Origin of the sequence: Streptomyces sp. NPDC058665 (assembly GCF_042714995.1) — a bacterium.
Taxonomy (GTDB): domain Bacteria; phylum Actinomycetota; class Actinomycetes; order Streptomycetales; family Streptomycetaceae; genus Streptomyces.
Map to the genome: position 1 here is coordinate 1 of NZ_JBHXRX010000020.1, position 41,256 is coordinate 41,256.

Here is a 41,256-nt window from a genome sequence, read left to right on the forward strand (position 1 = left end):
GGAGATGCGTGAGCATTGCTGCCATCGGCAGCAATGCTCACGCGATAACTTGCTCCGCCTGAGGTCGAGTTGGGGTCCTCCTGGCCGGGCTCGTGGGCGGGGGTTTTCTGCGGGTGTGTCATCGGATGGGGTTCCTTGTCGTGCGTGGTTGTCGGATGTCAGTTGGCGGTCTCGGTGCGCAGTTCTTGCAGGACGAGGCCCAGACGGTCGTTCCGGCCGCCTCTCAGACCCTCCTGGCGGAGGATTTCCCGCAGTTGGACCCGGTTGACGGTTTCGTTGCCGTCCCGCTCCAGGAGGGCCGGAACATGGGGTCTGACCCTCGTGACGAGCTGCTCCACCGGCAGCGCCGATTCCCTCGACGCGCCCTTCGCCTGGTGTGCACGGGTCCGCTTCCGCTTCCCCTTCGGCTTCCGCCGCGCGGGGACCGAGCCAACACGGCCCCGGTCCCCGCCACGCTCGGTCCCCGCGTCGGTCCCGGTCCCCGAGCTGATCCCGGTCCCCGTGTCGGTCCCGCTCGGTACCCGGTCCCCGGTGGGTACGGTCCCGGTCCCGCTCGGTGCCCGGTCCCCGGTGGGTACGGTCCCGGTCCCGCTCGGTGCCCGGTCCCCGGTGGGTACGGTCCCCGACTCGGTCCCGCTCCGTCCCCGGTGCGGTTGGGGGGTGTGAGCAGGCATTTCACCCGCGAAACGCTCGGTCCCCGATGGGCTGTTGGGCTTCTCGTTGGGCTGCGGCTCGACGGCTCCGCTGCTCGTCTCGGTCCCCGGCTCGACGGCTTTGGTCCCCGTGTCTTGGTGCCGGCTTTCGGGGACCGGTCCCCGTTCGGTCCCCTCTCGGTCCCCGTCGGGTTCGGTATCCGTGCGGGGACCGTCGCCGGGGACCGAGGGGGCTTGGGCCTGCGCTGAGGGAACCGTGCCTGACCTCGGATCAGCCGGTTCGTCGTGCCCGGTGGTCCAGGGGGAGGGGAGGGGGACGGTGGCGAGGGCGTGTGCGTGCCGTCTGGCGGCGAGCTGGTCGAGGAGCTGCGCGCGCTGGGCGGGGTCGGTGCCGACTGCGGCGCGTCCAACTGCTTTGGACAGGCGGCGTGCGAGTCTCCTCCCGCGCCACCGTTGCCGCTGCTGGGGTGTGTGTTCGGCGAGGCGGGTGGCGAGGGTGACGGCGCGGGTGGTGGCGCGGTCGCGGGTGATCTGCGCGGCGTCGCGGTCGCGGGCGGCGATGCCCAGGCGTGAGAGGAGGCGCTCGCGTGCTTCGCGTCCGAGGGTGGCGAGGAGACCTTGCGATGTGGCGTCGGGCTTGTGTAGGCGCAGTTCGATGCCCATGGCGAGGTGCCAGAGCATGGCGGCCATGACGGGTCCGACGAAGGCCCGTACGGTGCCGCCAACGGGTCCGGACTCGGCGTACGCGGGGATGATCTGTACTCCGGTGATGACCCAGACCAGGCTGCCGGGAAGCCCGGGTGCGCCTTGGGTGGCGAGGTTCTGGCGGGCCATCAGGGCGGTCGCGAACAGGGCCAGTTCCGCGGCGCCGAACATCATGGCCCGCTCCACGGTGCCGGCCATGTCGAGATAGTCGGCGGCGAACCGCCAGCTCGTGTCGGCGCTGTAGGCGGTGCAGCCGACCGCGGCGAGCGCGGCGACCTTCACCGCCGGGCTGCCGGGTCGGCGCGGGGTGCGTGCGGCTCGCCGACGGCTTGTCCACCCTGCTGCCGCGAGGGACAGAACACCGGTCACCGCGATCCCGACCGCGAGAAGAGTGAGCAGGTCGGTGATCGAGCCTGAGTGCAGGAGGTTGCTCATGCGGCCTTTCTGAGGAGGGAGTTCGCGGCGTCGGCCGACAGGGGGCGGGTCACCGGCCCTTCCATATCGCGCCCGTTGGGCGCGGGTCGACTGGCTGTCGAGCTTGGCCTCGGGCGCTCCGAGGCCGTTGCGGGCTGCTGGGTGTGCTGCGCGGCGGCGGATTCGAGGCGGCTCGGGTGGGGTGTGGTCCGGGGGACGTTGCCCCTGGCTCCGCCGTCGGGGCCGACGCGCCTGCTGCGGCAGGGCAGCCCCTCGGCGGCGTGGCACCACTCGCACTGGACACCGAGGGCATCCGGCCAGCCTTCGGCGATGGTCGCCTCGCGTGCTGCGCGGGTGGGCCGGTAGGTGGCCAGCTGTGTGCGGACGTGCGGGGGTATGCACGAGCCGATCTCCCGCAGCCGCGCTTCCAGGTCGGGACGCGCCCGCCCGCCGGTGAGGGCCCGGTGTTGGGCGGGCTGCGCGCTGCCGGTTGCCACGGCGCGCCTGGTGCGGGCCAGTTCGGCGGTCCAGGCGGCCTGGTCGTCCGGGTCGGCGGTCGGGGTGGGGTCGGTGTGCCGGTGGAGGCGGTCGCGGCGGTAGGCGTTCCACCGGCGGGCGATGTCGGCGGGGAGGATCGGGTACGGCGAGTTGAGGATGTGTTCCCGGGCGATGAGGCGGGTGTCCCATCCGTGCCCGGTCTCCAGGGGCACGTCGCCGAGCAGGTGGTGCCACTGGGCTATCTGGTCGCGGGCTTCGCCGGTGCCGGTGCGGATGAGGCGCGGGTCGAGCCGGCCGAGGTAGGCCAGCAGAGCGCCGACTTCGTTGGGAATCACGTGCTACTCCGTTCCGTTCGGCTCGTCGAGCGCGGCGCGCAGGGCGGCGGTGTGAGCCTCAACCCTGGTCAGCCCGCCGCCGGTGGGGCCGTTGCCTGGCAGGGCATAGAGGCTCGGGCGGCTGAGGTTGGGGGTGGGGTTGTGCTCGCGGGCTTCCAGGACCGCCAGTCGGCCGCCCACGCTCCTGCCGTGCGGGGCTGGAATCCGGCACGGTGCGCACGCCACTTCGCGTCGGCGGCGGCGAGGCCCTGTTCGCCGAGGCGGTCGAGGTGGCCCTCTTGCCGGGCCCAGATGTGGGTGTCCGGATCTGCATGCCACTCGCTGGCCGAGGCAACGGCGGCGGCACCACTGCTGCTGTACCTACGGTTCACCTTCGGTTCACTACGGTTCTGGGGGCCGGTTTCTGACCCTTCCGGGGGTCGGGATCCGACCCGTCCCTGGGCCGGATTCCGTGTCTCCGCAGCCGATTTCCGTCCAGCTCAGGCACCGGATCGGAGGCGGTCGGCGGCTCGACAATCGCCTCGGGGTCGTCCTTCGTGGACGCAGCGGCCTTCGCGAGCTGGGCGGAGGTGCCCGGCAGCCGGTAGACCGTGCTGCGCTGCGGGCCGATGAAGGTGTCCAGCGTCTGCAGCTCGCCGCTGTTCACGAGGGTGGCCAGAGCGCTGCGCACGGCGTTGCGGCTCGCGTTTGTCCGCTGCATGAGAGAGGCGATCGAGGCCCAGGCGACGCACTGTTCGTCGGGCACCCGGTCGGCGATCGACAGCAGAACCAGGCGCGCGGTTCCCCGGCTGGAGCTGTGCTCCCACACCCACTCACGGGCGTCCTTGCTCATCGGCCGCCCCGGCGGCCGGCTGCGGTGGGACCAGGCGGCTGGCTCGGCCTCGGGGCATGGGAGGCGGCTACGGCGGGCTGGGCCGTATGGTCGGGCATGGAGGTTCCTCACCCGGTGGCCAATGGGCTGGCACCCATGGCGCACCGTTGTGTTCGTCGCGGAAGGGCGAATCGGCAGGGGACTTGGCGGCTCCCGGCGCTCAGCGTGCCGGGAGCCGGTCTCATTTCCGGGCGGGCGAATCCAAGAAGCCACACCCGCGCCGCACAAGTCCAGCATTCACCGGAGAAAGCGCACAGCTGTCGGCGAACACTTGCTGCGGGGTCTTTCTCTAACGGTAGACCCGAATCGCCGGTTGACGAAAAAGCCCGCGCACCGGCAAAGCCAGAAGCATCACATCGCGGAAACCTTGCACAGCCGCCGCGACCCGAGCTACAACACACAACCCCACGTCAGAGCACGCCTTGACGCCTGCCGCCGACATCCGCACTTCGCCCCCGGGCATCCCGCTCAACTTCCCTGTGGCGGTGAAACGGGGCGCAACATAGCCGCAGAACGCCGGTTCACGAAACCGGCGAACGCGAGGTGCAAATTTGGCTATGGAAATCAGACCGCTCGCAATAGGTCGGCCAGGAATCCGGGGTGGACCCCATCATTGAATTCCTCCGCACCCGGCACGGCATCGACAAGTATCAACTCGCCTACCGGGCAACCGCTTTGGGTCGCCCGGTGGCCAACACCGCCGTGTGCCGCATCGAACGCACCCCACGACGCCCCGGTATCGACGCCCTCGTCGTCATTGCGGTCGCGCTGCGCGTCTCGCCCTCCGCACCGCTGCGGGAGCCGACCGACCCCTAGCCGGGCCGGCACTGCCTCCCCCCGCCCTTCCGCGATCAACACCCAAGGCGCCGCCCAGGGATGCCAGTCCCGCGCGCCGGAACAGGAACGTTCTTGCACCGCTCCGCCATGCCCTCGCGCGGACCCTCCGCCCGGACCGCTGCCTGGAAGGAGGTGAGCAACGAACCCGATCGCCTCCTTACCGTGTCCGATGCCGCCGAACGGCTCGGTACCGGCGAGCGGTTCGTACGCCGCCTGATCCACGAGCGCCGTATCCGCTACGTCAAGGTCGGCAAGCACGTCCGCATCGCCGAGAGCGTCCTTCGCGCCTACGTGGACGAGCGGACCATCGAGCCCGTCCGCAGCGCGCGGTCCCGTCACGGGAGAGTGGCTTGACCGCCCGCGCCCGTGGGGCTTCGCGTCGCCGCTTCGGCGCGATACGCAAGCTGCCGTCCGGCCGGTACCAGGCTCGGTACCCGGGCACCGACGGCGTGTTGCGCCCAGCCCCGGATACGTACGAGACGAAGCGCGACGCCGAGGTCTTCCTCGCTCAGATCCAGGCCGACCAGACGCGTGGCGACTGGATCGACCCGGCCGACGGCGAGGTGCTGTTCGCCGAGTACGCCACCCGCTGGATCGACGAACGGGGCCTCGCGCCCACCACGGACGAGCTGTACCGCCGACTCCTGCGACTCCACCTGGAGCCGACGTTCGGGGCTCTGTCCGTTAACGCCATCAGTCCGGCCCGCGTCAGGTCCTGGCGTGCGGAGCGGCTGCGGGCCACCGGCAGGACCACGGTCGCCAAGTCGTACCGGCTGCTGAAAGCCATCATGGAGACCGCGGTCGACGACGACATGATCCGCAAGAACCCGTGCCGTATCCGCGGCGCGGGACGCGAAGAAGCCGACGAACGTCCCGTCGCGACGGTGGCCCAGGTCTTCGCTGTCGCCGATGTCATCGGCCTGCGCTGGCGGCTGATGGTCCTCCTCGGCGCGTTCGCCTCGATGCGCCCTGAGGAACTCGCCGAACTGCGCCGAGGGGACATCGACCTCGACGCGGGTTCCCTCTGGGTACGCCGTGCCGCGCCCGAGCTGAACACCGGACACCGCGTTATCGGTGACCCCAAGTCCCGTGCCGGCAAACGGGAGATCGCCCTGCCCGCCTTCCTGTACGAAGACCTCCGCCGTCACCTGGAATGGTTCGCCGAGCCGGGAAGCGACGGGCTGGTGTTCGTCGGAGAGAAGGGCGCGGCCCTGCGCGGTACGACCTTCGGGCGCAAGTGGCGAAGAGCCCGGGATCAGGCGGGCCTGCCTGAAGGTTTCCGCTTCTACGATCTGCGGCACACCGGCAACACCCTCGCCGCCGACACCGGGGCCAAGCTGAAGGACCTCATGGTCCGCGCGGGCCAGTCCTCCGAGAAGGCACAGCTCATCTACCAGCACTCCACCAAGGAGCACCAGCGCCGGCTCGCCGCCGACATCGACCACGACGTCCGCCGCCAGACACAGCCGACCCAGCAGAGGGGCAGCGGAAGCGCGACCATTCACCCTCTCCTGCCACGCCCGCAGGGACCCGGCGCACAGGCCGCTCGTCGCCGGTAGTCCGAAGGACTGCCTCCTCCTGCCGCAGAGTGACGACGACAAGAGCAGTCGCCCCGCAGCGGATTCGCCCCCGCACAACCCACCCCGACCCATCTCCTGTGATGCAGGTCACTCGAAGTGCGTCTCATTCAATGAGACGACGGAGTGTCAGGCGACGCCTGAGGAGGTTCGGCAGCACCGTTCGGGCTGGTCGGAGGGGTCGTTGTGGCACGCGAATGGCACGCGGCCGGAAAATGGTCTAGGCAACAAAGGAGGCCCAAGTCGCTGACTTGGGCCTTCGTCGTGGAGCGGGTGACGAGAATCGAACTCGCGCTCTGAGCTTGGGAAGCTCATGTTCTACCATTAAACTACACCCGCGCGAATCGCCATGATCAGTGGCGCTTCCGTGGACACTCTACCCCATTGCCGACTCCAGTCGCTCGATGTGGCCCTCCGTCCCGGGAGTTGGGGGTAGCCTCCGTCATCGGAGTGCCGCTTCGGCGGGTGTCTTGCTGATCCCCTAATGTGTGGGTTCGTCCGCGTTCTTGGGGAAGGGACCTGATGGACTTGATGGATCGCACCGTCGTCCGCTGTGCCGAAGGGCATGTGTTCAGTACTACGTCGTTCCCGATGCAGCAGCTTGACGCCGGGCGGCTCGGCCCCGGGCGGTTGATTCGGTGTCCGCGTTGTGCTCGGTTGCGGCATGCCGTGCCCGTGGAGGTCGGGCGGCGCTGACGTAGGTGGTCGGCAGGGGCGCGCGGGGTTGCCCGAGTGGGGCGGGTCCGCGCGTTCTGCGTATCCTCGGGGCGTGCTTCTCTCTGACAAGGACATCCGGGCCGAGATCGACTCCGGGCGCGTACGTATCGACCCTTACGACGAATCGATGGTGCAGCCGTCGAGTATCGACGTACGGCTCGACCGGTTCTTCCGTGTGTTCGAGAACCACCGTTATCCGCACATCGACCCCGCCGTCGAGCAGACCGATCTGACCCGCAAGGTCGAGCCGGCCGGGGACGAGGCGTTCATCCTGCATCCCGGGGAGTTCGTGCTCGCCTCGTCGTACGAGGTCATCTCGCTGCCCGACGACATCGCCTCCCGGCTGGAGGGGAAGTCGAGTCTCGGGCGGCTGGGGCTCGTCACGCACTCCACCGCCGGGTTCATCGACCCCGGTTTCTCCGGGCACGTGACCCTGGAGCTGTCGAATCTCGCGACGCTGCCCATCAAGCTCTGGCCCGGCATGAAGATCGGGCAGTTGTGTCTTTTCCGGCTCAGTTCGCCGGCGGAGTTTCCGTACGGGTCCGATCGTTACGGGTCGCGTTATCAGGGGCAGCGCGGGCCCACCGCCTCCCGCTCCTTCCTGAATTTCCACCGGACACAGGTGTGAGAAGAGTGGGTGATGTACGGGAGGATCTGACCTATGAGCGGTTCGGGCTAGCCGTACGGGAGTTGGCGCAGGCCGTGGCCGACGACGGGTACGAGCCCGATGTCATCCTGAGCATCGCCCGCGGCGGGGTCTTCGTCGCCGGCGGGCTCGCGTACGCGCTCGACTGCAAGAACATCCATCTGGTCAATGTGGAGTTCTACACCGGCGTTGGTACGACTCTCGAAATGCCGGTCATGTTGGCACCCGTACCGAATGTCGTCGACTTCTCCAACAAGAAGATCCTTATCGCCGACGACGTCGCCGACACCGGGCGCACGCTCAAACTCGTCCATGAATTCTGTCTCGATCACGTCGCCGAGGTCCGCAGCGCCGTCATATACGAGAAGACGCACTCGCTGGTGAAATGCGAGTACGTCTGGAAGCGGACCGACGAGTGGATCAATTTCCCCTGGAGCGTGGAAGCCCCCGTCGTGCGCCGGGGCGGGCAAGTTCTCGACGCTTGAGCTTGAGAAGTTGAGCGACGGTGGGCCCGCCATCGTCCCGGTGGCGGGCCCAGTCGTCAGATCGTGCCCAGCTTGATCAGCGACAGCAGCGCGATCAGCTGGATCGCCGACGCACCCAGAGCCTTCGGCCACGGGAGGTCGTGCGACCGGCTCACCATCATCGTGAACAGCGCCCCCGCCGCGACCCAGGTGATCCAGCCGAGCATCTGCACCAGGGAGTTCTGGCCGCCCAGGAAGAGCGCGAAGACCAGGCGCGGGGCGTCTGTGATCGACATGATCAGCATCGAGAGGCCGACCGTCGGCTGCCAGGCGCCGTCGCCGCCGAGCTGACGGGCCAGCGTGTGGGTCACCGCGCCCAGGATCAGACCGCCGATCACGAAGGCGACGGCGGTCGTCAGGACGTACGGGACGGCCGTCGAGAGGGTGGCGTTTATCGCCTCCTCGCGGGCGCCGTCGAAGCCGAAGATGGCGAGCAGCCCGTAGAGGAACGTGACGACCAGCGCCGGGCCCCAGACCGCGTAGTCGCGCATCTGCCAGAACGTCCCGTTGGGGCGCAGCACGATGCCGGTCAGCAGCTGCTTCCAGTGCAGGCGCGGGCCGGCCGGGGCCGGTGCGGAGCCCGCGTGGTACGTCGCGCCGTCGCCGTAACCGTGCTCGTCCACGCTGAACTGCTGCGTGTGGCCTGGGTTGTTGGCGTACGGGTCGTGCGCGCCGCCACCGGCGTGCTGCTGGTTGTACGGGTCGCCGAAGTACTCGGGCTCGCCGTGTCCCCCGGGCCCGCCGCCTTGTCCGCCCGGTCCGGGGTAGCCGTAGCCGCCCTGCGAGGGGCCGGGGTGTCCGGCGCCCGCCGGGGGCCACTGCTGCTGCGGAGGGCGCGGCTGCCGGCCGTACGGGGGTGCCGGCTGCCCGCCTCCGTACTGCGGAGGGGGCGCCGCCTGCCGTCCGTACGGCTGCTGCTGCGGGTCCTGCTGACGTGTGCGGTTGTCCCGGCCGCGTCCGATCCTGAATCCAGCCACGTCACCGAACGTACCCGTTTCGGGCGGGCGCGGGGCTGGAGGAGCTGGAACAGGCCAGCCTTTGCGGCCGAGCTGTGACATCCCTTAAGGGAACCCTGGGGGGCCCGCCGCACCGGGCGAGTGGGGGCTGGATCCCCTCACTTGAGGAAGATCGACGTACTGAAGCTGATCACCGGGCGCTCGGCCGCCTTCCCGTCCTTCCCCGACGGGTACAGCGCGATCAGATCCTTCTCCTCGCCCTGGTGCGTACGGGTCAGTACGTCGGGCCGTTTGTCGCCGGTGAAGTCCGCGGACTCCAGGAGGTCCGTCGTGGTCTTTCCGCCCGCACCGGGCAGGTTGGGCGCGGGCGGGAGTCCGACGGCCTTGAAGGCGTACGTGCCGCCCTTCCCGCCCGGTCCCTGCGGGCCGCCCGGCATCAGCTCGCCCTTGGCGGCCTTGCCGGGCTCGTGGGTGCGGGTGGCGTGCACCAGGTCGTCGTAGCCGTCGCCGTCCGTGTCCGCCTTGCCCGCCGGGGCGTAGAGGACCGGGCCGCCGCCGGGGATCGGTTCCGCCGCGGCGCGGGGCGCGCCCGCGCGGGTGAACGGGCCGCGCAGGTAGCTGACCTGGCCGGCGCTCGCGGAGACGGCGAGATCCGGTTTGTCGTCGCCGTTGAAGTCGCCGCAGACCGGGTGGTCGGGCCACTCGTTGCCGAAGCGCGCCTTCGCGGGGATCTTCAGGACCACGGCCTTGCCCGTGAGGCCGTCCGGGCCGCCGAAGAGCAGCTGGAGGGGGACGGGCGGGCGGCCCTGGCCGTCGTACGGCGGGTCCGTGCTCACGATCAGGTCGGCGAAGCCGTCCCCGTCCAGATCGCAGGTGGCCGCCGCGTCGAAGGCGGCCGGGAGGACGCCGTCGGTGGCCGCGCCGTTGGCGGCGGGGGTGAGTGTCTGGCGTACGGCGGGGTCGACACCGCGCGGTGAGCCGGAGCCGTACACGATGCCGATGCCCGCGTCGTCGCCCTGGACGGCGTCGGGGGCCTTGACCAGGTCGTTCAGTACGAGGTCGCGGTGGCCGTCGCCGTTGAAGTCGGCCGGGACGTCGCTGCCGTCGCCGCGCGGGACGGGGCGCTTCGGTACGGAGGCGGCGCCGGACAGGGGCGCGGTGTCGCCGTTCTTGGCCTCGCTGCCGCTGCCGCCGCCCGGCTTGTCCTCCGACCCGGAACCGCTGCAACCCGCCAGCAGCAGGGTCAGCGCCGTACAGAGGCCGGCACCGGCCATCACCGCTGTCGACGCGCCGGTACGTATGCGCACGACCTCATCCACCTACTTCTGTCCGGTCACCTGACATTCGCTGCCACATGATGCTCCAGTTCGCGCGTCGCGGTAAGGAAACGGACCGATCGCGATCACGGGCCGATCGGCTCAGGAGACGGCAAAGGCCGGACCCGCCCCCGAGGCAGGTCCGGCCTTCGCGTCCTCCGTATGTTCGGCCTTCGCGTCCTCCGTAAGGAGGGCGTTACGTCGCCGGCTCCGGCTCCGGTTCGACCGCCGGTTCCGCGGAGTCCTCCGGGTCCGCAGGCGTCCGCACCGAGTCGAGCAGCAGTTGCGCCACGTCCACGACCTGGAGCGATTCCTTCGCCTTGCCGTCGTTTTTTTTGCTGTTGACCGAGTCGGTCAGCATCACGAGGCAGAACGGGCACGCCGTCGACACGATGTCCGGATTCAGCGAAAGCGCCTCGTCCACACGCTCGTCGTTGACACGCTTGCCGATCCGCTCCTCCATCCACATCCGCGCACCGCCCGCGCCGCAGCAGAAGCCGCGCTCCTTGTGGCGGTGCATCTCCTCGTTACGGAGGCCGGGCACCTTCGCGATGATCTCGCGCGGCGGTGTGTAGACCTTGTTGTGCCGGCCCAGGTAGCAGGGGTCGTGGTAGGTGATCAGGCCCTCGACCGGGGTCACCGGGATCAGCCGCTCCTCGTCGACGAGGTGCTGGAGCAGCTGGGTGTGGTGGATGACCTCGTACTCGCCGCCGAGCTGCGGGTACTCGTTCGCGATCGTGTTGAAGCAGTGCGGGCAGGTCGCGACGATCTTCTTCGAGGACTTCGGCTTCCTGGTCTCCGGGTCGACCCCGCCGTCCTCGTTGAGGGACTCGCCGTAGGCCATGTTCAGCATCGCCACGTTCTCCTGGCCGAGCTGCTGGAACAGCGGCTCGTTGCCCAGGCGGCGGGCCGAGTCGCCCGTGCACTTCTCGTCGCCGCCCATGATCGCGAACTTCACACCGGCGATGTGCAGCAGTTCGGCGAACGCCTTCGTGGTCTTCTTGGCGCGGTCCTCAAGGGCGCCGGCGCAGCCGACCCAGTACAGGTAGTCGACCTCGGAGAGGTCCTCGATGTCCCGGCCGACGACCGGCACCTCGAAGCCGGCCTCCCGCTCGATCTCCTTGGTCCACTCCAGGCGCTGCTTCTTCTGAAGCCCCCATGGATTGCCCTTCTTCTCCAGGTTCTTGAGCATCGTCCCGGCCTCCGAGGGGAACGAGCTCTCGATCATCACCTGGTAGCGGCGCATGTCGAGGATGTGGTCGATGTGCTCGATGTCGACCGGGCACTGCTCGACGCACGCGCCGCACGTGGTGCAGGACCAGAGGACGTCGGGGTCGATGACACCGTTCTCGGCCAGCGTCCCGACCAGCGGGCGTTCGGCCTCCGCGAGGGCGGACGCAGGCACCCCGGCCAGTTGCTCCGCTGACGCCTTCTCCTCGCCCTCTGCCGTCTTGCCGCCGCCGGCCAGCAGGTACGGCGCCTTGGCGTGCGCGTGGTCGCGCAGAGACATGATCAGGAGCTTCGGCGAGAGCGGCTTGCCGGTGTTCCAGGCGGGGCACTGCGACTGGCAGCGACCGCACTCCGTGCAGGTGGAGAAGTCGAGGATGCCCTTCCAGGAGAACTGCTCGACCTGCGAGACACCGAAGACGTCGTCCTCGCCCGGGTCCTCGAAGTCGATCTCCTTGCCGCCGGAGACCATCGGGCGCAGCGCGCCCAGCGCCGTACCGCCGTCGGCCTCGCGCTTGAACCAGATGTTCGGGAAGGCCAGGAAGCGGTGCCAGGCGACGCCCATGTTCGTGTTGAGGCCGATGGTGATGGCCCAGATCATCGTCACGCCGAGCTTGATCATGGCGGTCAGGTAGACGAGGTTCTGGAGCGTGCCGAGGCTGAGCCCCTTGAAGGCCAGGACCAGCGGATACGAGGCCCAGTACGCGGGGTCGTAGCTGTCGACGTGGTGCAGGGCGCCTTCGAGGCCGCGCAGGGTGAGGATCGCGAGGCCGATGACGAGGATCACGTACTCGACGAAGTACGCCTGCCAGGCCTTGGAGCCGGTGAAGCGGGACTTGCGGCCGGCCCGTGAGGGCAGGTTCAGCAGCCGGATCGCCATCAGTACGAGGATGCCTACGGTCGTGGCGAGTGCGATGAACTCGATGTAGACCTCGTACGGAAGGAAGGTGCCGATGTACGGGATGATCCAGTCGGCCTGGAAGAGCTGGCCGTACGCGTTGACGATCGTCAGCCCGAGCGTCAGGAAGCCGATCGCGACGAACCAGTGCGCGAAGCCCACGACGCCCCAGCGGTTCATCCGCGTATGGCCGAGGAACTCCTTGGCGAGGGTGACCGTGCGCGCCCTGGGGTCGTCGGTGCGACTGCCGGCCGGTACGGGTGAGCCGAGCTTCACGAACCGGTAGATCTCGACGACGGCTCGGGAGATGAGCGCGACGCCGACCACGGTCAGCACCAGCGACACGATGATCGCGGCGAGTTGCATTGGGGGCTCCTCGGGCCTGCGAGGGTGGGAAGAACAGCACCACGTCAGTGGCTTCTACTGAGAAGTAACTGCTTCTACTAAGCGGTAACTTAATCGGTTTGTGCTGAGGGTACCCAGTTATCCCGCCGCACTGTAGCCGCGCGGCCGGTGATCTGTGTCGCTGAGGTGACCCTGTGCGGGGATCCGCGGCGTGGCCGTGTCCGTCTCGTACGGGGCGGAGGCTGCGGCCGGCGTACGGGCGAGGATCAGCAGGTCGAGGCCGATCCAGTGATGCTCCACGTAGTGCTGGTCGAGCAGCGCGGGCTCATCCCAAGGAAGCGGGGAGCGCCGGCGCACCTGGGCGAGGCCGGTGAGGCCCGGCCGTACGGACTGCCGCCAGGGCGCCGCCGCGCGGGGGTCGCCGGGCGCGAGCGGCGCGGGGCCGACGAGGGACATCTCGCCGCGTACGACATGGGGCAGGCGCGACAGCAGGTCGAGCCGGTGGCGGGGGGTGGCCAGGGAGCGGACGGCGAAGATCCGGCCGTCCATGCCGACCCGGGGTCCGTGGGTGAAGGCGCTGCCGGGGTGCCGCCTGGAGAGCGTGAGGGTGAGGGCGACGGCGGCCAGTACGGGTGAGGACAGAACCAGCAGCAGTGAACCCAGCGTCAGGTCCAGAAGGCGCTTGGGGTCGAGGACATGATCGAGGGTCCGGTCCAGGACGCCGAGGGTCCGGTCCAGGAGGCGGTCGACGACGCGGTTGACGACGCGGTTCAGGGTGCGGCCCAGGGCGCGTTTCAGCGCGCGGCCCAGGGTGTGGCCGGTGGCCCGGCGCGGATGGTCACCGGCGCGGGTCGCCGGGCCGGGAAGCGGGCGCGGAACCATGAGATACCCCCGACCGTTTGTGTGGACAGTGCGTGACTCGTGGCTTTTGCGAAGCGGGTGCCGGACGATCCTGGCCCAGCGGGGGAGTGAAGTTCCGAAGGCGCGCGGGCCTGCGGGAACGGCTGTCGCACGGCATGGTTCCCGGGTGGCGCCCCGAAATCGGGCCGCACGTTAGTTGAGTCCCCTCGACTCAGCTCTGTTGACGCCCAGGGATCGGTCGTGCATCCTTGAGCCTGTTCCACTCAAGTCAGCTGGAGGAATCGAAATGGCACGTGCGGTCGGCATCGACCTGGGCACGACTAACTCCGTCGTCAGCGTTCTCGAAGGCGGCGAGCCCACCGTCATCACCAACGCCGAAGGCGCCAGGACCACGCCGTCCGTCGTCGCCTTCGCCAAGAACGGCGAGGTGCTCGTCGGAGAGGTCGCCAAGCGCCAGGCAGTCACGAACGTCGACAGGACCATCCGGTCGGTCAAGCGCCACATGGGCACCGACTGGAAGATCAACCTCGACGGCAAGGACTTCAACCCGCAGCAGATCTCCGCGTTCGTCCTTCAGAAGCTGAAGCGCGACGCCGAGTCCTACCTGGGTGAGAAGGTCGCCGACGCGGTCATCACCGTCCCCGCCTACTTCAACGACTCCGAGCGCCAGGCCACGAAGGAGGCCGGCGAGATCGCGGGCCTCAACGTCCTGCGTATCGTCAACGAGCCGACCGCCGCCGCGCTGGCGTACGGGCTCGACAAGGACGACCAGACGATCCTCGTCTTCGACCTCGGCGGCGGCACCTTCGACGTGTCGCTCCTGGAGATCGGTGACGGCGTCGTCGAGGTGAAGGCCACCAACGGTGACAACCACCTCGGTGGTGACGACTGGGACCAGCGTGTCGTCGACTACCTGGTGAAGCAGTTCGCCAACGGTCACGGCGTGGACCTGGCCAAGGACAAGATGGCTCTCCAGCGTCTCCGCGAGGCCGCGGAGAAGGCGAAGATCGAGCTGTCGTCCTCCACCGAGACCACGATCAACCTGCCGTACATCACGGCGTCCGCCGAGGGCCCGCTGCACCTGGACGAGAAGCTCACGCGCTCGCAGTTCCAGCAGCTGACGGCCGATCTGCTGGAGCGCTGCAAGACCCCGTTCCACAACGTCATCAAGGACGCCGGTATCGCGCTGTCCGAGATCGACCACGTGGTCCTGGTCGGCGGCTCCACGCGTATGCCCGCCGTCGCCGAGATCGTCAAGGAGCTCACCGGCGGCCGTGACGCCAACAAGGGCGTCAACCCCGACGAGGTCGTGGCCATCGGTGCCGCGCTCCAGGCCGGTGTCCTCAAGGGCGAGGTCAAGGACGTCCTGCTGCTCGACGTCACCCCGCTGTCCCTGGGTATCGAGACCAAGGGCGGCATCATGACCAAGCTGATCGAGCGCAACACGACGATCCCGACCAAGCGTTCCGAGATCTTCACGACGGCCGAGGACAACCAGCCGTCGGTGCAGATCCAGGTCTACCAGGGCGAGCGCGAGATCGCGGCGTACAACAAGAAGCTCGGGATGTTCGAGCTGACCGGTCTGCCGCCGGCCCCGCGCGGCGTGCCGCAGATCGAGGTCGCCTTCGACATCGACGCCAACGGCATCATGCACGTGGCCGCGAAGGACCTCGGCACCGGCAAGGAACAGAAGATGACCGTCACCGGTGGCTCCTCGCTGCCGAAGGACGAGGTCAACCGGATGCGCGAAGAGGCCGAGCAGTACGCGGACGAGGACCACCGCCGTCGCGAGGCCGCCGAGACCCGCAACCAGGCCGAACAGCTCGTGTACCAGACCGAGAAGTTCCTCAAGGACAACGAGGACAAGGTCCCCGGTGACGTGAAGGAAGAGGTCGAGACCTCCATCGGCGAGCTGAAGGAGAAGCTCAAGGGTGAGGACACGGCCGAGATCCGTACGGCCACGGAGAAGGTCGCGGCCGTCTCGCAGAAGCTCGGCCAGGCCATGTACGCCAACGCGCAGGCCGAGGGCGCCGGCAACGACGCCCAGGGCACGGAGCAGGCCGGTCCCGCCGGCGGCCCCGACGGCGCTGACGATGTCGTGGACGCCGAGATCGTCGACGACGAGAAGCCCAAGAAGGACGGTGCCGCGTGACGGAGGAGACTCCGGGCTTCGAAGAGGAGCCCGACGTCCCTTCCGGCGCCACCCCCGAAGACGCCGCGCCGAAGGCCGCCGCGTCTGGCTCCGCCAAGGAGCCGGGCCCGGCGTCCCCGGCCGGGGACGTACAGCAGGACGCCACACAGATCGCCCTGATCGCACAGCTGGACCAGGTCCGTACGGCGCTCGGTGAGCGCACGGCAGACCTCCAGCGGCTTCAGGCCGAGTACCAGAACTACCGCCGCCGGGTCGAGCGGGACCGGGTCACGGTCAAGGAGATCGCCGTCGCGAGCCTTCTGACCGAGCTGCTGCCCGTGCTCGACGACATCGGGCGCGCCCGTGAACACGCCGAGCTGGTGGGCGGGTTCAAGTCGGTGGCGGAATCGCTCGAAACGGTGGCCGCGAAGATGGGCCTCCAGCAGTTCGGCAAGGAGGGCGAGCCCTTCGACCCGACGATCCATGAAGCCCTGATGCACAGCTACGCGCCGGATGTCACCGAGGACACGTGCGTCGCGATCCTGCAGCCTGGGTACCGGTTCGGCGAGCGGACCATCAGGCCCGCCCGTGTCGCCGTGGCGGAGCCCCAGCCGGGGGTCCAGCCCGGGGAGAAGGCGAAGACCGCCGACGAGCCGGACACGGACGAGGAGAGCGGTGGCCCGGACGAGGGCTGACGTGCGCGACAGCGGTACGGACGGGCAGTACGCATGACGGGCAGTGAGGAGGGACGTCGGGAATGAGTACCAAGGACTTCGTGGAGAAGGACTACTACAAGGTTCTCGGCGTCCCCAAGGACGCCACCGAGGCCGAGATCAAGAAGGCGTACCGGAAACTCGCCCGCGAGTTCCACCCGGACGCCAACAAGGGTGACGTCAAGGCCGAGGAGCGCTTCAAGGAGATCTCCGAGGCCAACGACGTGCTCGGCGACCCCAAGCGGCGCAAGGAGTACGACGAGGCGCGCTCGCTCTTCGGCAACGGCGGCGGCTTCCGGACCGGCCCCGGCGCCGGTGGCGGCGGGTCCTTCAACTTCGACCTGGGCGACCTCTTCGGAGGCGGCCCGCAGGGCGGCGGCGGAGGGCCCCAGGGCCAGGGCGGCGCGGGCGGTTTCGGCGGCGGGCTCGGGGACGTGTTCGGCGGCCTCTTCAACAGGGGCGGTCCCGGCACCGGTACGCGTACGCAGCCGCGCCGCGGCCAGGACATCGAGTCCGAGGTGACGCTCAGCTTCACCGAGGCGGTCGACGGGGCCACTGTCCCGCTGCGGATGTCCAGCCAGGCGCCCTGCAAGGCGTGTTCGGGCACCGGCGACAAGAACGGCTCGCCGCGGGTCTGCCCGACCTGCGTGGGCACCGGACAGGTGTCGCGCGGCACGGGCGGCGGCTTCTCGCTGACCGATCCGTGCGTGGACTGCAAGGGCCGTGGGCTGATCGCCCAGGACCCCTGCGAGGTCTGCAAGGGCAGCGGCCGTGCCAAGTCCTCACGGACCATGCAGGTCCGCATCCCGGCGGGCGTCAGCGACAGCCAGCGGATCCGGCTGCGCGGCAAGGGCGCTCCGGGTGAGCGCGGCGGTCCGGCGGGCGATCTGTACGTGGTGGTCCACGTCGGCTCGCACCCGGTCTTCGGCCGCAAGGACGACAACCTCACTGTCACGGTGCCGGTCACCTTCGTGGAGGCGACGCTCGGCGGCGAGGTCAAGGTCCCGACGCTGGGCGGGCCGCCGGTCACCCTGAAACTGCCCGCGGGCACGCCCAACGGCCGTACGATGCGCGCCCGGGGGAAGGGCGCCGTACGCAAGGACGGCACCCGTGGCGACCTCCTGGTCACCGTCGAGGTGGTCGTGCCCAAGGAACTCGGCGCCGAGGCCCGTGACGCGCTGGAGAGTTACCGGAAGGCGACCGCGGGGGAGAACCCGCGGGACGAGCTGTTCCAGGCAGCGAAGGGAGCGTGACTCCAATGGACGGGGTCGGGCGGCGTCGACCGCGCTCATCGTTCAATCCGAGCTTCGAACTGACCGAAGAATCGCCGGTGTACGTCATCTCGGTGGCGGCCCAACTGTCGGGCCTGCATCCGCAGACCCTGCGCCAGTACGACCGGCTGGGCCTTGTCTCGCCGGACCGTACGGCGGGCCGGGGCAGGCGCTACTCCGCGCGCGACATCGAACTGCTCCGCCAGGTACAGCAGTTGTCGCAGGACGAGGGCATCAACCTGGCCGGAATCAAGCGCATCATCGAACTGGAGAACCAGGTCGCGGCGTTGCAGGCACGCGTCGCCGAACTGGGCGCGGCGGTGGACGGCGCGGCGGCGGCGATGCGCCAACGCGAGGCCCAGGTCCACGCGTCGTACCGGCGTGACCTGGTGCCGTACCAGGACGTGCAGCAGACGAGCGCGCTGGTGGTGTGGCGGCCGAAGCCGAAGCTGTCGTCGGACTAGGACCAGGAGCTTGACGGGGAGGAGGGCCCGGTGCCCCCTGGAGAGATCCAGCGGGCACCGGGCCCTCGGTCTTTCGCCGACTTCCTGGACCGCTCCGGCCCGTTCGGCACCCACCGCTTTGTGCCAGCGTTTTCGCGGAGCGAAAGGACAGTCGGCTTGGAGAAGAGGCCCGTTGGTGAGGTCGGCCGCAAGGTCGCCGAGGTCAACAGAACAGGTCTTCGGTGATGGCCCTTGTGCCCCTCGTGTACCTGGCCCTGGCGACGGCGTGGACTCTGTTGCCCTTCCTCGCGATGAGGGAAAGGGGTGTGGCGACACACCTTCTTGTCGGCCATGTCGCGGTCGGAACTGTCGCATGGCTGTACGCCGTGGTGTTCACCCAGTTGGGCCCAGCGGTGGTGTTCTGCGCAGGTCCTGGCACGTTGATCTCGCTGCTTTTCGTTTTCCTCAGGGTGGCGTTCCCCGACAAGAGGAACGAGTCACACTGAACGGGGCGTCTCGGGATCGACCAGGCCCGACTGGATCAGCAGGGCGCCGAGGTGGGTGCGGCTGGAGGCGCCCAGGGCCTGCATCAGTTTGGCTATGTGCGAGCGGCAGGTGCGGACACTGATGCCCATGCGGCGGGCCACCACCTCGTCGGTGGTTCCTTCGACGAGGAGGCGGGCGATGCTCTGTTGGACCGATGTGACCGGGGTGTCCCGGGAGACGGCGGGCGGGCGTTCCGTGATGGGGGTCGCCTGGGCCCACAGGACCTCGTAGACCTGTATGAGGTACGTGATCAGGGCGGGGTGCCGGATCTCCAGGGCCGTGCGGCGGTCGGTGCTGGCGGGGATGAAGGCCAGCGCGCGGTCGACGATGATCAGGCGCTCGACGGTCTGCTCGACCGTGCGTACCTCCAGCCGGTCGGCGGGGACGTTCTCCAGGTACTCCTTGATGTGCGGGCTGTAGCGCGCCGGGTGCTGGTACAAGTGCCGTAATCGGGCGCCTCGTTCGATGGCGGAAAGGGAGCGGGACAGACCCTCCATCATGAGTTCGCGCTCCCGGCTGAAGCCCGGCTGGACTGTCAGGATCTCTTGCGTCGCCGCACGCGCGGCCTCGCCGACCTTCGCGTCGATCAGCGCTTTTCCGTCCAGCAGGGTGATGGAGAGGTTGGGGTCCTCGGCGACGACGGCGCTCAGAGGCGCGAGTGAGTCGACGAGGGAGGCGGTGAGCCGCACGCGTTCGTGGATCTCGCGCGTGATGGGCTGGAGAAGGTGTGCCAGGGCCGCGGACGGCAGTACCGGGCACAGCCACGCGTCGTCGAGAGGGTCGGGGTACAGCAGCGCCATGTCGAGGAGGCAGGGCGCCGGCCCCAGCGCGGCGCGAGCGATCCGTCTGTTGCGCAGCGCCTCGCTGTAGAGCTGGATCCCCGTCTCGCACAATTCGCGGTCACTGTGCGGATGCGGCTGATTGTCCATATTTGCGCCTATACGGCTACCCCCCTGTTTCTGCAATGCATGAAGATGGCGGTGGTGGTATTCCGGGTGCTGCGGGATCGTTGCCGGTGGTTGGGAGCACGTTCAACTCCCGCTTCGCACATCGGCCGTGACCGCGTCTCCCCCCGATGCGGTCACGGTTCCCCTCTTCGAAAAGTCAGTGATCATGGTCCAGAATGCCTGACTGGGCGATCAGGTAGCCGAGTTGGGCCCGGCTGCCGCTGCCGAGTGTGGTGCTCAGCTTGGCGATGTGCGCGCGGCAGGTGCGGACGTTCATGCCGAGCCGGCGTGCGATGGCCTCGTCCACGTGGCCGTCGATGAGGAGTTTGGCGATGGAGCGCTGGATGCTGGTGATGCCGTCGATCTCCGGCGCGTAAGACAACTGCTCGTCCCAGGGAGTTCCGTGGAGCCAGAACTGCTCGAAGACGCCCACGAGATACTGCACGAGCCCCTCGTGGCGGAGTTCCAGGGCGATCCTGCGGTCGCTGCGGGCCGGTACGAACGCCACTTTGCGGTCGACGATGATGAGGCGCTCGATGATCTCCTCAAGCGTGCGCACCTCCACCCCGTGCGGCGCGACCCGTTCCACGTAGGCGAGCGTGGCGGGATGGTGCCGGGCCGTGTGCTGATACAGGGTCCGCATCTTCACGCCGCTGTCTATCAGCGGGCGGACCCGGCGCAGGGCCTCCTCCTGGGAGCCCGGTTTCCGTCCGCTGCCGGGCTGGACGGTGAGCAGTTCCTCGGTGCACTCCGCGGTGACCCGGTCCAGGGTGGAGTTGATGAGGCTCAGCCCTTCGAGCACGGTGATGGCGTGCGTGGCTGACGGGTCCATGGCGGTGAGCGTCATGAACGGTTCGAAGGTCTCCGCCAGCGACATGGCGAGCTGGCGTCGCTCCTGGATCTCCCGCTCAAGGGGATGCGTGAGCTGATTCAGTGCGATCGACGGGGATACCGGCCTGAGCCACTGGACATCGTCCGGGTCCGGGCGCAGCAGTGCGAGGGCGAGCAGGCAGGGCGCGCTCTCCACCTCCGACCGGGACAGCCGGCCGGAACGTAGAGCTGCCGCGTAGAGGTTTTTTCCGGCTTCGCATAGTTCGCCAGGCCCATGCCTATGTCCGTCAATTCCCTGACTTGACTGCATTTGACACCCCCTCAGGGTCCTGAATTACAGGAACATGATGCCTGTGCTCGCTGGTGGAAGCGTTCTGCGTGGTCCATCGTCTTAGTCGCGGGGGGAGGATAGTGATCAGAATGGGGTGGAGATCGTCCATGAAGAGGATGGCTCGCGCGTTTTGCGTACTTGCTTTTGCGGTGGCCGTGACGGGCTCGCTCGTCGCGGGTGGCACCCCCTCGGCGGACAGTGCGTCTGTGTCCGCCGTCAAGGCCCTGCCGAGTGATCCCTCCTGGGACAGCGCACCGGTGGACTTGGGCGCATGACTGTCCCGCCGGACGACAGGGTCTTTCGGCGCGAGATGGCTTCGGCCTACCGGTCGGGATGGCACTTCATCGATCTCGTCACGGCGATCCCTCACCGTGGTGACTCGTTGATGGTCACCCTGTTCGGTGAGCCCGTGGTCGTCGTCCGCGAGGAGGATGAGGACGTCCGTGCCTACCGGTGTCTGAGGAAGCCTCGGGGGGCGCCGCAGCCTGTGCGCTGCGCGATTCGGTACGACATGATTTTCGTAAATCTTGACCAGCGTGACCACCAGCTGGTCGAACCACAGACCATTTCCGCCACCCCCCGCAGTGCCTGAGCGATTCCCCCGTCGTAGTAGATCGCTCGGGCGCTTCCCCCACACAGCGGCGCCATCGTGGACCTGAAACGCGATGGCGCCGCTGTGCTGCCCTCGTGCGGGCCGGACGCCGGCGTACCGCGCGGGGCCGGTCATCCTCTGCCGAGCGCGCGGTCGACGGCGATCTCGATGACGATCCGGTCCGGGTTGGGTGCCGGCGTGCGTTCGTAGCGGGCCGCGTAACGGCCTACCGCGTCCGCGACCCTGTCGGCCTCTGTCCGTACCGTCGCGACGCCCTCAAGGGTCGCCCAGCGCCGTCCCTGGACCTGACAGACCGCCACCCGTGCCCCGTCCGGGCCCGCCGCGAGGATGTTCGCGGCCTTGGTGGAGTTCTTGCCGGTGATGACACGTGCCAGCCGGGTCTCCGGGTCGTACGTCACGCCCACCGGCACCACGTGCGGTGTGCCGTCCGGCCGGAGTGTGGTCAGGGTGCACAGGTGGCGTTCGCGCCAGAAGGCGAGATAGTCGGCGTCGGGAGCACGTACGTCTTGGGCCATGCCGGAAGAATAGGCGCGTAATGGCCTCGGGGGCGCGGGTCGGCGGTAGTTGGTCGGTGGAGCGGGACGCGTCCCCTTCGGGCTTGAGTGGAATAGACTCAACTTTGCGTACGTTGGGTGGGTCAGGTTCTTTGGGGACGGACCCTGCGCCGAGGAGGAGAGACCGCACGTGGACGCCGAGCTGACGAACAAGAGCAAGGACGCCTTCAACGCCGCCACCGAGCGCGCGGTGTCGGCGGGCCATGCCGAACTGACACCCGCGCACCTGCTCCTGGCCCTGCTCGGGGGCCAGGACAACGAGAACGTCACCGACCTGCTCGTCGCCGTCGACGCCGACCAGGCCGAGGTACGGTCCGGGGCGGAGCGGCTGCTGGCCGAGCGGCCCAGCGTGCGGGGCTCCACCGTCGCCCCGCCCGCTCCCGACACCAGGCTGATCGCCGTCGTCACCGACGGCGCCAGGCGGGCGAAGAAGCTGGGCGACGAGTACGTCTCCACCGAGCATCTGCTCATCGGGATCGCGGCCGAGGGCGGCACGGCCGGAGACCTGCTGGAGCGGCAGGGTGCCGGCGCGAAGAGGTTGCAGGCCGCGTTCGAGAAGGCAAGGGGAGGACGCCGGGTGACCACACCTGACCCGGAGGGCCAGTACAAGGCCCTGGAGAAGTTCGGCACCGACTTCACGGCCGCCGCGCGTGAGGGCAAGCTCGACCCGGTCATCGGCCGGGACCAGGAGATCCGCCGTGTGGTGCAGGTGCTGTCGCGCCGTACGAAGAACAATCCCGTACTGATCGGCGAGCCCGGCGTCGGCAAGACGGCCGTCGTGGAAGGGCTCGCGCAGCGCATCGTCAAGGGCGACGTGCCGGAGTCCCTGAAGAACAAGAAGCTGGTCTCCCTGGACCTGGGCGCGATGGTCGCGGGCGCCAAGTACCGCGGCGAGTTCGAGGAGCGGCTGAAGACCGTCCTGTCCGAGATCAAGGACAGCGACGGGCAGATCATCACCTTCATCGACGAGCTGCACACCGTCGTGGGCGCGGGCGCCGGCGGCGACTCCGCCATGGACGCGGGCAACATGCTCAAGCCCATGCTGGCGCGCGGCGAGCTGCGCATGGTCGGCGCGACGACCCTCGACGAGTACCGCGAGCGCATCGAGAAGGACGCCGCGCTGGAGCGGCGCTTCCAGCAGGTGCTGATCGCCGAACCGAACGTCGAGGACACGATCGCGATCCTGCGCGGCCTCAAGGGCCGGTACGAGGCGCACCACAAGGTGCAGATCGCCGACGCGGCGCTGGTGGCCGCCGCCGCGCTCTCCGACCGCTACATCACCTCCCGCTTCCTGCCCGACAAGGCCATCGACCTTGTGGACGAGGCCGCGTCCCGCCGCCGTATGGAGATCGACTCCTCGCCCGTCGAGATCGACGAGCTCCGCAGATCGGTCGACCGCCTCCGTATGGAGGAGCTGGCGCTGAAGAACGAGTCGGACGCCGCGTCCAAGCAGCGTCTGGAGAAGCTGCGCCGTGACCTCGCCGACCGTGAGGAGGAGCTGCGCGGTCTGGAGGCGCGCTGGCAGAAGGAGAAGCAGGGCCTCAACCGCGTCGGTGAGCTGAAGCAGAGGCTGGACGATCTGCGTATGCGGGCCGACCGCGCGGAGAACGACGTCGAGAACCAGGACCTCGCCACCGCGTCCAGGCTGCGGTACGCCGAGATCCCCGACGTGGAGCGGGAGTTGGCGGAGGCCGCCGAGGCGGAGCAGGAGGCCGCCAAGGACCCCATGGTCAAGGAGGAGGTCGGCGAGGACGAGATCGCCGACGTCGTCGGGTCGTGGACCGGGATCCCGGCCGGGCGGCTGCTGGAGGGCGAGACGCGCAAGCTCCTCCGTATGGAGGCGGAGCTCGGCCGCCGGCTGATCGGTCAGACGGAGGCGGTCGAGGCGGTCTCGGACGCGGTACGGCGCACCCGCGCGGGCATCGCGGACCCGGACAGGCCCACGGGCTCGTTCCTCTTCCTCGGACCGACCGGCGTCGGCAAGACCGAACTGGCCAAGGCACTGGCCGACTTCCTCTTCGACGACGAGCGGGCCATGGTCCGTATCGACATGAGCGAGTACGGCGAGAAGCACTCGGTCGCGCGGCTCGTCGGGGCGCCTCCCGGTTACGTCGGCTACGAGGAGGGCGGCCAGCTCACCGAGGCCGTCCGCCGCAGGCCGTACAGCGTGGTCCTGCTGGACGAGGTCGAGAAGGCGCACCCGGAGGTCTTCGACGTCCTGCTCCAGGTCCTGGACGACGGCCGGCTCACCGACGGGCAGGGGCGGACGGTGGACTTCCGCAACACCATCCTGGTCCTCACGTCGAACCTCGGCAGTCAGTATCTGGTCGATCCGATCCCCTCGGCCGAGACGAAGAAGCAGCAGGTCCTGGAGGCCGTACGAGCCTCGTTCAAGCCGGAGTTCCTGAACCGGCTGGACGATCTCGTGGTCTTCTCCGCCCTCTCCAAGGAGGAGCTCGCCCGGATCGCCGACCTGCAGATCGGCCTGCTCGCCAAGCGGCTGGCGGACCGCCGCCTCACCCTCGACATCACGCCGGATGCCCTGGCCTGGCTCGCCGACAAGGGCAACGACCCCGCGTACGGCGCGCGGCCGCTGCGCCGGCTGATCCAGACCGCGATCGGCGACCGGCTGGCGAAGGAGATCCTCGCTGGCGAGGTCGTGGAGGGCGACACGGTACGGGTGGACCGCGCGGGCGACGGGCTGATCGTGGGGCCGGCGTCGCGGGAGCGGGAGCCGGGGGCGCGTACGGGGGAGTCGGGGCCTGGCGCGGGGTCGCCTTCTTTGGAGAAGACGCCGTAGGACGCGCGGGTACGGGTCCTTCCGGCCGGACCCCCGGGCCCGTCACCGCAACGGTGGCGGGCCGGCCCTGCCTTCCGCCGGATTGTCGACGGGGTGCGGGGTTGCGGCCCGGGTATCGCGGCTAGGGTCGTTGTCAGACAACGGCATGCCTTCCTCAGGAGAATCAAGCGATGACCATCGACCCGTCCTCGATTCCGAACTTCGGGGCCCAGCCCCAACCGCAGGCTGCGGGACCGGCGGGCCCTGTCGTCCCCGACCAGGATCTGGTCAAGCAGCTCCTCGACCAGATGGAGCTGAAGTACGTCGTCGACGACGAGGGTGACCTCGCCGCGCCGTGGGAGGACTTCCGTACGTACTTCATGTTCCGCGGTGAGGACGACCAGCAGGTCTTCTCGGTACGGACCTTCTACGACCGGCCGCACGCCCTTGAGGACAAGCCCAAGATCCTCGACGCGATCGACGACTGGAACCGCCGCACGCTGTGGCCCAAGGTCTACAGCCATGTGCACGAGGAGGAGGACGGCCCCACGACCGTCCGGCTCATCGGCGAGGCCCAGATGCTGATCGGTACCGGGGTCAGCCTGGAGCACTTCGTGTCGTCGACGGTCAGCTGGGTGCGGGCGTCGATCGAGTTCGACAAGTGGCTGGTGGAGACCTTCGGGCTGACGCCGACGGAGGACAAGCCCACCGAGCAGAAGCCGGCCGACGAGGCCTGAGAGGCCGCGCGTACGGCCCTGGTGTCTTGCGGCACCCGACAGCCCGGCGAGAGCCGCGATCAAGCACGATCGCCGTTCTCGGCCGGGCTTTCGCGAGCGCGCAGCCGGTGGGGGCGGTGGCGATGGCGGGTTGCCGCCGCGCCCGTCAGTCCGCCTTGCGGAAGACCTCCGACATGCTGTCCCCCGTGTCCGGCGACAGCGGGCCGCCCGTCGCTTCCGGGGGTTCCAGGCCCACCAGGACCGCCAGGTCCCGGGCGTGGACGTCCACCGCCGCCTCCACGAGGGATGCCAGCGACTCCACCGCCTCGCGGGCGCGGGAACGGGCCATCAGCGTGCAGCCCAGGGCGATCAGGGCCGCCGGCCACCACCACGCGGCGACGGCGAGATAGCCGAGTGACCACGCGCCGAGCCGTGCCGCCGTGGCGAGAGCGAGGCGTGCGGACTCGATCTGGCGCTGGGCCGGTTCGGCGAGGATGAGCCACAGGCGGGGCCAGACGGCGGCGAGGTCGATGCCGTACGCCGCGTGGACGCGCGCGGCGGCTGCCGCGAGCCGGTCGCCGTACCAGGTGGGGCGGCTCGGTGGGACCAGGGCGATACGGTCGCGGGCCCGGGTGAGGCGTTCGATGTCGGCCGCCGGGGTGGCGGGGTCGCGGATCGCCTCGGTCCGTTCGTGGTCGAGCCGCTGCCAGGCCGCGTGGCGCCGGCTCTGGAGCCGGCGCCCGAGCGGGAAGCGGCTCTCGCGCAGCCAGAAGCTCTCGACGGCGGTCCCGACGGACTGGGCGGCCAGCGACAGCGCCGATGAGAGCAGCAGGATCACCGCCACCGCGATGGCCGCCGTGCCCGTACGGTCCAGGACCGGCCGCGCGGTCAGGTCGTCGAGGGCTTCGCGCAGCCGGTCGATGTCGTGCCAGTGGGTGTGCCCGAGGGTGGTGCCCGCGGCAACGACTCCGAGGAAGAGCGCGCCGGGCAGCACGAGGAGGTTGAGCCAGCGCTCGGTGAGCTTGGTGCCGAGCGTGACGAGGAGGGGGTTCACCGGCGCGCGAGCCTGGGCCGTGTCCGACGATTGGCGTCGTCCGCCGGAGGGGCGGGGCGCGCGGCGTCCGGCGCGTGCGCTCGCAAGGCGGAGGACCGGTCTCGTACTGGGCGTACTTGGCCGACCCCGACCCCGACAACGCGGCGAGCGTGCGTGCAGGGCGTTGCGCGCCAGACGCCAATTGTCGGACAGGGCCCAGGTCCTGTCCGGAGAGTTCCGTCCGGCCCGCGCCCGCCGCGGTGCGGTCGACCGCTCGTCGGCACGAGCGCTCTCTCCGTAGCCCTTCGGGCACGGGAAGTGCCTCCGCCTTGCGATCGCACCCACCAGCCGCCGTGAGCCCGGCCCCGTCGGTGGGCGGCGCCGCTGTCGCAACACGCCCTGGGCGCGACCGTGCTCATGTCGTCTGGTCCCGGCGCAGGCGTTCCTTGCGCATTCGGGTGCCGTTGAGCGCGCACGGTGGCGCCGGGCGGAGGTCCTTCGCCGGTTCGCGGCGCGTGCAGAGGACCGTGCCGGGGCAGAGGGCGACCTTGATCATCGGGCGGATGCCCGGGATCGTCGGACCGGGGTACGGCCGGCCCGGCCCCACCCGAAGCTGGCCGCCCAGCCCGCGCGCGTCGCCCGCCCGGAGCAGCGCCTCGTCCAACTCCCGGAAGGCCGCGTCGAGTTGCCCGGGATCCGCCGTGGAGCCGGGCGCGAGCAGTGCCCTGGCGCGTTCGGTGGCCGCCGAGACCTCTTCGTCCGTGCGCCAGAGCCCGTCCCGTGCCCCCAGCAGCGCGCACAGAGCCGCGATGGAGCTGGCGCGTGGACCCTCCCCGTACGCCGTGTCTGATCCGGTCATGGCCTCAAGTGTGCCTTGGGCGGGCACGCTTGGGCCGCCGTCCAACACAATGGGTCAGTTGTCGGACGGGAGCGGAGGCAGGCGTGCGGGTGCGGGGCAGAAGCCGGGACGGCCTGCTGGGCGCGGTGACGGGACGGCTGGACCGCGCCATTCAACGGGGCGACGGGTCACTGGTGTTCGGCCCGGAGGCCGACGCGGAGCTGGCGGCGTTGCTGCGCGGCTGCGACCTCCGAACGGACATGGACGCCCGGCAGGCGGCCGGCTGGCTGTACTGGGCCCGCTGCGGTGAGCTCGGCGAGGGAAAGGGCGCGGAGGAGGGCTCGTGCGCGGGGATGCTGCTGCTTCCCGTCTGGGTGTGCGACCGGGCGGCCGTACCACCGGAGTTGGCGGCACTCTGGGCCTCGCTGCCCCCGGAGTCCTGGCCGGACCCCGCCGACGCCGACGGGCCTGAGGTGTGGAGCGGGGTGTGCATGGCCGCCACGGCCGCCGGTGAGGGCCGTCAACTGCCGGGCCTGCCACCGGAAATGGCGAGGGCCTTCGAAACGCAGGGCGGTTCGCCCGACTTGGTGCGCGCGCAGGCGATCGCCGCCGGCCGGCTCTCCGTGCTCGCCACCGCCGCCGACGACCCGGAGCTCGCCGTACGAGTCTCCCGCCTGGCAGACGCGCTGGCCGTGGCGGCGCGCGCCTGGGACGACGACGCACTGCGCGAGGAGTCGGCGCACCTCGCCGAAGAGGCGTTACGCCTTGGCCGCCGCTCCGTCCGGCTCAGTCCGGCCGCAGACCCGGAGCGTCTGACCCGGCTCAGCGATCACGGGCTGGCGCTGGTGGAGCGGTACGAGCGGACCTCCGACGGGGAGGACCTGGACGAGGCAGCCGGGATCGCCCGCGACGTACTGGCCCAGACGGACGACAACCACCCCGACCTCGCCCGCCACAGAAGCATCCTGGCACGGGCGTTGAGCCTGCGGCTGGACCGGTCGGGCGGCACGGTCGAGGAGTTCGACGAGGTCGTCGCGCTCAGCAGGGGCGCCGTGGCCGGGAACCCGCTCGGACCGGGCTCGGCCCTGGCCGATCTGGCCCTCATGCTGGTGAAGCGGTACGAGCGGACGGGTGAGCTCGCCGACCTGGAGGAGGCCATCGCCGTACTGGCCCGGTCGCGCCAGGAGGTCTGGGCGGATCCGGGCCAACGGACCCGCGCCGACGGGCAGTTGGGCCTCGCGCTGCGGCTGCGGCACGCGCGCATCGGGGACGTACGCGACCTGGAGGAGGCGCGGCGGCTTCTGCGCGACGAGGAGCCCCGGGACACCGCCGGGACGTCCGGCCGTACGGTCCAGCGGCTGGTCAACTCCGCCCTGGAGCTGCGCGGGCGGTACGAGCGCGGCCTCGGCGCCCCGGAAGATCTCGTGACCGCCGTGGCCAGGATGCGCGAGGCGCTCGCGATGCTGCCGCCAGGTCACGCGTCCCGGCCCGGCGCACTCACCAATCTGGGCGCGGTCCTGCTCTCGCTCCATCAACAGTCGTCCGACCTCGCGGTGTTGACGGATGCGGTCGACGCGCAGCGCGAGGCCGTCCGCGAGACCCCCGCCGGACATCATCTGCTCGGCGGACGGCTGATCAATCTCAGCGCCGCGCTGATGCTCCGCCACAACAGGCTTCAGGATTCGGCCGATCTGGCGGAGGCGCTGGACTGCCGGCGGCGGGCCGCCTCGCTGCCCGGCGCGTCCGCGTCGAAGCGCGCGGCGGTTCTCTCCGCGACGGGCGGCGCGCTGGCGCGTACGGCGGGACGGACCCGCGACGTGGCCACGGCCGACCAGGCTGTGGAACACATCAGGGCGGCGCTGGAGCTGACCGACGCGCCCGATCCGCTTCTGCCGCAGAGGCAGTTGTCACTGTCGCTCATCCTGCTCTCGCGTTTCGACATCACCCACCGGCGCCGGGATCTGCGAGAAGCGCGGGGGGTGCTGGAAACGGCCATCGCCGCCGTGCCCGAAGGATCGCCGCTGCGTTCGAACTTCCTGATGACGGCGGCCGTTCTCCAGCGGGCCTCGCTGCGTGCGGGGTGGTTCCCGGGAGCACACGAACGGGCGGTCCGGCTGCTGCGGGAGGCCGTCGACGCGACGCCGCCGGAGCACCCGAATCTCACGACCCGGCTCTCGGCGCTGGGTGAACTGCTGGCCGAACGGTACGCACGTACGCGCGCGGTGGACGACCTCAGGCAGTCCGCCGCGGCCTTCCGCGAGGCGGCGCTCGAACCGCAGTGTCCGTCCTCGGAGCGGCTGGACGCGGCCTGGCGGTGGGCGCGCGCCGGGATGGAACTCGGCAGACCGGATCTCGCGCTCAAGGGGTACGTCGTCGCGGTCGACCTGATGCCGGTCCTCTCGCCGCGTCATCTCCTCCGTGACGACCAGGAGTTCCGGCTCGGCGGGACGGTGGGGCTGGGCGCGGAGGCTGCGGCGTGCGCGGTCCGGTGCGGTGAACCGGGGCTGGCGGTACGGCTGTTGGAGCAGGCTCGCGGGGTGCTGCTGGCGCAGGCCTTCGACGCGAACAGCGACTTGACGGAACTGGGCCGCAAGGCACCGGAGTTGGCGGAGGAGCTGGTCAGGCTGCGGCAGGGACTCGACGCGTCGACGGACGAGTTGGTGCCGGAGCCGGAGGACTCCTCGTACGAGCCGTCCGTTCCCCTGGCCCCGGCCAGCGACCGGCGGCAGCGGCTGACCGCCCAGTGGGACGGGCTGACCGCCCGGATCCGCGCCGAGCACCCCGAGTTGCGGCTCTTCCGGTCCGTACGCGACTGGGACGACGCCGAGTTGGGCGCGGCAGCCGCACAGGGGCCCGTCGTGCTGGTGCATGTGCCGCCCGCCGACAGTACGGGCGGCGCCGAAGCCCCGGCCGGTGGCGCCCTCCTGGTGACCGGGGGCTCGGTCGAAGCGCTGCCGCTGCCGCTGCTGACCGCGCCGGCGGTCACCTCTCGCACCGAGCGTTTCCACGACGCGCTCGCGCGGATGAACGCGCCGGGGAGCGGCCACGAGGAGGCGCTGCGGGCCCAGGGCGAGGTGCGGGCCACGCTGGACTGGCTCTGGTCCGCCGTCACAGGTCCCGTCCTCGACCGGCTGGGCCTCGAAGTCCCCCCGGAGGGGGAGGAGTTGCCGCGGATCTGGTGGTCGCCTGGCGGACTGCTCGGCACGCTACCCCTGCACGCCGCGGCGCCGGACGGCAATGGGCCGGGCGCCCTCGACCGGGTGGTTTCCTCGTACGCCCCCACGCTCCGTACGCTCCACCACGCCCGCACACGCGCCCCGGCGCGCCCCCGCTCCGACGCCCCTGCCGCCGACACCCCTGCCCCCGACGCCCCGGGCGACTCCCTCCTGATCGTCGCCGTCCCCGAGGCGGACGGGCTTCCCGCGCTGCCCGGCGCGCGCGAGGAGGCCGACTGGCTCGCGCGACGGCTGCCGTACGCCACGCTCCTCGCCGACGGCGCCGCGACCCGCGCCGCGGTCGACGCCCGCCTGCGCGACCACGCGCACGTCCACTTCGCCTGCCACGCCGTCAGCGATCCGCTGCGCCCCTCGAACGGCCGGCTGGTGCTGCACGGCCCGCCCGACGCGTCTCCGACCGTGCGCGATCTCGCCCGGCTGCGCCTTCCCGGCGCCCGTCTGGCCTATCTGTCCGCCTGCGACACCATGCGTATCAGCGCCGAACTCGCCGACGAGTCCGTGCACATCGCGAGCGCCTTCCAGATGGCGGGCTTCCCCCATGTCGTCGGCTCGCTCTGGCCGGTGGACGACAGGATCGGGGCGCGGGTCGCGCGCGGGCTGTACGAGCGGCTGGACCCCGCCGACGGCGGCCCGCTCACCGTCGACGGCACGGCGCGCGCCCTGCACCGCGCGGTGTGCGAACTGCGCGCCGAGTACCCGCGTACGCCGAGCCTGTGGGCCTGCCAGGTCCACGCGGGGCCGTAGGTCATTCCCTGAAGTCCTCGCGCGCTCACCCCGCCGCGAGCGTCTTCAGCCGGTCCGCCGCGTCCGCCAGGACCTCCGCGCGCTTGCAGAACGCGAACCGGACGAAGGGCGCGCCCTGTTCCCTGTGGTCGTAGAACACCGCGTTCGGCACGGCCACCACCCCGCACCGCTCGGGCAGCGCGCGGCAGAACGCGAAGCCGTCGCTCTCGCCGAGTGGCCGGATGTCGGTGGTGACGAAGTACGTGCCCGCCGGCCGGTAGACCTCGAACCCGGCCGCCACGAGCCCGGCCGACAGCAGGTCGCGCTTGGCCCGCAGATCGTCGCGCAGGTCCTCGAAGTAGCTGTCCGGCAGCCGCAGCGCCTCGGCGACGGCGTACTGGAACGGTCCGGCCGACACGTACGTCAGGAACTGTTTCGCGGCCCTGACCGTGGTCACCAGCTCCTGCGTGGCCGTCACCCAGGTCAAGCCCTGTTTATACACTCCCTGACGTGGAGCCGCCGACCTCGGGGGATGGCTTGGCTATGCCCACCGATGGCCCAGTTCCTCCGGTGCGCGCCTATGGTGAGGGCCGAATCTCCTGGTGGACGGACTCGGGAAAGCGGGACTGCATGGATACGAGGGAGACGGCTGATGTGCGCGGGTCTGTGGGCTCGGCGGACTGGAGTCCTGCGGCGCGTGTACGAGGCATGGGTACGTCGATCTTCACGGAGATGACGGAGCTGGCGCGGCGCACCGGAGCGGTGAACCTTGGGCAGGGAGTGCCTGAGCTGGACAGCCCGGCCGCGCTGCTCAAAGACGTGGCGGACGCGGTGCTGTCGGGCAGCAATCAGTACCCACCCGCTGTCGGCTTCCCTGCACTGCGGGAGGCGGTCGCCGCTCATCAGCGCCGGCGGTACGGACTCGACTACCGGGCTAGGGGTGAGGTCCTGATCACCACAGGTGCGACGGAAGCACTTGCGGCGGCTGTGCTGGCGCTCTGCGACCCCGGTGACGAGATCATCGCCTTCGATCCCTGCTACGACGCTTACGCGGCGGATGCCCGGCTTGCTGGTGCCCGACTCATTGGCGTTCCCCTGGCCCTCGAGGGCGACGGCTTCGCCCTGGATATTGACGCGCTGCGGGCCGCTGTGACGTCGCGTACGCGGGTGCTGTTGCTGAACTCCCCGCACAACCCCACGGGCAAGGTTTTCACTACGGATGAACTGGCAGCGATCGCGGATATCTGCCGCGAGCGATCGCTGATGGTCGTTACGGATGAGGTGTACGAGCACCTCGTATACAACGATGGGGCGCGGCATCTGCCCATCGCGACCCTCCCGGGGATGTGGGAACGGACGCTGATTGTTTCCTCGGCCGGCAAGACCTTCAACGTCACGGGCTGGAAGGTTGGTTGGGTCTGCGGCCCGGCTGCGCTCGTCGCTGCTGTGAATTCCGCGAAACAGTTTCTTACGTACGCCTCCGGCTCGCCGTATCAAGAAGCTTTGGCGCGGGCCCTCGGCTCGGTAGAGGAGTGGGCGACGGGCCTACGAGACACCCTGAGGGGAAGCCGGGATCTGCTAAGCGAGGGCTTGAACCGGGCGGGGTTGCGTTCCTTCCGCGCGGACGCGGGTTACTTCGTTCAGGCGGACGTGCGCCCGTGGGGCTACGCGGACGGTGTTGAGTTCTGCCGGGATCTTCCGGAGCGAGCTGGCGTGGTGGCTATCCCCACTTCGGCGTTCTACGTGAGCGCGGGCGCTCCGTCCTGGCTGGTGCGCTTCTCGATTTGCAAGCACGAGGACTCGATCCGACAGGCCATTGACCAGCTGATCGAAGCTCGCTGAAGGCCCCAACAGGATCAAGCTGTTCGGCTCCTCGGCCTTGGTGGGTGGGGTGTGCGGCCGACTTTTCCTGTACGGCAACGTTGACGCTGCCGTACAGGATTCCCGTCAGTTATGCGGCTGAACAAGGTGACCCGAGCTGCATTTGGCCTTCCTCAAGAGCTATGCGCGGACTGCGGTGATCAATGCAGCAACCGCCCCGATCAGTGTCGCAACTGGAGTGAGTACGACCAGAAGGCGACTCATCCACCGAGAGGTGTCCGCGCTAGGCTCCCGCTCTGGGGGGCGCTGGGGTTCCATCTACTTCGTTCTCCAATCTGCACGAGCCAGCGAGGTAGGCCGTTGCAGGCTCGTTCCGGCTAGGACCTGCACCCACCATCCCGTGGGTGAGTAGGGTTTCTCTCTTGCACCCCATGCAACCTGTCCGCTGCACCGGTCACGACCGTGACGGCTGAACCCGGCAACACCCAGACAGGATCAGCCCAGTTGACCTAGGCTCAGGTGGCTAAGTCTGGATGGTCCCGGACGTCACCGGACAGGAACAGACGATCCCGCCCATGGCCAGGAGAAGGAGACTTCGATGGACGTAGCGAGTCAACTTCGGGAACTCCGAGCTCGCGCCGGCAATCCTTCATATCGAACCTTGGAGCACTTAATTGGCCGCCAAAGAAGACCTCAGAAGATGGCCCGCTCCACAATCCAAGAGAAATTAGCAGGAAAAAGCTCTCTAAACCTGCCGCAAATCCTTGCCGTCGTAGATGCGTTGGCCGAATATGCGCAGGCAAATGACGTGCCTCTACCGAAGCACGAGACCGATCGAGAGGTTTGGCAAGACAGGGTAGTGGATTCCTTGAAAACACTACGCAGCGATGCCCGTGTCGGATCGGAGGATCAGAACAGGGAAATCAGTAGAAACCTGGAATGGGATATTGAGCCATTGCGACAAGCCCAGATGGAGGACCTTATAGATTTGGTCCACGACTGCCGATCGAAACCTGTTGCCGATTGGCTTCCTCAGGTGTTGCGAGCCATGATGCAGGCGGAAATGACAGTGACCGAATTCCTGAAAAAAGCCGCCGAAGATTCTCCCCAAGGTGTCGTTAACACCGTAAGAGCTCTAGATCGTGAGTTCCCCTACGAAGGCGGAGTTGTGGGCTGGGGTGGATCTAGTAGAAGCGATGCCAATAGAGAGACCGTCGGCTGGTTAGTTAACTTTTCGGCAATGCGGCATGGGGAGAGTTCCGCAGCAGCCATTGTTGTGGGTTTCAGACGCTCCAACGTTGCGGTTTACGTAGAGGAATTCTTGTCCCGTATAGCAACTTGGTTCCGCTCCCCTGGAATCGAGAATGCGGTTGACAAGTTGCGGGCTGCTGCGCTGGGAAAAGATGCAGACTTCGTACTCAGCTCAGTAGCACGCCGCCAATCGAATCGCGTTCTTGAAGTTGTAGTGCACTTGCAGAAAACGGAGCGTATAGCGGACGCGAGTAAAGTGCTTAGCGCGATCGGCTCTCGGGGTGTCTATCAAATCCGAGGCGTCGTTAAGAATTTCGAAGATAGAGGCGCCTCGGAGGCGATGTTGTTGGAAATCGCGCAAGGTGTCAGCTACGAAAAGTACGATGAATACATAGAGAAATTCAAGGAATGGGGGCATGAGGAATTCGTGGCTCTGCTGCGCCGGGCCTCGGAGGAGCCACCTTTTTAGGGCTTACGTGGAAACCCCACCCGGACTGGCGTCCGAGTGGGGCGTCCTGTTGCCTGCGCGTGCGTCCACCGGGTGCGCAACACATCCTCGGGTGTCGGTCCCGCGCCGAGTATTACTGCGTGAACTCGGGCACGCGTACATAGTCACTCCAGCGTCGCTTGCACGCTCGATTCATCGGACGAGGATGGGCGCGTATGTCCATTTACGCGGCATTCACTCAACGACGACGCCCGCACCTGACCATCGCTTCGCCTCCGGGAACGTGAGAGCGCACGTTGATGATCTCCTCGGCGGACAAGACCTTTTCGTGCGGATGCTGGGTACTTCTTGCAAGCAGATGATGGTCCCCCTGGGTACGCGGACGGCGGGGAGTTCTGTCGGGATCTGCCAGAGCGCGCGGGCGTTGTCGCCATTCCGACATCGGCGTTCTACGTAAGCGCCGACGCCCCGGCCAGGCTGGTCCGGTTCTCGTTCTGCAAGCGTGAGGAGTCGCTGCGAATGGCGGTGGATCAGTTGATCAAAGCTCAGTGACGCAACCGTGCACGTGGCAGTCAGAACGGAAGTTCCGGCGTGCTCGCGCCGCGCGTGATGGTCAAGATCCGTTCGTGGAAGTCGCGCGTAGACGCCTCGCGAGGGAAGCGGGCGCGGAGTTCGTTGTCCAGCTCGTTGGCGACCAAGAGCAGGGACGGGAGAGACTTCCGGTCGGCTGCAAGGGCCGCAGTGCCCATGCCTACGGCTTCTTCTATTTCACCGGTCCGGGCGGCGGCGACTCCGAGAGTGAGGCGGGCTTCTGCGGCACGCATGGGGGAGATCTCGGTGCCGTCGGGCCCGGTGCTGATCTGGATTACCGACCGGGCGTGGCCGGCGGCGCGTTCGTCGTCTCCGAGCAGGCGGTAGGCGTCCATCTCGTAGAAGTCCCACTTGTCAGGGTCGATGATGAAGTGGTGTTCGGGGTGATCCGGGCGGGCCAGGCGGTCCAGCCTTGCTCGGCCGGCGTCCAGGGAGTCGCGGACCAATCGCGCGTCTCCCATCCGGGCTGCCGCGCGTGCCTTGTGTGCGTACAACTGCACGCCGACGGAGTGCGTCTGATCGGCGAGGTGTCCGGCTTCCACTGCGGTGAGCATGTCTGACCATCGGCTCTGGGTGAGGGCGAACCATGCCTCGATCTCCCACGCCCATGCCTTGATCTCGCCGTGGCCGGCTTCATCGCCGATGCGGAGTGCGGCGGCCTTGCTGAGGTTGGCGGCTTCCCGCTGGCCCCGGTCGTACTGGACGCACGCGTTGAGTAGGAACAGCCAGCCCGCGTTGACGAGCAGTTCCCGGTGCTGGCGCAGTGTCATCCGGCTCTCAAGCTGCTTGGTGACGTACTGCAAGCCGTTCCGAGTGCGCTGGTGCAGGTAGTCGGCATCGGCGTACGGGTAGGCGCGGGCCAACTGGTCGATGCCCTGCTCGATCGACTCCAGAGCTGCGCTGTTGATGCTGGACATCTCCGTTCGCCGCAGCAGTTCGGCGATGTCCCACAGCCCCGCACCACCCTCCGCGAGCAGGGTGCTCGGGTCCTCCGCCTGGGATGTGTTCGCTCGCCGCTCCAGCTCCCATGGGCGTGGGGAGAGTCCAGCGAGGTGGCCGGGAATGCGTAGTCCGTCAACCACTTCGAGGATCTTGCGGTACTGGGTGATCCGGGGGCGAACGCCCTTGCCTTCGGTTTCGTCCTTGGCCATCTTGCCGATGTGCTCGCGCTTGTAGCCGACGGCCTCGGCGATCTTGGCGTAGCTGATCTTGCCGTGCAGCCTGGCGAGTCTGAAGACCTCGCCGAAATCGTGGTTGGCGATCGCGGAGCGGACGTCCGCGCGCTCCAGCACGTGCGGCGGCAGTGCTGCGGGCGTCGGAGCAACTTCGGCCATCTCACTTCCCCTGATGATTGACCTGTCAACTCTTCGGGGTGCGTCTCGCGAGTGTACCCACGAGGGGGGTCCCCAAGAGGGGGGAGCGACGGCTGGTGCAAGGGGTGCATCCTCGGGCCACCCTGCCGGGAACGCCCCGGTAGACGTGACCGAGGACGGTCGATCGTGTCATGGCAACCGGAAAGATCACGCAAAGCTTACTCCCGGCAGCAGAGGCGGGATTCGTCGGGCCTGCGGAGGTAGCGGCAGCAAGCCGCTTTCGCGCGCTCACACTCTTCGCAGACGCAGAGGACACCCCGCTGGCGGCGCGGCGTATAACGGTCGGGACGCTCAGGAGCTGGGATCTCGGCGATCTCGCCTACGACGTCGAACTGTGTGTCTCGGAATTGGTCGGCAACGTGGTGCTTCACGCCATCGCCGACCGCCACTCGACGGAGCCCGGCCACCGCCCGGTGATCACACTCACCCTGCGGTCCTGGCCTCGGTGGCTGTTCGTGGATGTGGCCGACGAAGACTCAGACCCACCCACGCTGCCGCTCGGCGACGGCTTCGGCCCGGACCTGGCCGAGGATCTCCCGGAAGCGCTGCTACCCGATCACGGGCGGGGGCTGCACATCGTGCGCACCCTGGCCGACGGCTTGTGGTGGACGCCTGACGAGGGCGGAGGCAAGAGCGTCTTCTGCCGCTTCGACCTCGGCGGTTCTGTCGGAGCGCCATCGATGACCACTGGCGAGCGGCGGTCGGCGTGATGACACGGATGTTGGCGATGCGGGTACGGCGCGGCGACGCGATCAGCGACCGGGGCCGACGGCGAGAGGTCAAGGCAGTGCGCTCGGGTCGGGGTGGCTCCGGGGGGCCGGCGGTGGTCCTGATCTTCAAGTCGGGGCCTGCCCTGCGGGTGAACGCCACAGACGTGGTGAAAGTGGAGCGGGGCGGACGCCGTTCAGATAAGGAGGGGCGCCGATGACGACGAGGGAGGTGTGGCGTTACGCGAACTGGGCGTTGCACACGGATACCTCGGGAAGCGGGCCGATCTACGTAACCGAGTGCACCTCGTGCGGCGAATCCTCCGGGGCGGCGGACGACAGGGAGGGCCCGGAGACCTGGTGCCTCAAGCACGCGGGACGCACCGGTCACACCGGTTTCCGGAGCGTGATCACCAGCTTCTTCCGAGCCTCGCTGGTGGAGGGCCCCCGATGACCTGTCGATAGTCCGGCGCGAGCCGGAGCCGTGCACAACAACCGCTGACGCAAGACCGGACCACCCCGTGACCTGGCGGGCTGGGGGTGGTCCGGTTAGGAATCCCATGATCAGGACCCTGGTGCCGATGGTACCGGGGCCGTCGTCGTGATCTCGTTCGATGCGCCCCTGATGGACAGTCATCAGCCAGTACGGGGAAGGGACTTGACGCAGATGTGCGACCACGCGGGTTTCGAGGGCGAGGAGTTCAACCCTGAGGCGGTGTTGTGGGTTCGCGGGGTCGACTACGTGGCTGGCTGGCGCGATGCCGGGCAGGCAGCGGCCGAACTGGGCGACGCGCTGACGGCCGTTGGTGTGGACACGGCGGGGGCAAAGCTCCGGGCGGGGGCGGCTGATGACGGCTCGGGGGTGGTGCGGCTGGAGTTGTCTGCGGAGACGGCGCAAGAGGTGGCGATGCTGGCCAGGGTGACGGCGGCGCGGTTGCGTAAGGCCAGTTGAGCGCTCGCCGGCGTCGTGAACTCGTGAGCGCCGAATGTCAGCTCTCGGCACGGCAGCCGCTACCGGACGGAGACGCTGGTGTGCGTTCCGTCCGGCTCGTTGAGGTCGACGACCTTCTGATCCGTAGCTCTAGCGGGATCGGGTCGGCAACGGCCATACCGGCCGCCACGAGGCTCCGGACGGACGCCACTAGACGGAGAAGGTTACTGAGGTTGCGGTACTGCTGGCACATGCGCCTGGCTGGAAGACCTCTTCGCCCCGAAGCAATTCGGGATACTCGCTGGCCATGGGCTGCCGTGTCTGTCATCTGCGCAGATGGTCCGCTGACGTCCACGGTTGTTCGTGGTTGTGCTTCGTGGTTGTCACGCAGTTAGACACTCAGCTGGTTGTCCACCAGACCAGCCGTCCACTCAACGATCTTGGTCCTGTGGCCGTGGTCTGCGTGGTCAACGATCACTCCGCTGTCTTCAGCTCTCAGCAGAGGCAACCCATGGGATGGAGCATGTTCCCCTGGCCTCAGGCGGGGCCGACTACATTGGCGTGGCCGTCAATTCGGCTGTACGCGCCGAATCGTTGCTGCTCGATGACCTGCCGGGTTACGTAAGTGTCGACTGGGGGGCGTGGCAACAGTCTTGACCCTGGTGGTTGGCAGCCTTCTGCCGGTGAGGGGTGCTCAGGCGGCGTTATGTCTCGTAGACTGCAGAGACTGTGGGGGTAAGGGGCTCTGGCGGCGGGAAAGCGCATTAAGCGCACTGGGGGGAATCATGAAGAGGCAGATAATTGAAGAATTCTCGCTCGGCCAGAGGGTAGCCGAGGACGAATTTGATCAGCTCGCCGCTTACTTCGTTGAGACGGAGCAATGGAAAAGTGTGTGGCGTGGCGACGTAGATGTGATCTATGGGCCGAAAGGCTCCGGTAAAAGTGCCATATATTCCACCCTGATGGCGCGCGAGGAGCAGCTGTTCGATCGCGACATTCTAATTCGAGCGGCAGAGAATCCCAAAGGGACCCCGGCTTTCAAAAGCCTAACCGAGGAACCGCCAATGCCTGAGGAGGCGTTTGCGGGGCTGTGGAAGTTGTACTTCCTGGCTTTGATTGCCGACGCCTTCGAGGATTACGGGATCAGGGACGAAGGGGCCCGGAAAGTCGTCCGCACTTTGACTGATGCCCAGCTTCGTCCAGGCGGTAAAGCATCCTTGCGGCAGCACGTGAAAAATGCTTTTGAGTACGTTCGCCGCCTCATGCGGCCGAGTGAAATAGAGCCTTCTGTGGCGCTGGACCCCAGTACGGGGGCTATCGCAGGATTTAGCAGCCGCATATCTTTCAGTGAGCCTAGCGTGGCCGAAAGGGCTAGGGGTGATATCTACGTTGATGATCTACTTGACGTTGCGAACGCATCCCTTGTCGACTCGGGTATAGAAATATGGCTGTTGCTAGACAGGCTTGACGTGGCTTTCGCGGGCGAGCCTGATCTTGAGAAGAAGGCCTTGAGGGCGCTGTTTAAGTGTTACCTCGATCTGAACGGATTCGATCGAATACACCTTAAGATCTTTCTTCGCACGGACATCTGGAAGGCAATAACTGATTCCGGCTTCCGTGAAGCCAGCCACATCACTCGTGATCTCGTCTTGCACTGGGACGGTGCCGCCCTGCTGCAACTTGTGGTCCAACGCTTGGTGCAAAATGGACCTCTGGTCGAGTTCTATGGTGCGGAACCAAAGGCCGTGACAACGGGCACCAGCGCGCAGCAAGATTTCTTTTATCGGGTATACCCGCCTCAGGTGGAACTCGGATCGCGCAGGGCTCAGACTTTCGACTGGTGCTTGACGCGTACGCAGGATGGGACCAAGCGTACTGCGCCACGTGAGTTGATTCACCTGCTCACTGAGGCTCGTCGAGTTCAGCTGAAGCGTTTAGAGGTCGGCGAACCGGAACCGGATGGAGAGCACCTGTTCGATCCTTCAGCGTTGAAGGATGCCTTGCCTCCCGTGTCTGAGGTGCGTCTGGATAGAACTCTTTATGCAGAGTACCCAGATGTCCGGCATCACCTGGAACTGCTTGAAGCGCAAAAGACGAATCATAGTGTGCAAAGCCTTTCCTCGATCTGGCAGGAAAGCGAGGAGCGTACAAAGAAAATTTGCACCCGTCTCGTAGAGATCGGATTCTTCGAAAAAAGGGGAGAGCCGCCATCCCTTCAATACTGGGTGCCGTTTCTGTATAGACCGGCATTGCATCTTGTGCAGGGGAGTGCAGAGGGTGTCATTGACTCGCCACCTGATGGAGAGTCTCCTTCTTAGGGCGGCGTCGACACAGCCTCCCCCGGCTCCCGTCCCGTCCGCCTTCGGCCCACACTCCGTGGAGCGGGCGTGGTTCAGGGCGTCAAGGTGGAGCGCGCCACTGTACGAACGACCTTGACGCCCTGGGCCGCGACTGCTCGGCTTTGCCTGAGTCGAAGGTGGTCGGGACGGGAGCCTTAACGCCCGCCACCAATCCGCCGGCACCCGCGAACGGCGCCTCATCCATCCCGGAGTCTGAGCGCCCCCGCCGGAGGCATGTCTTGTGCCTGCCGTTTCCCTGGGTTCAGGCTCGCTCGCTCTGGTTGCGCGACTGGCGTAGCCGGGGCCCGGAGTGGGGCGGAGACAGGAGCGGCGGGACCCGGCGGGGAGCCGGGGAGCGCGCGGCGAGCGGAGCGAGGCGCCTTGAGTAAGTAGAGACAGGTTTCGACGCTCCCCGCACTGCGGCGATCTCTGATCTCCGGGCGCGAGTTGTTGTCAGCGGGGGTGTGAACGCGCCTGCTGCAAGTTGTCACGCACGACGCGAGTCATGGGGTGGTTTTCGCCGAAGAGACGGGCGCTGTCGATGAGGGCTTGCTCGAACAGGGTGATGGCCCGCCCCGGATCCTCCGCCGACCAGTAGGCGGCCGCAAGGTTGTTGCGGGAGGCGAGGGTGTCGGGGTGGTCCTTGCCCAGGATCCGCAGGCGGTCGGTGAGGGTCTGTTCGTACAGGGTGATGGCACGTCCCAGGTTTC

General features: G+C 68.3%; 34 protein-coding genes, 1 tRNA gene and 2 pseudogenes. 20 read left to right on the top strand and 17 right to left on the bottom strand.

Annotation, left to right across the window (positions count from 1 at the left end):
* Positions 1–158: 158 nt before the first annotated feature.
* From ACFWV8_RS15165 to ACFWV8_RS15180, 4 genes are all read right to left on the bottom strand, one after another.
* Positions 159–1,793, bottom strand: coding sequence for a hypothetical protein (locus ACFWV8_RS15165; RefSeq protein WP_384201223.1), 1,635 nt, complete (start codon positions 1,791–1,793; stop codon positions 159–161).
* The gene (locus ACFWV8_RS15170) at positions 1,790–2,605 is read right to left on the bottom strand and encodes a hypothetical protein (RefSeq protein WP_384201226.1); all 816 of its coding nucleotides are present in this window, start codon (positions 2,603–2,605) and stop codon (positions 1,790–1,792) included. The genes ACFWV8_RS15165 and ACFWV8_RS15170 overlap by 4 nt, the downstream gene beginning before the upstream one ends.
* Before the next feature lie 3 nt (positions 2,606–2,608).
* Complete coding sequence (locus tag ACFWV8_RS15175; protein WP_384201229.1) at positions 2,609–2,785, bottom strand: hypothetical protein; 177 nt, start codon at positions 2,783–2,785, stop codon at positions 2,609–2,611.
* A gap of 187 nt (positions 2,786–2,972) precedes the next feature.
* The gene (locus ACFWV8_RS15180) at positions 2,973–3,437 is read right to left on the bottom strand and encodes a helix-turn-helix domain-containing protein (protein ID WP_384201232.1); all 465 of its coding nucleotides are present in this window, start codon (positions 3,435–3,437) and stop codon (positions 2,973–2,975) included.
* A gap of 639 nt (positions 3,438–4,076) precedes the next feature.
* Here ACFWV8_RS15180 and ACFWV8_RS15185 point away from each other — a divergent pair.
* The 3 genes from ACFWV8_RS15185 (at position 4,077) to ACFWV8_RS15195 (ending at position 5,872) form a co-directional block, all read left to right on the top strand.
* Entirely contained in the window at positions 4,077–4,292 is a 216-nt protein-coding gene (locus ACFWV8_RS15185) for a DNA-binding protein (protein ID WP_384201236.1), read from the top strand.
* A gap of 153 nt (positions 4,293–4,445) precedes the next feature.
* Positions 4,446–4,667: a helix-turn-helix domain-containing protein gene (locus tag ACFWV8_RS15190; protein WP_384201239.1), complete on the top strand. Its 222-nt coding sequence runs from the start codon at positions 4,446–4,448 to the stop codon at positions 4,665–4,667.
* Positions 4,664–5,872, top strand: coding sequence for a tyrosine-type recombinase/integrase (locus ACFWV8_RS15195; protein WP_384201241.1), 1,209 nt, complete (start codon positions 4,664–4,666; stop codon positions 5,870–5,872). The genes ACFWV8_RS15190 and ACFWV8_RS15195 overlap by 4 nt, the downstream gene beginning before the upstream one ends.
* Positions 5,873–6,155: 283 nt before the next feature.
* On the opposite strand, the gene ACFWV8_RS15200 is transcribed toward ACFWV8_RS15195, so the two are convergent.
* Positions 6,156–6,229: transfer RNA gene (locus ACFWV8_RS15200), tRNA-Gly, on the bottom strand.
* A 430-nt stretch (positions 6,230–6,659) separates the two neighbouring features.
* On the opposite strand from ACFWV8_RS15200, the gene dcd reads away from it, so the two are divergent.
* Positions 6,660–7,235: a dCTP deaminase gene (gene dcd / locus ACFWV8_RS15205; RefSeq protein ID WP_189111071.1), complete on the top strand. Its 576-nt coding sequence runs from the start codon at positions 6,660–6,662 to the stop codon at positions 7,233–7,235.
* A gap of 5 nt (positions 7,236–7,240) precedes the next feature.
* Positions 7,241–7,738 carry a phosphoribosyltransferase gene (locus ACFWV8_RS15210; protein WP_384201245.1) on the top strand — a complete coding sequence of 166 codons (498 nt, stop codon included), beginning with the start codon at positions 7,241–7,243 and terminating at the stop codon, positions 7,736–7,738.
* 56 nt (positions 7,739–7,794) lie between these two features.
* Here the strand turns inward: ACFWV8_RS15210 and ACFWV8_RS15215 are convergent, their stop codons facing one another.
* The 4 genes from ACFWV8_RS15215 to ACFWV8_RS15230 all read right to left on the bottom strand — a co-directional run bounded on the left by ACFWV8_RS15215 (position 7,795) and on the right by ACFWV8_RS15230 (position 13,401).
* Positions 7,795–8,754, bottom strand: a complete 960-nt coding sequence (locus tag ACFWV8_RS15215; RefSeq protein ID WP_384201248.1) for a Yip1 family protein — start codon at positions 8,752–8,754, stop codon at positions 7,795–7,797.
* Positions 8,755–8,891: 137 nt separating this feature from the next.
* Entirely contained in the window at positions 8,892–10,007 is a 1,116-nt protein-coding gene (locus ACFWV8_RS15220; RefSeq protein ID WP_384201503.1) for an FG-GAP repeat domain-containing protein, read from the bottom strand.
* Positions 10,008–10,245: 238 nt separating this feature from the next.
* Positions 10,246–12,540 carry a heterodisulfide reductase-related iron-sulfur binding cluster gene (locus tag ACFWV8_RS15225; protein WP_384201251.1) on the bottom strand — a complete coding sequence of 765 codons (2,295 nt, stop codon included), beginning with the start codon at positions 12,538–12,540 and terminating at the stop codon, positions 10,246–10,248.
* Between the two features lie 117 nt (positions 12,541–12,657).
* The gene (locus tag ACFWV8_RS15230; RefSeq protein ID WP_384201254.1) at positions 12,658–13,401 is read right to left on the bottom strand and encodes a sugar transferase; all 744 of its coding nucleotides are present in this window, start codon (positions 13,399–13,401) and stop codon (positions 12,658–12,660) included.
* 265 nt (positions 13,402–13,666) lie between these two features.
* Between ACFWV8_RS15230 and dnaK the strand changes: the two genes are divergently transcribed.
* The 5 genes from dnaK (at position 13,667) to ACFWV8_RS15255 (ending at position 18,444) form a co-directional block, all read left to right on the top strand.
* The gene (dnaK, locus tag ACFWV8_RS15235) at positions 13,667–15,532 is read left to right on the top strand and encodes a molecular chaperone DnaK (protein ID WP_384201257.1); all 1,866 of its coding nucleotides are present in this window, start codon (positions 13,667–13,669) and stop codon (positions 15,530–15,532) included.
* On the top strand, positions 15,529–16,206 hold the full coding sequence (grpE, locus tag ACFWV8_RS15240; RefSeq protein WP_384201260.1) for a nucleotide exchange factor GrpE: 678 nt from the start codon (positions 15,529–15,531) through the stop codon (positions 16,204–16,206). Before dnaK ends, grpE begins: the two co-directional genes overlap by 4 nt.
* Before the next feature lie 62 nt (positions 16,207–16,268).
* Positions 16,269–17,477, top strand: a complete 1,209-nt coding sequence (dnaJ, locus tag ACFWV8_RS15245) for a molecular chaperone DnaJ (RefSeq protein ID WP_384201263.1) — start codon at positions 16,269–16,271, stop codon at positions 17,475–17,477.
* Between the two features lie 5 nt (positions 17,478–17,482).
* On the top strand, positions 17,483–17,959 hold the full coding sequence (locus ACFWV8_RS15250; protein ID WP_329384173.1) for a heat shock protein transcriptional repressor HspR: 477 nt from the start codon (positions 17,483–17,485) through the stop codon (positions 17,957–17,959).
* A gap of 224 nt (positions 17,960–18,183) precedes the next feature.
* Positions 18,184–18,444, top strand: a complete 261-nt coding sequence (locus ACFWV8_RS15255) for a hypothetical protein (protein WP_384201267.1) — start codon at positions 18,184–18,186, stop codon at positions 18,442–18,444.
* On the opposite strand, the gene ACFWV8_RS15260 is transcribed toward ACFWV8_RS15255, so the two are convergent.
* Positions 18,436–19,413 carry a LuxR C-terminal-related transcriptional regulator gene (locus tag ACFWV8_RS15260; protein ID WP_384201270.1) on the bottom strand — a complete coding sequence of 326 codons (978 nt, stop codon included), beginning with the start codon at positions 19,411–19,413 and terminating at the stop codon, positions 18,436–18,438. The genes ACFWV8_RS15255 and ACFWV8_RS15260 overlap by 9 nt on opposite strands.
* Positions 19,414–19,588: 175 nt before the next feature.
* Positions 19,589–20,572 (bottom strand): helix-turn-helix transcriptional regulator, encoded by a 984-nt coding sequence (locus ACFWV8_RS15265; RefSeq protein WP_384201272.1) that lies wholly within the window; start codon positions 20,570–20,572, stop codon positions 19,589–19,591.
* 292 nt (positions 20,573–20,864) lie between these two features.
* Here ACFWV8_RS15265 and ACFWV8_RS15270 point away from each other — a divergent pair, with 292 nt between their 5' ends.
* Complete coding sequence (locus ACFWV8_RS15270; RefSeq protein ID WP_023539836.1) at positions 20,865–21,185, top strand: hypothetical protein; 321 nt, start codon at positions 20,865–20,867, stop codon at positions 21,183–21,185.
* Positions 21,186–21,316: 131 nt separating this feature from the next.
* On the opposite strand, the gene ACFWV8_RS15275 is transcribed toward ACFWV8_RS15270, so the two are convergent.
* Positions 21,317–21,721, bottom strand: a complete 405-nt coding sequence (locus ACFWV8_RS15275) for a pyridoxamine 5'-phosphate oxidase family protein (protein WP_384201275.1) — start codon at positions 21,719–21,721, stop codon at positions 21,317–21,319.
* 169 nt (positions 21,722–21,890) lie between these two features.
* Between ACFWV8_RS15275 and clpB the strand changes: the two are divergent.
* Positions 21,891–24,482, top strand: a pseudogene (clpB, locus tag ACFWV8_RS15280) (ATP-dependent chaperone ClpB); the annotation flags it as partial.
* Between the two features lie 248 nt (positions 24,483–24,730).
* A complete protein-coding gene (locus tag ACFWV8_RS15285; protein ID WP_329384161.1) occupies positions 24,731–25,276 on the top strand; it encodes a YbjN domain-containing protein in 546 nt (181 codons plus the stop codon).
* 145 nt (positions 25,277–25,421) lie between these two features.
* Here ACFWV8_RS15285 and ACFWV8_RS15290 read toward each other — a convergent pair whose 3' ends face one another.
* Both ACFWV8_RS15290 and ACFWV8_RS15295 read right to left on the bottom strand, forming a co-directional pair.
* The gene (locus tag ACFWV8_RS15290) at positions 25,422–26,309 is read right to left on the bottom strand and encodes a hypothetical protein (protein ID WP_384201278.1); all 888 of its coding nucleotides are present in this window, start codon (positions 26,307–26,309) and stop codon (positions 25,422–25,424) included.
* Positions 26,310–26,703: 394 nt separating this feature from the next.
* Positions 26,704–27,147 carry a hypothetical protein gene (locus ACFWV8_RS15295; RefSeq protein ID WP_384201281.1) on the bottom strand — a complete coding sequence of 148 codons (444 nt, stop codon included), beginning with the start codon at positions 27,145–27,147 and terminating at the stop codon, positions 26,704–26,706.
* Between the two features lie 89 nt (positions 27,148–27,236).
* Between ACFWV8_RS15295 and ACFWV8_RS15300 the strand changes: the two genes are divergently transcribed.
* Entirely contained in the window at positions 27,237–31,106 is a 3,870-nt protein-coding gene (locus ACFWV8_RS15300) for a CHAT domain-containing protein (RefSeq protein WP_384201284.1), read from the top strand.
* A gap of 25 nt (positions 31,107–31,131) precedes the next feature.
* Here ACFWV8_RS15300 and ACFWV8_RS15305 read toward each other — a convergent pair.
* Positions 31,132–31,566 (bottom strand): annotated as a pseudogene (locus tag ACFWV8_RS15305) (aminotransferase class I/II-fold pyridoxal phosphate-dependent enzyme); the annotation flags it as partial.
* Between the two features lie 251 nt (positions 31,567–31,817).
* On the opposite strand from ACFWV8_RS15305, the gene ACFWV8_RS15310 reads away from it, so the two are divergent.
* Together ACFWV8_RS15310 and ACFWV8_RS15315 are read left to right on the top strand one after the other, a co-directional pair.
* Complete coding sequence (locus tag ACFWV8_RS15310) at positions 31,818–32,927, top strand: aminotransferase class I/II-fold pyridoxal phosphate-dependent enzyme (RefSeq protein ID WP_384201287.1); 1,110 nt, start codon at positions 31,818–31,820, stop codon at positions 32,925–32,927.
* Positions 32,928–33,504: 577 nt separating this feature from the next.
* A complete protein-coding gene (locus tag ACFWV8_RS15315) occupies positions 33,505–34,626 on the top strand; it encodes a hypothetical protein (RefSeq protein WP_384201289.1) in 1,122 nt (373 codons plus the stop codon).
* Positions 34,627–35,177: 551 nt separating this feature from the next.
* On the opposite strand, the gene ACFWV8_RS15320 is transcribed toward ACFWV8_RS15315, so the two are convergent.
* Positions 35,178–36,530 (bottom strand): tetratricopeptide repeat protein, encoded by a 1,353-nt coding sequence (locus ACFWV8_RS15320; RefSeq protein ID WP_384201292.1) that lies wholly within the window; start codon positions 36,528–36,530, stop codon positions 35,178–35,180.
* A gap of 170 nt (positions 36,531–36,700) precedes the next feature.
* Here ACFWV8_RS15320 and ACFWV8_RS15325 point away from each other — a divergent pair, with 170 nt between their 5' ends.
* The 4 genes from ACFWV8_RS15325 to ACFWV8_RS15340 all read left to right on the top strand — a co-directional run bounded on the left by ACFWV8_RS15325 (position 36,701) and on the right by ACFWV8_RS15340 (position 40,525).
* Complete coding sequence (locus ACFWV8_RS15325) at positions 36,701–37,279, top strand: ATP-binding protein (RefSeq protein WP_384201294.1); 579 nt, start codon at positions 36,701–36,703, stop codon at positions 37,277–37,279.
* Positions 37,280–37,493: 214 nt separating this feature from the next.
* Positions 37,494–37,730, top strand: coding sequence for a hypothetical protein (locus tag ACFWV8_RS15330; RefSeq protein WP_354606458.1), 237 nt, complete (start codon positions 37,494–37,496; stop codon positions 37,728–37,730).
* A gap of 147 nt (positions 37,731–37,877) precedes the next feature.
* Positions 37,878–38,228: a hypothetical protein gene (locus ACFWV8_RS15335; protein ID WP_384201299.1), complete on the top strand. Its 351-nt coding sequence runs from the start codon at positions 37,878–37,880 to the stop codon at positions 38,226–38,228.
* A 764-nt stretch (positions 38,229–38,992) separates the two neighbouring features.
* A complete protein-coding gene (locus ACFWV8_RS15340; RefSeq protein WP_384201301.1) occupies positions 38,993–40,525 on the top strand; it encodes a P-loop ATPase, Sll1717 family in 1,533 nt (510 codons plus the stop codon).
* 474 nt (positions 40,526–40,999) lie between these two features.
* Here the strand turns inward: ACFWV8_RS15340 and ACFWV8_RS15345 are convergent.
* Positions 41,000–41,256, bottom strand: a 257-nt coding sequence (locus ACFWV8_RS15345; RefSeq protein WP_384201304.1) for a tetratricopeptide repeat protein, incomplete at its 5' end; no start/stop codon positions are given.

What these genes read in the sequence shown, in the direction of transcription:
- ACFWV8_RS15315 (WP_384201289.1), top strand. Translation starts at nt 33,505, where the DNA reads ATGGACGTAGCGAGTCAACTTCGGGAACTCCGAGCTCGCGCCGGCAAT.
- ACFWV8_RS15325 (WP_384201294.1), top strand. Translation starts at nt 36,701, where the DNA reads ATGGCAACCGGAAAGATCACGCAAAGCTTACTCCCGGCAGCAGAGGCG.
- ACFWV8_RS15275 (WP_384201275.1), bottom strand. Translation starts at nt 21,721, where the DNA reads ATGGCCCAAGACGTACGTGCTCCCGACGCCGACTATCTCGCCTTCTGG.
- ACFWV8_RS15330 (WP_354606458.1), top strand. Translation starts at nt 37,494, where the DNA reads ATGACGACGAGGGAGGTGTGGCGTTACGCGAACTGGGCGTTGCACACG.
- ACFWV8_RS15260 (WP_384201270.1), bottom strand. Translation starts at nt 19,413, where the DNA reads ATGGACAATCAGCCGCATCCGCACAGTGACCGCGAATTGTGCGAGACG.
- ACFWV8_RS15220 (WP_384201503.1), bottom strand. Translation starts at nt 10,007, where the DNA reads ATGGCCGGTGCCGGCCTCTGTACGGCGCTGACCCTGCTGCTGGCGGGT.
- ACFWV8_RS15225 (WP_384201251.1), bottom strand. Translation starts at nt 12,540, where the DNA reads ATGCAACTCGCCGCGATCATCGTGTCGCTGGTGCTGACCGTGGTCGGC.
- ACFWV8_RS15255 (WP_384201267.1), top strand. Translation starts at nt 18,184, where the DNA reads ATGGCCCTTGTGCCCCTCGTGTACCTGGCCCTGGCGACGGCGTGGACT.
- ACFWV8_RS15340 (WP_384201301.1), top strand. Translation starts at nt 38,993, where the DNA reads ATGAAGAGGCAGATAATTGAAGAATTCTCGCTCGGCCAGAGGGTAGCC.
- ACFWV8_RS15180 (WP_384201232.1), bottom strand. Translation starts at nt 3,437, where the DNA reads ATGAGCAAGGACGCCCGTGAGTGGGTGTGGGAGCACAGCTCCAGCCGG.
- ACFWV8_RS15230 (WP_384201254.1), bottom strand. Translation starts at nt 13,401, where the DNA reads ATGGTTCCGCGCCCGCTTCCCGGCCCGGCGACCCGCGCCGGTGACCAT.
- ACFWV8_RS15320 (WP_384201292.1), bottom strand. Translation starts at nt 36,530, where the DNA reads ATGGCCGAAGTTGCTCCGACGCCCGCAGCACTGCCGCCGCACGTGCTG.
- ACFWV8_RS15270 (WP_023539836.1), top strand. Translation starts at nt 20,865, where the DNA reads ATGACTGTCCCGCCGGACGACAGGGTCTTTCGGCGCGAGATGGCTTCG.
- ACFWV8_RS15250 (WP_329384173.1), top strand. Translation starts at nt 17,483, where the DNA reads ATGGACGGGGTCGGGCGGCGTCGACCGCGCTCATCGTTCAATCCGAGC.
- dnaJ (WP_384201263.1), top strand. Translation starts at nt 16,269, where the DNA reads ATGAGTACCAAGGACTTCGTGGAGAAGGACTACTACAAGGTTCTCGGC.
- ACFWV8_RS15310 (WP_384201287.1), top strand. Translation starts at nt 31,818, where the DNA reads ATGACGGAGCTGGCGCGGCGCACCGGAGCGGTGAACCTTGGGCAGGGA.
- dnaK (WP_384201257.1), top strand. Translation starts at nt 13,667, where the DNA reads ATGGCACGTGCGGTCGGCATCGACCTGGGCACGACTAACTCCGTCGTC.
- ACFWV8_RS15295 (WP_384201281.1), bottom strand. Translation starts at nt 27,147, where the DNA reads ATGACCGGATCAGACACGGCGTACGGGGAGGGTCCACGCGCCAGCTCC.
- ACFWV8_RS15265 (WP_384201272.1), bottom strand. Translation starts at nt 20,572, where the DNA reads ATGCAGTCAAGTCAGGGAATTGACGGACATAGGCATGGGCCTGGCGAA.
- ACFWV8_RS15165 (WP_384201223.1), bottom strand. Translation starts at nt 1,793, where the DNA reads ATGAGCAACCTCCTGCACTCAGGCTCGATCACCGACCTGCTCACTCTT.
- ACFWV8_RS15285 (WP_329384161.1), top strand. Translation starts at nt 24,731, where the DNA reads ATGACCATCGACCCGTCCTCGATTCCGAACTTCGGGGCCCAGCCCCAA.